We start from the raw sequence: 57,025 nt of genomic DNA, 5'->3' as shown, positions 1-57,025 counted from the left end.
GTTAACCTTGCAGAGGCGCCATGCGTTAAATTATTCTACCCAACCTAAATTCAATAGTTATTATGGCAAACAGTGCTACCTACACCGGAATCACCCCAGACTTGTACAACTCTCTTAAAGGCAAACTGAGCGCGGCTGGTATTGAGCTGGCGGGCGATAAAGGACGGGTTTCCAAGCAGGGCGTAACCGCTGACTATGCATACGAAGCAGCTTCCCAAACACTGCAGATCAACAACGTACAAGTAAGCTTTCCGGCCAGTATGATGTTCAGCCCAGAGAAAATAATCCAGAAGATAAACGAGGCTGTGCGTGGCGCAGGCGGGCAGGTAGCCTAACTTGTAAAAAAAGCGTGACCTAACCGGCTGCGTTTGCGTATAAAAATCCCGATCCTGTCTCTTAAGGCAGAGCGGGATTTTTTTATGTAAGAACTTAACCATCTCTAGAGACACAACTACTATGGAACAACCACAGAATCCCTCTACCCAGCTAATACAGCCAAAAGACTTTGCCAGAACCGTAGAGTCTATTGTGCATGTGTATCAAGGCAACCACGATGTGCTACCAGATCTGTTATCAGACGCAGGTAGAATGTTATTGAAGGTAAGACAGAAAATGACCCCGGTACAGCTGGTACTTTCTGTTGCGGCAGTGGCTATTGGGGCCATTGTATTGGTGTCTTCCAGCAGCAATCATTTCAGCGAAGCCGAAGAAGTGAGATAACCCTCTTTTTCGCTTAAGCCAAAAAGCCCCGCTTATACTACTAAGCGGGGCTTTTTGTTTCTATCACCCAAGGTTTTTTTATGATTTTTAGTAAAATTTTTACAAATTCATAGAAGTCATTAACTGCTGAGTGATAAATGAGAAAAGCCAGAAAATTCCTGTTAGCAGGCGGAATTGGACTGCTGGTAATAGTTCTATCTGCCTTGGCGTACGTGAAGGTAGCCTTACCTAACGTAGGCGAAGCCCCGGAAATCAAGATTACCAGCAATGAAAGCCAGATAGCCCGCGGCAGATACCTGGCCCATAATGTAATGGTGTGCATTGACTGTCACTCAGAGCGTGATTGGACAAAATTCGCTGGTCCGCCCAAGGACGGAACCTGGGGCAAGGGTGGAGAGGAGTTCAACAAGAACATGGGATTCCCGGGTACCTTCTTCGCCCGCAACATCACGCCCGCCGGCATCAGCGACTGGACCGACGGTGAACTTTTCAGAGCCATTACCTCTGGGGTAGACAAAGACGGCAAGGCCCTGTTCCCGGTGATGCCCCACCACCTGTACGGCCAGTTAGCCAAAGAAGACATAGAAGCGGTAATCTCTTACATCCGTACGTTGCCCGCCATTGAAAACGACATTCCAGATTCCCGGCCAGAGTTTCCCATGAACTTTATTCTGAACACGATGCCCAGGAAAGCAAACCTGCAGCCAATGCCCGCCAAAACAGAGACAGTGCTGTACGGCAAGTACCTGGTAACCGCGGCGGCTTGCGGCGAGTGTCACTCCCCTAAAGAAAAAGGCCAGAACATACCTGGCAGAGAATTCTCCGGCGGAATGGAGTTCGCGATGCCGGCTGGCACTTTACGGTCTGCCAACATCACCCCAGACAAAGAAACAGGAATTGGAAACTGGACCAAAGAAGCCTTTGTGAATCGGTTTAAACAGTACGCAGATTCAGCGTATCATTCCCCAACACTGGCCAAGGGAGACTTCAACACCATTATGCCCTGGATGATGTACGCGGGCATGGAACGCGAAGACCTGGAGGCCATCTATGCCTACTTGCAGGAGCTTCCGGCCATTCACCACAAAGTCACCCGTTTCAGCAAAAATTAACAAGAGGCAGTCACGTTACTTTCTTCTTACCGGAGCCGTTTTACAGCTGTTTTCCAAAAAACAGCTGTAAAACGGCTCCTTCCTTTTCATCTCATTCCTGTTCGCCGCAAAGCCTCTCTGCCGTAAAGAAAGAAGCCATGGGGAGGCACTCTCCTGAGGCGAATTCTGTTTTCTTTGCACACGCTAGCTGTATGCCGAAGAAAAAGAAGAAGTATGTTGCCGCTGATGCTGCTCCGCTCACTGCCCAGGAACGGATAAGCCGGTACATGCGTGGAAACAAAGCCAAGCACACCCAACCAGAACTTCTGCTGCGGCGGGCGCTCTGGCAAAACGGTTTACGCGGTTATCGGCTACACTGGAAGCAGGCTTCGGGCAAGCCGGATGTGTGTTATCCTGGTCGCAGGCTGGCCATTTTCATTCATGGGTGTTTCTGGCACCGGTGTCCGCACTGTTTACCAGCCATGCCCAAAACCAACCTTCCTTTCTGGACAGAGAAATTCACCCGTAACCAGGAAAGAGATAGCCGGCACCGTGAAAAGCTGAAAGCTGCCGGGTGGCAGGTGCTGGTCATTTGGGCCTGTCAACTGCAGAACGATCTGGAGGGCTGTCTTTTCACCATCAGGTCTCTGCACCAAGGCGTTCCCGAAAGTTACTGGCTGGAGGCTGCCTAACTTCTTCTCATCCTTTTTCTGAAACCCCAGACCAGCTTTGTTTTTGGGCTGTTTCCTGAAAAACAGCTCTGAAACAGCAACGCTCCTTTCGTATTCTGTGAGGTATGCAAAAGAGTAGCGAGCCGGTAAATGGAAGGATCTTCTGTTCCCTTACTGGTTCCAGGTCACCGGCAGGCCTAATTTTCTAGCAGCATACCCGGCAGCGGAGGCATGAAGCTTAGGCAGCACCTGGTTTACTTCGTCCTCAAACTCCACGTGCAGGTCTTCGTGTAGTTTAGACAGTTTTTGCAATGCTTCTTCGGCGCGTTTGGCCAGGAAAAGGCCCAGCGCCTCAGTAGCACCGGTAAGTTCCTGTAAGAATTGCTGCTGGTGCCGCAACACTTCCCTAAGCAGCAACAGCAGCAGGCTAATTTCTCCGTAGACATCAGTGGTGACTTTGGCATGGTTGCTCAGAAGCGGACACAGCTGCCGCAAAGCAGAAAGCAAGTCATTGGCATTGTAGTAGAAGCCCTGGGCACTGCTCTGGATGCGGTCCCGTAAGGCTTCCCGTCTGGTCTCCAATCCTTCGGGGCCCTCCAACAACTCAAAGGCCAATTGCTCCTGCAGCAACTGGTTAGGCGTGAGTAACTGTAGCAAGAGTTTGTCTTTGCGGGCAGAAGGCAAGGCTAAGATGGCTTTCCGGAGGTCTTTGTCTAAAGCGGGCATAAAATGGTTCTTCTGAAAGCAGAACAAACAAAACGGGCTGTCTATTCCTTTAGGCGGGCAATTCTCCCTGTTTTATCTCTAAAAGTACTGGTTCATCTCCCCTAAGGCGCAAAAGCAGTATTTGTCCTAACCTTCAACTGCCAAAACTGCGTAAATAGCCGCAAACGTGCCTGGATATCCTCAGCTTTTCCATGCAAAGTTCAAACTGTTTTAAGCCTGCTTTCTTCTAAAGATGCTTAAAACAAAAGAACAGCCAGCACCTTAACACATGAATATGAAAGACTTTTTACCCTACAGGGTAATCCTTCTCCAACTCTGCGTTTGGGCTTTGAGCCCCATCATAGCATGGGCGCAACTGCCCTCGCTTCCGTCTGGTTCTCCTTCTTACACGGTACTGTTAGCCGGCAGATGGTCGCCAGGTCAGAATACAGCCGCGCCCCTGCCTCTCCTGCAAAACCAGTTAAGACAAGCCGGAGACAAGAGCGCCCTTGTTTTTGTGGGCAACCCTTTTCAGCCCGCCACTTTGCCCAGCGTATCTGCCCCCAACCGCAAAGAACTGGAGGCCCGGTTACAGCAACAGCTTACATACCTGCAAGGCTACAAAGGAAAGATCATTCTCATGCCCGGCGAGCACGATGCCAAGGGCCGTATAGTGCAGGAAGTAAGAAACCAGGAGCGGTTCATAGCCCAGTACCTGCAAAACGAAAAACTGGTACTGCCAGAAAACCATTGCCCCGGCCCTGCTGAAGTGCCCCTCACCGATGACGTGCACCTGCTCCTCATGGACACACAGTGGCTGATGCCCAACCGCCGGATTGATGAGGAAGAAGAACAGCGTGGTTGCGCCACTACCGGCGGTACCGCTACGCTGGCGGCCTTAGACGATGTTCTCCGCAGTAATGAAGAGAAAAACCTGCTGGTGGTGATGACCATTTCTCCGGAGATGAAAAAACTGGAGCATCAGCTCATGCACCGTCAGCTTGCCACCATGTACTCCCAGCACAAAGGCCTGGTACACGCAGAAGGCAACTCTTCGGCGCTGGAGCATCGCATGCAGGACAGCATCCACTACATCACCACCGGGGTGGGCATGGACAAATCAAATATCCATAAAGATGCCGCTCAGCTTTTCTCCCAGGCCTCTGCGGGCTTTGCCAAACTGCTTTATTTCCCCAACGGCGAAACCTGGCTGGAGATCTGGACCGCCCCAGATACCAACAGCGGCCAGGGACAGGTAGCTCACCGGGCACTGCTTTCCCGCAAACTAACCCAAAAACAGATAGAGGCGCAGGTCAAAAAAATGAACCTGAACTTCTCGGGGCAAAGAGCCACGCTGCCCGCCAGCATAGTGTATAAAGCCAGCGGTTTCCGGGAATGGCTATTGGGCGAAAACTACCGGCCAGAATGGAGCACGCCGGTTACCTTGCCAGTTTTTGACATTGGAACCCAAAAAGGAGGTCTGAAAGTAGTGCAGCGCGGTGGTGGTTTCCAGACTGTATCGCTTAGGTTAGAAGACAGCACCGGCCGCCAGTACGTGTTGCGTTCTGTGGAGAAATACCCAGATGCGGCCCTGCCCCGGATTCTGCGCCAGACCATTGCCGCCGATGTGGTGAAAGACCAAATCTCGGCCTCGCATCCGTACGGTGCCTTGGTAGTGCCTAAGCTAGCCGATGCCGTGGGCGTGTACCACACCAATCCGCAGTACTTCGTCATTCCAGACGATCCGCGCTTTGGCAAATACCTGAAAGGCTTCGCCAACACCATAGGCATGTTTGAAGAGCGCCCTGATGAGGATGTTTCTGACATCGCCAGCTTTGGGAACTCAGAGAACGTGGTGGGCACAGACAAAGTATTGGAGAACACCCTGGAAGACCAGAACGATGTGGTAGACCAGCGCAGCCTCCTACGCGCCCGCCTGCTAGACTTCTTCATTGCCGACTGGGACCGCCACGATGACCAATGGCGGTGGGCCGAGTTCAAGAAAGAAGGCAAAGGCAAACTCTACAGACCTATCCCCCGCGACCGTGACCAGGCTTTCTTCGTGAACCAGGGCGTGATTCCTAACATTGCCAGCCGGCGCTGGATTTTGCCCAAGGTGCAAGGGTTTGACGAGAGCCTGCGCGACATAAAAGGCTTCAACTTCAATAACCGCTATTTTGACCGCTACTTCCTCACCAAACTGGAACGCGCTGATTGGATTGCCATGGCAGACAGCGTGCGGGCTCTCCTCACCGATGATGCCATTGACGAAGCCGTGCGCCAGCTCCCGCCCGAGATCCAGAAGCTTTCCGGAGCCCGTCTGGCCAACACGCTCAAAGCGCGCCGGGCGTACATCAGGCGCGATGCCGAGGATTACTATGAGTTCCTGGCCCAGAAAGTAGACGTAGTAGGCACAGACCTGGACGAGCGCTTTGAAGTACAGCGCGAGCCCGGCGGGTCTACCCTTGTCACCGTCTACAAAAAGCAAGGCGACTCTCCGGAAGCCGAACTATACCGCCGCCGTTTTTTGCCGGAAGACACCCGCGAAATCAGGTTGTACGGTCTGGGCGGAGCCGATCAGTTTAAGGTAGAGGGCAAAGCAACAGACGGTATTCGCCTCCGCATTATTGGTGGCGATGGCCAGGATGTCATCACTGACAGTTCCAGCGTGTTGGGCTTACGCCGCTTCACCTACGTGTACGATGCTCCCAACGGGGCCAAGCTGCAGTTAGGTCCAGAAGCCCGTAATTTTACCCGTAAGCGGCCTACAGTACAGTATGATCGTCGGGGCTTCCGGTACAACTACCTAGGTCCTTTGGCTACCATTGGCTTCAACCGTGACGATGGTTTCATCCTAGGCGGTGGTGCGCTCCTGAAAACCCAGGGCTTCCAGAAAGAGCCGTATGGCATGATGCAGCGCCTGGTAGCCAGCTACGCCTTCAACACCCAATCGTTCATGGTAGACTATGCCGCGCACTTTCCGCAACTGCGTTTAGGCTTGGACCTGAAAGTGAACGTGAGCTGGAAGAGCCCGGGTTATTCAGAGAACTTCTTTGGGCTGGGCAATGAAACGGCCTATAACCCAGACATAGACATTGATTATTGGCGGTTCCGGTCAACCCAGTTCTACGCCAATGTTCTGGCCGGAAGAAAGCTGAGCGATTATGAAACCATCTTTGTGGGACCGGCTTACCAGACCGTGAACGTGGAGCGCACCCCGGGCAGATTCCTGTCTGAGCAGGTAGACGCAACCGACCGCGTACCCGATTTGTTTGAGCCGCACGCTTACGCCGGCGCCAGACTGGAATACGTGCTAGACTCCCGCGATTTACCGGCCTTACCTGCCAAAGGGGTGTACTGGCAAGTGGCCGCTGATCTGTTAAAAGGCACCAACCGGGTCTCAGAAGATGTGGCGCGGGTGCACTCGCAGTTTGCCATTTACCAGACACTGCGCATCCCGTTGAAACTAACGCTGGCTACCCGTTTTGGGGGCGGCCACACGTTTGGGAATGATTTTGAGTTCTTCCAGGCGCAGATGCTGGATGGGCCAACCATGCTGCGGGGCTACCGCCGGAACCGCTTTAGTGGGCAAAGCACCCTGTACAACAACACAGAGGCTCGACTGCGGCTGTTCAGCTTTACCACATACCTTTTCCCGGCCTCTATCGGGGTGTTCGGGTTCCATGACATTGGCCGGGTTTGGGTAGATAATGAAGACTCCAAGAAGTGGCACCGAAGCCACGGCGGAGGCATCTGGCTCTCGCCTTTGAACCAGATTGTGATCTCGGTTGGCTTTGCCGCCTCACAGGAAGAAAACCAGTTCCTGCTCAGAGGTGGGTTCCAATTCTAAGGCATAATTCCCGTAAAACAGAAAGGGCTGGCCACATGGCCAGCCCTTTCTGTTTTGAAGCCCTTTTCAGGAAAAGAGCCCTAAAACACTTAGTTTAAGAAGATGGAGAACAGCTCAAATCGGTTAGAGGAAAAGCTCCAGTGTGATGGGGACGGATGAATCTCTTCACCCGCTGCATCAATAATGGTCACGGCCATTCCTTCTTCCTGGTTAAGGGGTTCTGTGAAATGTTTCACGGTATACACATGCCCTTCTTCAATCCATTCTTCTGGTTCAAAGTTTGGCAGAGTGGCATCAATGCACTTGGCGTACACCGCCATATAGCTAGGTGGATAGATCAGATTTACCATGTCTTATAAACTGTAAACAGGTGAGAAAAATTCCGGCGGCCCATGAGTCTTACTTCCTCCCTCATTTCCAGACTTCCTCAGTCAGATCCCATGTTGCTGCCGTTCAATAGCATGACTATAATACGCACCAATTCTGACTTTTGCAACTGGGCCGGGCAGAAATTATGACCCGAAAGGCACCCTCTTTTTCCCGATGTGCGTACAAACACAAGCCGGAAAGACCGGTATACACTTGTTTTTACACCAAAACTCATAACAAATCATGGAACAGGATAATAAATACAACGAGAAGGAGAAGTTGCCAAATGGCACCCAAGCGGCTGATGAACTGAAAAAAACTTCTGAAGAACCAGGCGGAGAAGCCAACGGAAACGCCAGTTTCCAGCAAGGCGGCCAGCAACCTGGTAACAGCCAGGGTGGCCAGGGTGGCAAATCCACTGACGGCGAACAAAACTCCCGTCATGACTCCGGAGATGAAATGAGCGTATTTGGCCGTCTGGATAGTTAGTCTAACCAAAGGCTGGGATAACTTATGCAAGATCAGATAAGCAACATCCTGCGGCAGAAGCAACACTCCTGCTTTCCGGTGGCACAAGGTGTCATGGGCATGGAAATTGTTTTCGTGAACCTGTACTACGTGGAGAACCCAGACAAATCCTGGGTTCTGATTGACGCAGGGTTGTATGGCTCCGCCGACCGCATCAGAAAAGCCGCCGAGGACAAGTTTGGCAAAGGCAATCCGCCTAAAGCCATCCTGCTCACGCACGGCCACTTTGACCACGTGGGCGCGCTGCAGACCCTGGCAGACATCTGGCAAGTTCCGGTGTATGCCCATCCGCTGGAGTTGCCTTATCTGACCGGTTTGTCCAGTTATCCACCACCAGATTCAAGCGTGGGCGGCGGCGGCATGGCGTATCTCTCGTTCATGTACCCTAAGAAGCCTATCACTTTCCGGGGACGGTTAGAGACACTTCCCGCCGATGGCTCCGTGCCGTTCATGCCCGAATGGAAATGGCTGGAAACCCCGGGGCACTCTCCGGGCCACGTTTCTTTCTTTAGGGAGCATGACCAGGTTCTCATTGTGGGCGATGCCTTTGTGACCCGTAAACCTGAATCTGCGTTGGCCGTGCTGACCCAGAAACAGGAAGTATGCGGTCCGCCGGCATATTTCACGCCAGACTGGGAAGCAGCCCGGGCCTCGGTGCAGAAGCTAGCCGATCTGAAACCGGCTATTGCCGCCAGCGGCCATGGTTTGCCCATGCACGGCCCTGATCTTAGACAAGGCTTAAATGACCTGGCCCGGCTGTTTGACCAATTGGCTATTCCCAGCAAAGGGCGTTATGTGCCAGAGCCAGCCGTTACAAATACCAGTGGGGTGGTGCAGCTTCCGCCCAACGTGAGCAACACTGTGCCCAAAGTCTTGGCCACTGCTGGTTTAGTGGCGTTGGCAGGCCTGGCTACCTATGCGCTCACCAAAAAACGGAAAAGCCGGACCAACTCCCGCATCAGGCGTACGTGGCCGGGCTACGGAGGTAATGCCATGCATCGTTCCTCTTACGGATCAGTATCACAGGACCATGCCTCTTTCTCAACAGACCCAGAGAATGCCACCAACAATTATCCGTGATCGGGTTGAATAAACCCCAAAAGAGAAGGGCGAGTCTTAAGACTCGCCCTTCTCTTTTGGATTCAATTGCAATCTCTGTTTTAGGGCTGTTTTCCTGTAATCAGCCCTAAAACAGAGATTGGCACTCTTATAATCCTATTGCCTTACGCTTGAGGGCCACAAACTCATCATGGGTAATGGTTCCTTGCTCCAGCATTTGGCGCAGACGCTCAATGGTGGCAATGTCTTCATGTACAGGGTTCCCGTTGTCAAACCCGGCAGAAGAAGCGGTCGCCTGCATATGGCTCTGGTCCTGCCTATGCTGTTGCCGTTTGTGGTAGAACCGGTCTTCGTCAAAATGCTCGCGGTTATAGAAATCTGCGTTGGGAGCCGTCATGCCTGCACCTGTGCCTGTGTTAACAGAGGTAGACTGCATGGTTTGTGCGGTTTGCGGCTCACTTGGGCTGGTGACCGCATGCATAACGCGGTACTCATACTCAGCATCTACGGCGCCGCCGCGGTAGAATGGTACCCGGGCCAGTGCGGCCTGGTCCATGCTCACAAATACCTGGTCGCTGTCATCATCTAACTGGGCAGCCCCAATGGGCACCAGGATATGGCGGGCATCGGTGTCGGGCAGAACGCGGTTTTTATCCACATCCACATCCAGGTAACGGACCTTCATTAACTCACGGTCCACAATCAGATCATCTACTTTGCCTATGCGCTGGCCGTCTGAGCCAATCACTTCCCATCCTCTGACGTCTAAGTCTCTGGTGGATACTTTAAAATCCTTTAGGTCATGGAGGGGTGCCAACCTGGGCATCCCGTCGTTTGCATGATATGCCATTGTTTTAAGGGTTAAGGTTCCAGATCAGACAGACATAAAAACAGGAGCGATAGGCATGACCATGCCCGCAGGAACTCCGGTGTCGGTGTTCATGGTGTCTCCGTCTTGGGTTTCAAAGAAGTACTTGTACACCAGCCAGCCTACTACCAGCAATATAAGCAGCACTATAATCCAGCCCCAGCTGGACCGCTTTTTGGGTTCAATGTTTATTTCAGCCATAGTTTTATTTTGGTTAGATCAATCCGGCTATACCGTATAATTGCGTACGAAGCAATTTAAGAGAGGTTTATTATCAGCCATTTATGAAGAGCCGCATGAAGAAGATAGCCTGTCTGATGCACCAGAACTATGTGGCCGGAGTACCTCCACGTTCTATTCCCAGACAAAACCAGGCAGCCAGAAAAGAAAGGCGATTATGAGTTGTGCCCGGAACTGACTGATCTGTTCTGTTTATACCCTTTTTTCTAAAAACCAGGTAAAAATCGGGCTTTCCTCAGACTGCTAAACCCAGGGCAGACAACTGGTGAATGTTAAGTTTTTGTAACATTAACTTCCTCGGCATCAAACGCTTCAGAAATCTGCTTACTTTTAGGAAATAGCGGCAAAACCTACATCCTTTCCTATGAAAAAGTTATGTACTCTGCTCACAGGCTTCCTTTTTCTGCTTTCCTGCACAAAAGAAGATCCTGTCTCAGAATTAAAGGTTGAGGATGAGGATTGGCTGAAATTAGAAATACCCAACGGGCGAGAGGCCTATGCCATAGCAGGCGATATAGACAACGTTCTGTTGGTTTCTACCTGGACCAAAGCCTACTACACAGCAGACAAAGGCAAAACCTGGCAGGAGGCCCATGACTTTAGCGGCCCCGTTCCTGGCTTGTTTGCGCGCAATGACACAATATTTGCATTGAAAGTCACTAGTAATGATGCCCAGGGCCAGAAATATGCCACGTTAGGGCAATTCTTTACCCCTGATTTTGGCAAAACATGGCACCGGTATTATACCATCTACAGAGGAGATGCCCTTCATTCCCTGCACCCTATCGGGATTGCCCGGTCTTCTGGGGGTGTAACTTATAGAATCAAGGAGAACACTACCCCGGTTTCTGCCGGGTCTGCTACTTCCTACCTCAATCCGTCTGAGATCATCAGAGAAGACAATGCCGTTCAGAAAGCCGTGCGGTTTCCCTTTAAGCACATCATCAACAATCTACATGTAGATGGGAATGACCGGCTGTACGTAGCGGCCTCTGGAGGCGAGTACCTTGCAGAAAAAAATACGTTCAGATGCTGCGCCCCAGAAATGCCGGCCATTATCTATGTCTCTAAGAAACCACTGCCATAGCGGTGCCTTGTTTACTTCTTCCCCCTGGAAGAACCTGGACATTTGTACCTGCCTGCCTTATTTCTCCTGCCCCGGAATCTTGGGAAACTCAATGAACTCGCCTTCCGGGGAAAAGAGCATGCTCATAGGCTCCTGCGGATCACGGAGGATGTCTTCCTGAGTGATTCCCCATTTGGCCCAAACCGTGGCCAGTAGTTTAGCATAGGCGCTGTGTTGCCACGGGTTGAAGATCACGTTGGTGACATCATCAATGAGCGTGTCAACCACCAGGTGATCGTCCTGCGGTTTAACGGGGCGCACCAGGTAATCTGGGATCACGTTGAGCAGATAAGCCGCGTAGAACACCCGGGCACTGAACTCTGCGGCCTGAATAGGCTGCAACTGCTTATGTTCTATCACTTCCCATACCCGTCGCATGGCGTCTTTGATCATGGCGTTATCCAGCAGGCAGCAAACAATGAGCGCGTTGTCTAACCGAAGGCTGAACATCATGGTAGACAGTTCATCGCGGAACTCAAAGCGGGAAGGCTCCGCCGAGGCATCCACGTCTATGACAAAGATGGAAGCGGGCAGAAAATCCGGGAACTCCATGGGCACCCGTATAGACTGCAGCACCCTAAAGAACGACTGGAACTTCAGCAGCATTTTGGGCTGCTCACTTACGGCGTACTCTGGTCGCACCAAGGGGTTCTGCTCTTTGATAAGCTCCGTGATCAAGGTGCCGTAAAACATCTTGCCCAGCCACTGGAAAAGCAGTTTCTGGTCTAAAGCTCGCAAACCGGACACGCCCTGCTCTACCGCGGCCTTTACTTTTTCTTCCAGTGGCTCAAGGTGCTGGGTCTGGCAATTGGCGCAACACGGAATTGTAAGGTCCTGGTAGGTGACCACGCTTTGGTCCAAAAGCCTGAGTGGTTCATGGGCAAAGCCGTACTTTTCCATGAGCCAGGCCGGGAAGATGGTTATCTGCTGATTTTCAGGAATAGTGGTGCCACAGGAAAAACAGATGTGGTTGCCAAAACGCATTCCGTCAAACGGATCAAAGATGCTTAGTTGCTGTTGCATAAAGATAAAAGGGAGGTAACCCTACCAAACTGCAAAGATACACACCGCACCAGCTTTCAGAGCAATCTTGCACCGGTACCACGCGTTAAACCTACACTAGTACAATACGGCATGGTACTTGTACTTACTCTGGCACTACTAACCCTTTGAAAAAAGCTATGAAAACTGTCCTCACTTTTGCCTTTGCGCTTATGTTCACCTTCTTCTCTTCTAGCGGCCATGCCCAACAAAGTTCTTTGCCTCCTTTGGTAAGCACCTCTGGAGTGGGCGAGATTAAAGTACAACCAGACCAGGTTACGTTCATGACCGGCGTGGAGATCAGGGAAAAGACCCTGGAAGAAGCACGCCGGGTAGCCGACCAAAGAACCGCTGCTTTGCTGAGTTTCCTGAAGAAAAACGGAGTAGAAGACAAGCACGTACAAACCGCTTATCTTTCCCTCCAGCCCGTCTATACCGGTGAGTACGGCCAAACCACGCCGCAGTTCTACCTGGCTACCCGTTCCATCTCCGTTACCCTTACCAAGCCAGAAAAGTTTGATGAACTCATGTCTAGTCTTTACAAGGCCGGTGCCAACCGGGTAGACGGCATCAGCTACCAGAGCTCGCAGTTGAAGAAATACCAGGAAGAAGCTCGTAAGAAGGCCGTGCAGGAAGCCCGTCAGAAAGCCGTGTCCCTTGCTTCTGAACTGGGCGCGAAAGTAGGCAGACCTTACCAGATCAACGAGGGCGGCCACAGCTCTCCCGGTCCGGTTATGTACAAAACGGCCATGCGGGAGTCAATGGCTATGGATGGCGCAGGAGGTCCAACCTTATCGCTTGGGGAGATCATCATCACCTCAGTAGTGGAAGTAAGCTTTTTACTGGAGTAGAGGTAAACCCACCCTCCGCTTCTACTTAAATACTTGAAAACGAGGCGTAAACAGACAGGCTTTTGCAAATAAAGCCCTCTGTTTACGCCTCTTCTTTGTTGGCATTGGAGCTTACGGATGCCCATCTTTCGCCATTTTAGACCTGTTTTTGCGAAAACCGGCTATAAACGGCAACACGCGGCCTCGGTTACGCGTCAACCAACTATCCTGTTTTTTGGATACATTTGGAAGATTATGAAGGAACCTGCATTTATTCTGGAGGGACGACCTGTGCACGTGGTGGAAACCGCCGAAGCATTGCAAGAGGCCGTTGACCATTTAGCCCAGCAGCCAGAACTAGCCTTAGACCTGGAGTTTGACCAGCATCATTATACCTACGGCTTCACGCTTTGCCTGATCCAGATATCAGACGGCAACACTTGTTTTTTGATTGATCCTTTTCCGTTGGATGACCTGCAACCCCTGTGGGATGTGCTGGAGAATCCGGCTATCACTAAAATTTTTCACCACGCCAACAATGACCTGATGCTTTTGAGCATGCTGGGGTGCCAGGTCCGGAATTTGGTAGACACGGCGGTGGCGGCCAAAATCCTCAATTACGCCAAAGCGGCCTTAGGCACATTGCTGGAGGAAGAACTGGGCCTCAGGTTGGATAAGTCTCAGCAAATGAGCAACTGGACCCAACGCCCCTTGTCTAAACGGCAGCTGGAATATGCCGCCCTAGATGTCTTGTACCTGCACCAGTTGAAAAACACCATGGTGGCCAAAGTACAGGAACTGGGGCGTATGCACTGGCTGGAGGAAGAAGACCAGTTACTGGAATCCATCACCTTTGTGCAGCAGGAAGATCCGCACCTGAAAATCAAGTTTCCGCAACGGCTTACGCTGCTGCAGCAGTTCGTCTTGAAACCGGTGTATGATTTCCGGGATCAATTGGCGCAGAAATGGAACATTCCGGCCGGGCAAGTGATCAACACCAATGCTTTGATGCAGCTGCTCATAGACCCGGAGCAAGGCATTAACGGCTGGCTGTACCACACCAAGGGTATCAATGGACGGTTGCAGCAAGACCGCTACGAGGAGCAACTGCAACGCATTGTGAATGGCTCGCTTAAAGAAGCTAAGAAGCGCCAGATCCCTAACAGGCTGCCCCCAAATCCTTTCCCCCCCCGGTTAAAGACCCCGGAAACGGAAGCCCGGCGAGAGAAACTTTGCACCGTTCAACGGGCATTGATTGACCGATACGGGGCGTACGCCACCCCTATGCTCCTGGACCAAAGCACCATTACCCATTATAGCCAGACCGGAGAACTGGTGATCACTAAAAAATACGCGCGCGAGATAGTGGAGGCAACGGCCCAGGAACTACAGATTGCGCTTTAACTTATAAGCAGGCGGAAAGAAGAGAGGAAATATGCCTAAGAAAAGTCTTGAATTTGGTTTATACAACTGGTTTCCGGGGTACGGATACGCACCTATCCACCCGGCTAACCGAAGAGAATTTGAATTACTGGAACCTCACAACAAGGTGTTTGAGAAAATTGGGGAAGTAAACGGATGGCTGTTGCTGCGGTACTCAGACGAAGAGTTCAAAGTACGCCCAGACCTGTTCACGTCCATCCAGTGGCTGCCTTTCACCTTTGGCGAATGGGTACGGCCTGGAGACCAACCCAGCGGTCCAGTAGCCGAGGTCACCGACATTTACTGGAGCGTGCCCGATGATGCTCCTTTCTTTGCCTTAAAGCAGGGGAAAAGGCGTTTAGATGGCTTATACCGCCTAGACCAACTGCGCCCGGCTTAAGCAAATAAGAAGGCCTTCCTTATTGCAAGGAAGGCCTTCTTATTTGATGAATGCTTTCTCTTAAAGGGCATCCTTGATCTTATTGATGATACCACCGCCAGACGAACCGGTCATTTGCTCTACCTGGGCGTGTGCTTGCGGCAATGGTGGACCTAACACAGGTTCATCACCCAGAGGAGCGCCAGGCACCATCTGGAAGTGACTCTTACCATCCATAGACGGGCCACTTGACCAGCGACCAGCCGCCATGTCATCTTTGTAGATGTTAGTGGTCACAAAGGAATAAGCAAACTCCTGTACCTCCTGGTCTTGCGGGAAGCTGTTAGGAATCGGAAGCGCATTATTCAGGCCGCCTAGTTCCTCCAACACTGCCAGCCATTGGTTCTGGTGCATGGTGTCACGGGCAATCAGGAAAGACAGCATGTCTTTCATGCCCGGGTCATCGGTAGCTTCCCAGAGACGGGTAGCCAAAACCCTGCCGGTAGTTTCTGCCATTACGTTGGCGTACATATCAGCGGCTAAGTTGTTGCTACTCACAACCCAGGAACCGTTGAAAGGCACTCCGTTGGCATCTGCGGCCATGGCACCTAAACCCGCCGACAGGAAGTGCCTGGGGTCCATACCACCCATTACCTGCTCCACAATTGGGTTAGCACCTACTATCTCATCTTTCAACGAGGCAGAGGCTCCCTCCAGGTTTAGAGCTACGGCAGTGGCCAGCATTTCAATATGGCTTATTTCCTCGGTTCCTGTTTCCAGAAGCAAATGCTTGTACTTCACCGGACCCCGACTGTTCCACGCCTGGAACAAGTATTGCAAACAAACTCTCATCTCCCCTTCAATTCCACCAATAGCCTGTTGCAACAAGCGTGCAAACTGTGGATTCGGCTTGTCAACTCGTACTCTGTACTGAAGTTTACGATCGTGATAAAACATGGGCTTTTAGGTTAATTGAACAATCAATTTTTACCCATACTAAACGACTATATTATTATTATGGACAACTTATTTCAAAATAAAAATTATTTAAATCCAATTATATTCAAATATAAAACTCTCTCTATCTTTTTGATAATGAGCTAAAAACTTAGTCGTGTAAAGAAATAAACCTTATATTTAACATAATTAATAAAAATAATTCAAAGGAAAATTCCTGCCTATTTCATCAGAATTAACTCTACAATTTAGGTGCCTCATTTAAGTCTACTTTCAAAAATTTGAGTCAAAAACATCACCACTCATTTACCTCAACCCAAAGCATCTTCTTAGAACGAAGATCACATTTTTTTATACTATACTTGAATTCACTCAAACTATAAATACAAATAATCATAAATATTTATACAATATCACCATAAGGATATTCCATCCCACTGAGCACCAGAAATCTCAGAGCACCTATGTGGCATGACCAAATACTTATATCTTCCGTATAGTATCCCTGATGAACCAAAATACCACGACTATGAAAAAAGCAACCAGCATACTGGCTGTAGCCGCTCTGGCATTAGCCTTCGGATTCTCTTCCTGTGAATCAAAAACCGCTCAAAACGTAGAAAATGCAGCAGAATCGGCTACTGAAGAAGTGAAGGCCGAGGCAGATTCTGCATTAACCGGAACCGACACCATTCAGGTGAAAGATGAACCGGTAGAAGACGGTGTAGCCGACAAGGTGGAGAACCAATAGAAATTCTTCTATATTCTTTTGCAATAAACCCGCTCCCTGAAACTCAGTATTTTAGGAGCGGGTTTTTATTTGTCAATTCTACACGTATAAAATTATTCAATTTTTTTTTGACATAATGATATAACTATTTCATAAGGTTCTATATTTGTAACCCCGTTCCTCAACTTACTTTAAACCCCCTGGACTTGTGCAGTTAACTTGTCAGACCTTGCCGTATACTAATGTTTATGTAGACAACACCCTACGTGTAGTTCATGTAGAATACGAAGGATTTGTGCCCAGCAGTGTCTATAGGAAAACCATTTTGTGGGTCTTAGAGCTCATCAAAACCAGCAACTTAGAGGCGTGCGTCTATGACATCCGCAAACTGAAAAGCCTGCAGCCGCAAGACCAGGATTGGCTTATTGATGAGATTTTGCCCATGCTCAAGAAAACGCCTATGCGCAAGCTAGCCGTGCTGGAATCTAAAAGCGAACTGGGGCAGTTGAACCTGAGCCAATTGGTCTACTACACCCCCTTCTCTTTTGAGCTCCAGTACTTTGAAGACGCGGAATCTGCGTTGGAATGGATAAAACAATCCCAAACCGCAGATAACCTGTCTGCTACTTCCAGAAAAATAGAATCAATGCCTTTGGCTTAACAAAGCTTCTCCAGCTTAGGAGCATTCTCGGTGGTCACCGCCGGGCAGGCGTAATCTTCCAGATAGCGGTACTTGTCACACAGCTGGCCTCCTTTGGTGATGGTGGCATTCTTCAGCACACCTTCTTTGTCTCCGTTGAACAAGTGTGGCAAAATCTTATCAATGATCTGCCGGCCAAAATCACGGGAGGCGTTCCGGGGCAACTCGCAGGGCAGATTGTCCACGGCCATGATGGTGATGTTCTTCTCAGAGCTATAGGGTTCTTCCAGTTGATCGGTCCAGGGGTTGTAGTCAAAGGCCGGCTCCGCGATGGTAGACACCCGCTTGGTGCACGGGATGGAGCCGTTCACATCGCAGGTAATATCGGCAATGGTGTTGATCTTGAAATCAGGGCGCTGCATGTCTTCCCGGGTGAACAGCACGGGTGCCGCCGGGTTCCAGTAGGCGCAGGCCATGAGCAGATCGGTCACGCGGGAGAATTTATGGAAGGTAGACTTATATAACTGCGGATTCTGGTAGAAGTCATTGGAATCCCACACCTCCACATCGGGCCGCACGTGGTAGTGCGAGGACCGTATCTGGGTGAACACCGGCTCAGAAAACTCTTTATACAGGTAGTCAAACACGCTCACTTCTTTCAGGCCCATGCGGGCCAGCACTTCCATGGCACCCTGGGTTACCCTTCCGCCGCCGGTTACCGCTATCTTAATGTTGGGCAGATTCTTCACTTTAAAGAACTCCTCCAGCATGTCTTCCATGTCCTGGCACTGGTGGGCCGGTTTCAGGTAAAAGAGGTTCCATTTGCGGCCGTAGGTCAGCAGGCCATTATAAGCACCCACAATCCCTGCCCATCGGCCAAAGGCCACTTCCCGCTCGCCTTTGGCGTTGGTAATGGTCTCGTAATCAATGAGCGTGATCTTTTTCTCCAGAATGGCTTGCAGCAGCTTCTGATTATGGGCTTGTTTTTTGATGGTATGGGAAAAGAAGAAATACGTCTTGCTGGGGATTAACTGGTCAACGGGCACTTCTTTCACGCCAAAGAGCACATCGCAGTCAGAGAGGTCCTCCTGCAGCGGAATGCCTAAATCAGTATACTCCTTGTCTGTGAAGCAGCGGATGGGGCTGGGCTGCACCACCAGTTCTATCTGCAGAAATGTCTGCTGCACCTCCAGGCACTTTTTGGGAGTGAGCGGCACCCGTTTGTCTACCGGTATCTTTCCTTCGCGCAGGACACCAATTTTTAACTTTTCCATAGCGGATGATCTTAGAGCGTAAATCCTGTTTCAAGGCCGTTTTCCCAAAAACACAGCTAAAATGCAAACCTCCTGCCAACCTTGTCTGCAATTTAAGAGCTCCCTCTGTAATTAGTGAATTTTAACCTGTACTTTTGTTAAATCATTTGCACCAAACGTTTGTTACAGGACAAAAGAAACTTATCTACCTAAATTCCAGCGATAAATGATCTTTAAAACCAAGCCTGCCGATATCTTTAAGGAGCGCCACAACGGCCCTGTGAAAGAACAGATGCAGGACATGCTGCAGACCATTGGGGCAGCATCTCTAGACCAATTGATAGACGAGACGGTTCCGCCGGCTATCCGCTTGAAAAAACCGCTGAACTTACCCGCCGCGCTTACTGAGCGTGACTTCCTGCGTAAGTTCTCCCAGATTGCCAAGCAGAACAAACTTTACAAATCATACATCGGGCTTGGGTACCATGACACTATCCTGCCTCCGGTGATTCAGCGTAACATCCTGGAGAACCCAGGCTGGTACACTGCTTATACTCCTTACCAGGCCGAGATCGCTCAAGGTCGTTTGGAGGCGTTGATCAACTACCAGACTTTGATCATTGACCTGACCGGCATGGCCATCGCCAACGCATCTTTGTTGGATGAGGCTACCGCCGCTGCTGAGGCCATGAACCTGCAGTACTCGCTGCGCAAAGGCGCCCGCAAAAACGCGAACCGCTACTTTGTGTCTAACCAGGTATTGCCGCAGACCATTGATGTGCTGCTTTCCCGTGCCACTCCGCTGGGCATTGAACTGGTCATTGGCGATCACCGCGAAATCAACCTGCAAGACGATACTTTGTTCGGAGCCCTGGTGCAGTACCCTGCCGCCGACGGTGAGGTATTCGATTACACTGATTTCATTGCGCAAGGCCACGAAGTAGGTTTACCGGTAGCCGTTGCCGCTGACCTGCTGAGCTTGACCCTGTTGAAATCGCCAGGCGAAATGGGTGCTGACGTAGTGGTAGGTTCTTCGCAGCGTTTTGGCGTACCTATGGGCTACGGCGGACCGCACGCTGGTTTCTTCGCGACTAAAGACGAGTACAAGCGCTCTATTCCGGGCCGTATCATCGGGATTTCGCAGGATGCGTTCGGGCAGAAAGCCTACCGTATGGCTTTGCAGACCCGTGAGCAGCACATCCGCCGCGAGAAAGCGACTTCCAACATCTGTACTGCGCAGGTACTATTAGCCGTAATGGCCGGTATGTACGCCGTGTACCACGGACCACGCAGATTGAAATACATTGGTCTGAACATCCACAGCCTGACCCAGATTCTGGCGAAGGGCCTGGAGCGTTTAGGCTTTGAGCAACTGAACGAAAACTACTTTGACACCCTACAACTGCGCGTAGAGAGCGCTGAACTGCAGCAAGCCATCCGTCAGGAGGCTGAGGCCGCTGAGATCAACTTCCGTTACTTCGGGGATAACAACGTGGGCATCTCTTTGAACCAGAACACGGACCTGGAAGATGTGAAAGCGATTCTGGCTGTTTTCGCGAAAGTAGCCGGGAAACTGGAAGCCACGCTGGAACTGGACGAGATTCCTTCTGAGACTGATATCACCTGGCCTGAGGCCCTCATCCGTACCTCGCCTTACCTGCAAGCCGAAGTCTTCAACAAGTACCACTCCGAGAGCGAGATCCTGCGCTACATGAAGTACTTAGAGAACAAAGACTTCTCGCTGGCGCACGGCATGATTCCGCTGGGTTCCTGCACCATGAAACTGAACGCCACCGCCGAGATGATTCCGGTGACCTGGCCAGAAATTGGGTCTTTGCACCCGTTTGCCCCGGCTGATCAGGCCAAAGGCTACGCCCAGATTTTCAAAGACCTGGAAGCTTGGCTGTGCGAGGTGACCGGCTTTGCCGCCGTTTCATTGCAGCCTAACTCCGGTGCCCAGGGCGAGTACGCCGGCCTGATGGTGATCAGAGCCTACCACGAAGCCCGCGGCGATCATCACCGCAACATCTCTTTGATTCCATCCTCGGCGCACGGTACTAACCCTGCCTCGGCGGTAATGGCCGGCATGAAAGTGGTGATTGTGAAATGTGATGAGCGCGGAAACATTGACGTAGCAGACCTCAGAGCGAAAGCCGAGGAACACAAAGATGATTTGTCTTGCTTGATGGTGACCTACCCGTCTACCCACGGTGTGTACGAGGAAAGCATCATTGAAATCTGCCAAATCATTCATGAGAACGGCGGCCGCGTATACATGGACGGTGCCAACATGAACGCCCAGGTAGGCTTGACTTCTCCGGCCAACATTGGCGCTGACGTGTGCCACCTGAACCTGCACAAAACTTTCTGTATCCCGCACGGTGGCGGTGGACCAGGCGTAGGCCCGATTGGGGTAGTTGCGGACTTAGCCGCTTATTTGCCAGGCCACGCGGTGGTAGACCTGGAGCGTCCGGAAGCCATCAACGCGGTTTCTGCGGCACCTTGGGGTAGCGCCAGCATCCTGCCTATCTCTTATGCCTACATCAACATGATGGGCGGCGAGGGTCTGACTGAGGCTACCAAAATGGCGATCCTGAACGCGAACTACATCAAAGCGCGCTTAGAGGAGCACTACCCAGTGTTGTACGTTGGTTCTAACGGCCGTTGCGCCCACGAGATGATCTTAGACTGCCGCTCTTTCAAAAAGGCCGGTGTGGAAGTAGAAGACATCGCGAAGCGTCTGATGGACTATGGATTCCACGCGCCTACCGTATCCTTCCCCGTAGCGGGTACCTTGATGGTGGAGCCAACCGAGAGCGAGAGCAAAGAAGAGCTGGACCGTTTCTGTGACGCCATGATCTCTATCCGGGCAGAAATCACCGAGATTGAAGAAGGTGCTGCTGATCAGAAAAACAACCTGCTGAAAAACGCTCCGCACCCGGCGCACGTGGCCCTGTCAGAAGACTGGAACTTCCCGTACACCCGCGAGCGGGCCGTTTACCCAGTGCCGTACACCCGTACCGCTAAGTTCTGGCCAACCGTGAGCCGTATTGACAGCGCCTACGGTGACCGTAATCTGGTGTGCAGCTGCGCTCCAATCGAAGCCTACAATGAGCAAGGCCAGGAGATGAAAGCCGTATAAGCTGACCTAATTTATAGTAATAAAAAAGGCCTGTGGAGACGTTCCGCAGGCCTTTTTGTTTTAGGCCTAATTTGCAGAAAATAAACCCCAAACGCCTCCTTTAACAATCTTCAAAATAGTGGCCATAAATAAACCAATTGGTATAATATGGGCATAGTTTTTGCGTATTGATTGTACGAAAGAAACATTCTCCGAAACCATCTTCTTTGCTTTCATGTTACCAATCTGAAGCGGGGAGGCCATTTTAGAGATGTTTTTCTCCTATTCTTTCACTACACTAAAACTGTACAAATCAATGAAACCATTCAATAAAATAGCGAAGTTGATCACGGGGGTAATGATGGGGCTGTTGGTACTGGGTTTCACCGGTTGTGCCACCACCTACAATGTTACCACTGACTTTGACAAAGGCACCAATTTCCAGGCGTACAAAACCTGGCGCTGGTACCAGGACCAGCCGGTAGCCAAAGACTCTACCAGCCGCAGATATACTACGTTTTTAGATAAACGGGTAAAGAATGCAGTAGAAGCGGAGATGCAGCGCCGCGGGTTCCAGAAAGCAAGCGCTTCTGAGAAACCAGACATGTTGCTAGCCTACGATTTCACCATTGAGAACCAGCAGCGTCTGAGCCCTAACTTCATGAGCATTCCGTCTATCGGGTACGGGTATTGGTACGGTTACCGCTATGCGTACACCTACAACCGCCTGTACAACACCAGCACCTTGCAGGATTACCAGTCAGGCACCTTGATCCTGGACGTGGTAGACGCCAAATCAAATGAGTTGATCTGGCGCGGAAGCAGTGAAACTGCCGCCTCTGAAAGATCTCTGACCGATGAGAAAGTGCAGCAGATTGTAACCAGCATTCTGGCCAAGTTCCCTCCTCAAGCCGATGAGAGAGCTACTGCTCGCCGGTAATCGGTTGCTTTAATCCAATCAAAACAAAAGAGCCACCCCATGGGGTGGCTCTTTTGTTTTGGGGCTGTTTTTGGGAAAACGTGGCCAAAAGGCTACTTGATCTTGAACTCTGTACGGCGGTTGAATTGGTGCTGGTCCTCGGTACATTCCACGCCATCGGCGCAGCCGTTGATCAGGACGGTTTCGCCATAGCCTTTCCAGCTGAGTCGGTTCCTCGCGATGCCCTGGCTCACCAGGTACTCCACCGCCGACTGAGCCCGGCGTTCAGACAAGACTTGGTTGTAGCCGTGGCCTTCGCGGCTATCGGTGTGGGAGCCTAATTCAATCTTGATGCTGAGGTTGTCTTTGAGCATGCGCACCAGCTTGTCCAACTCCTTGGCGGCATCGGGGCGGATGTTCCACTTGTCCAGGTCATAGTAGATGTTCTCCATGGCGATGACCTGGTTTTTCTGGCTCTTATCGAAAATGAGCGTCACGCGGGTGGTATCAGCGAGCTTCACCGTGTCAATGGCCACCAGCGCCGACTGCGTCAGGTACCCGAATTTATCGCCCACCAGGTCATAGGTGGTTCCTTTCTGCACGCCAAACTTGTACTCGCCGTTGCGGTCAGAGAAAGCCACCACAGAATCTTGGGTCTCCTTCGGGGTCAGTTTCAAGCGGACATCGGCCAGCGGCTGGGTGATGGCGCGCTTACCTTTTACTTGCACTCTTTCCAAAGTAGTCACAAACAGCACGGCGTTACTCAACAGCTTGAACGAGTAGATGTCATCGGTGCCATTGTTGCTGTCACGGTTAGAGGACAGGTAACCCACCTGGGCGTTGTTCGCGCCGCGCATGAACACCATCCCGAAATCATCTTTAGGCGAATTCACCGGCGCGCGTAGGTTTTCCGGTTTGCTCCAGGTGGCGCGGCTGCCTTTCACCTTAAACACATCCAATCCCCCGAAGCCGGGATGCGTGTCTGAGGAGAAATACAAGTTGCCATTCTGGTCGAAGCCCGGGAACATTTCCTTGCCCACGGTATTCACCATGTTACCGGCGTTCATGGGCTGTCCCCAAGTACCATCGGGCTGCAGTTCTGAGTAGTAGATATCGGTCTCGCCGTAGCCGCCGGGTTTGTCAGAGACAAAGTACAGCACCTGCCCATCAGGAGAGATAGCGGGGTGGCCCACGCTGTATTCCTCCACCTTGTTATGGGCAAAAGGCTTCACCTCGGTCCAGTTGGCACCGTCGCGGCGGGCCGAGAAGATCTCCAGGCGGTTCACGTAGTCGCTGGAAAGCGGCTTTTTTACCCAGCTGGTAGGATCCACGTTCACATCTTTCTGTTTCTTCTCCACCATGTGCGTGCGGGTGAAATACATGGTCGTATTGGCGCTGTCCAGCACCGCCGGGCCGTCATGGTAAACGGAGTTCAGGGTGTTGCTCGCGATGGCGGGCATCTGCCAGGTGCTGTCCGCGTTACGCTGGGCGTAGAACATCTGCAGGTACGGGCGGCCGGTCCAGCCGTAGGTGCCAGCATCCACGTCTTTGTCGCTGCTCACATTGCCGCCGCGGTCCGAGGTAAACAGGATACCCTGGTCGTACACGGTCGGGCTGAAATCGGCGTTGCCGGAGTTGATCTGGGTCTCGTTCACTACAATAGCGGATGCGGGCTCTTCCAACAGCTTCAAGGCAGCGTCTGAGGCTTGTGCTTTCGCGTTGGCTCTGGCGGCTTCGGCGGGCACCTTGCGGGCGTAATCCTGGTACTGCGTTTTCGCTTCGAAATACTTGCCGTTGCTGCGCAGAGCCTCGGCATAATAATAGGTGTTGATAGGATCGGCCTCAGGCATGGCCACCACTTTGGCGTACCATTCCTCGGCTTCTTTCGTGCGACCCGTCAGGCGGTAGGCATCGGCTAAGCGTTGGGCCCCTTTCAGATCTGGGTCTTTTTTGGAAAACACCTCCTGGTACTCTTCAATAGCCAGGGAATAGTCAAAGTTCTCGTACAACCGATCGGCTTTGCGGGTAGTTTGGCAGCCGCTCAAGGCAAGGCTACCGGCAACAAAGGAAAGTAAAAGTGATTTGTATAATTTATACATAGAAGCGTCTGGTTAAAGTTAGAAATACCGCGGGGTAACCATCTTGGTGGCTTCTTTTCTCAGGAAGCTGTAGCCAACGGATATTTCATGGGTGCTCAAATCATTCAGGTTGCCGTGCAGGGTAAAGTCATGGGCGTAGCCCAGGCGCAGGCGCTTGGTCACGTACAGATCAGCCATGGCCACCACTGCGTCTTTAGAGGAAAGCCCCTTGGCCTCGAAGTCATTCTTGAAGATATTCATGGCCGTGCGATAGCTGGCACCTAACCAGATGCGCTCCCCAAACAGGAAGAAAGCATTGAAGTCCACGTTCGTAGGCCCATCAAAATTCTCCTTCAGCATGATGCTGGGCTTCACCTTGATGTTGTGGCTGATGTCGGCCACGTACCCCACGTTGAAGAAGTAATGGCGCTCCGGGTCGTAGTTGATGTCTTTATCGATGCCCAGCAAATCGGTTACGGAAACGCCGGCGTAGAAGCGCTCGGTGTGGAAGAAAATACCGGCTTTAAGGCTCGGGCTCCAGGTGGTTTCCTTTTGGGCGTTGATCACCGCCGGGTCTTCCTGGTCATTCCCGGTAATCAGCTTGGAGCCGTCTACCGCGAAGTGCGACACCCCAGCTGCCAACCCGAAGGACAGGATACCGGTTTCACTTACCGGCAATTTCACGGCGGCGTCTACCTCAATGTTCTTGCGGTTCTGGGCGAAGATCTCATCACGGGTGGCGTGGAAACCAAGGCCCAGGTGCTTGTTTTTGGTGAGTCCGTCAATGCTGAAGGTCTGGGTATTGGGTGCCCCCTCCAGGCCCACCCACTGCTGCCGATGGAAAGCGTTAAGGGTAAGCGTTTCTTTGCTGCCGGCATAGGCCGGATTGATCACCAGTTGGTTGAAGATGTACTGGGAGAACTGTGACCGGTGCTGTGCCCAACTGCTCCCCGCAGCCAGCATAGAAATCAGTATGATAAAGATTCTTTTCATTTTTAAGGGAAATTAATGTTTTGAACTACCTGCGTTTAGCGCACTACCTGTACCGGTCCTCTGAATACCTGGTCTTTGCCATCGCAGCCGCGCACGCGCAGCACGTAGAAGTAAGTGGCTTCTTCCAGACCGGTGGCCCGCCAATCGTTCTTGTAGCTCTTGGTTTTGTAGATCTCGTTGCCCCAACGGTTGTAAACGGTCAGGTCATTGTCAGGGAAGTTCAGCAGGTTCCGGATCACGAAGGTGTCATTGATGCCGTCGCCGTTCGGGCTGAACACCGTTGGCACCACGATCTCCGTGCCCGCATCGGCGGCTCTTACTTCTACAGAGGCTTCGTTGCTGGCGCAGGCAGAACCGGTAGTGCTAGCGCTTACCTTGAGTGTGCCCACGGCATTGGCGTTAGCGGCTTTCAAGGTCACAGTAGTACCGGTCATGGTCGTACTGTTATCAGTGAAGGTGAAGCCGGCCGGTGCGGTCCAGGTGTAGGTCACACCCGCCACTGGGTTAGAGATGGCGTAGGTTAAGCCCGTGCATGGTCCGCTGTTGTCCAGGATAATTGGAGTAGCCGGTGGCGTGCTTGGAGTCACGTCTGGGGTAGAAGCCGTAGCCGTACCGCAGGCATTGGAAGCAACAACCGTTACTTTTCCCGGACCAGTACCAGCTTTCACTTGAATAGAAGTACCAGTAGCTGCCCCAATTCTTTCCCAGCCAGTTCCAGACACGCTCCAGGTATAGGTTACACCAGCCACTGGCTGGCTGATACCATATTGGTAAGTTGCTCCAGCACACAAAGCGGTTCCCGGGCCAGTAATGGCTGGAGTAGTTGGAGCGGTTCTTACCACTAGTTCAATTGGGAAGGCTTGGCTGTTCTGGCAATTGCCGGTGGTTACCGCCACAACGGAGATCGGATAAGTGCCTGGTGCCGTAGTAGCGCTTGCTCTCACCGTAAAAGAAGTCAGCGACTGCGATTCAATGGTGATACCGCTGTTGGCCGGTGCCACAATGGCCAGGCTTGTCACGCCTGCTGAGACGTTGCTTACCGTAAAGGTGGTAGTACCGCCCACACATACTTCCTGCGGCCCTACTACATTTGGCCGGGCCGGACGCACGCAAGTGGTAGCCTCATCGGTGCCGCCGTTGTTTTCTATAACCGCTACGTTGGTGACTTCTCCCAGCCTCAACGTCTTGGCGGTGAGGGTTAAGGTGGCAACAGAGTTCGCAGACAAGGTGCTGATGGTCCAGATGCCGGTGGTGGCGTTATAGGTTCCTTTGTCTGCTACTGCCGGTGGCACCAGGGCTAGACCTTCAGGCAGTTTGTCCTCCACGGTTACATTGGTGGCATCTGCTGCCCCGGAGTTGGTGACCCTTATGGTATAGATAACATTATCGCCCAGGGTCACGGTGGTGGCGTTTACCGCTTTGGTAATGCTCAGGTTAGCGCTTCCCGGGGTTGTGCCGCCGCCACCATTCCCTCCATCGCCACCGTCTCCGTCGTCTCCATCATCACCGCCGTTGTTGGTGGTGAGCGGCTCAGGCAAGGAAATGTTATTGTTGTTGAGGGTTACGGCTCCGTTCGCAGACAGCACCCGTCCCACCAAGGTGGAGCTAAGGCTTAGGGTGGCATTATTCTGCACCACAAAGTTTCCACTCAAGGCAGAAGGAGTGGTCAGCATCCCTCCCGTACCTATGGTCACATTACCGGTCACCCGGAAGAAAATATTGTTAGGATTGGCGTTGAGAACGTTGATGGCAGAACCCGGGTCAATGACCAGATCCCCGTTCACCTGGATGATGAACACCGAGTTGGGGTTTCCCTGTCCGTCAAACTTCAAACGGCCGCTGATGCGCGCATTGCCGTCAAATCTGTAAACGCCTCTGGTGAGCAGGGTACCGCGCACCGCCGCCTCACCTGGGGTAAAACCTTCGCCCAGGGTTTGCCCGGTCAGGTTGCGGGTTGGGGTGAACTGGCCCAGTTCGTTATACACCCGGATTACATCGGTTTTGGCGGTGGCTGCGGCGGCATTCCCGCGCTGGGTGTCTCCCAGCACTTTGCCCGGCGGGAAACCCACTACGACGGAACCCGGTGAGACCCCAAGGTCGCCGTAAAGGATGCTGCTACCGGTACTGGTAACGGTACTGCTTCCTAACACCGCAAATTCCCGGGCTGCGCCTAAGGAAGGGGCCGTTAGAGTTTGGGCATAGGAAGAGGAGGCAATAGCAAACAACGCTGCTATCAGGAGTAAAATTTTCTTCATGTGATCTGGAAAAGGAGGTAGTTGTAATAGATAATCTCGGATAGTCCTATATATGAATGGAGCCCCTGCATGTACTTTCCTTTCAGGCAAAAGTTCTGGCTTACAGGAAAGATGCAATTACCCCAAAGAAACCAGCCATGCATTTTCTACCGCCGAGTTTAACCAGGCACTACTTCTCACTTGTTCATTTCCAGAAAAACGCTTCTTTTCTGCAAAAAGAGCGCAATCTCACTGTACCACAGGTACAAACACCAGCCCTCATAGGTTTACCTCACCTTGAAAGCGGCAAATACTGAGCACAGGTTTAAATACGATTTGAGCCGATATTTTACAAATCAGCCCCAAAACAGCTGGGGCTAAACCTACTTATACCTGCCTGGAAACTCCTTTGAATTATACAAACGCCTGAATAAAAAAAGCCCCGCATTGCTGCGGGGCTTGGTTGATACTACACAAATTACTTCAAGAGACTACACGTGCACGTGGCGTTCAGCGTGGTAGGAAGAACGAACCAGCGGTCCAGACTCCACATACTTCAATCCACGGCGCAGGCCTTCTTCGCGGTAATGGGCAAACAGGTCTGGGTGAATGAACTCGGCTACCTCAATGTGCATCTTGGTAGGCTGCAGGTATTGGCCCAAGGTAAGAATGTCCAGACCATTGGCGGCCAGGTCATCCATGGCTTCGTACACTTGCTCTTTGGTTTCGCCTAAGCCCAGCATGATACCGCTCTTAGTGCGCTTGCCATACTCTTTGGTACGCTTGATTTGCTCTAAGCTGCGGTCATATTTGGCCTGCGGACGAACCTGGCGGTACAGGTTTCTAACGGTTTCCATGTTGTGGGAAACCACTTCCTGTCCGGCCGAGATCATCACCTCCAGCGCTTCCCAGTTGGCTTTCACGTCTGGGATAAGCGTTTCAATGGTAGTCTCCGGCGAAAGATTCTTGATTTGTACAACGGTCTCGTGCCATACACTGGCGCCGCGGTCTTTCAGTTCGTCGCGGTTCACCGAGGTGATCACGGCATGTTTCACGCCCATGAGCTGAATAGCTTCGGCCACGCGGCGAGGTTCATCCAAATCATATTCGTTAGGCCGACCAGTGGCCACGGCGCAGAAAGAGCAGGAACGGGTACATACGTTGCCCAGAATCATGAACGTGGCCGTGCCGGCACCCCAGCACTCCCCCATGTTTGGGCAGTTTCCGCTTTCGCAGATGGTATGTAGCTTATAGGTATCTACCAGTTGTCTGACTTTGGCGTATTCTTTGCCTACGGGCAGTTTTACGCGCAGCCAGTCTGGCTTACGGGTTTTGGTTTGAGCTTCAGCTGGTTGAATAACCGGCAACGCAATCAATTGATCCATGGTACAAAGGTACTAAGTGAGGAGCGGATAGGCAAAAAACAGCCAAGGGGGAAGGATCGTTCAACGACGGCGGCCGTAATACAAAGTTAGATACACAGACATGAAGGTGTTGCGGTTAGACGCGCCCGGAATCAAGGTCATGTCTCCGGCAAAAGCCTCTACCAGCATCCCCACTTCAATACCCGTTACGCTTTCCATGTACCGTCCGTACTCAAAGCTTACCCCGGCTTTGGCGTTAGCGCCAACTCTGAAACTAGGCTCACTTAATCCTTTGAATACCCCTGGGGCACCCACAATCATGCCTTCGTTGGTATGCACATTAGGATCATACTGTTCTGTGTTGATGATGACCGGACCAACCAGGTAGTACTGTTGACTTCTGGGGTCCAGCACGTAATTGCTGCGGTCATACTCAATAAAGTACGGGGCCATAATACCCAATGAAGGGCCAGCCGCCACAATACCATTCACCTGCACCCCAGATTCTGCCGCTTTCCGGAAGAACGTGTACTCCCGGCCGTACTGTGGTCTCAGGACAAACAGGTAATTGCTTTTTCCCTTCACAAAGGAAGCTCCGTTCACCAGGTTTTGCACCCGGGTTTCTTTAGGGTGTTTTACTTCCACTCCCTCCAAGGCCCAGAACTGATACCACCGGTCTTTCAGGTGATACGCCTGCTTGATCATGGCTCCGCCCAGAAGGCCACCGTTAGAATTGAAGTTGAGTCCGTACGTGAACTCCCTGGAATAGCCTTCCTCTTCTTCCACAGACTGGGCCATGGCCAATCCTACGGGAAGAAAGCATATGGTCACTAATAGTAGTAGAAATCTGCGCACAGAGCAAAAGGCTAAGTTTTGTTTAAAAGTAAGTAACTTTACAGGCACCTGCAAATCTTAAAAGTAAGACAATGAGTTCAATGACGCTAACGTACTCTGGCCAACTCCGCACCCAGGGAACCCATCTCGCTTCTGGCAACACGGTTGTAACAGATGCCCCCTTAGACAACAACGGACGCGGCGAAGCCTACTCTCCCACAGACCTAGTCTGTAGCGCGTTGGGCAGCTGCATGATGACCATCATGGGCATTGTGGCCGAGCGCAACGCCATTGACCTGACCGGCATGACCATGGCCATTACCAAAAAGATGGCGGCAGATCCCCGTCGGATCTCCGAGATTGTACTGGAAGTCCAAATGCCTGCCAGAACGTTTACAAACAAAGAGAAGGCCATGCTGGAAAACGCGGCCCACACCTGCCCGGTTGCCTTGAGCTTACACCCAGAGATTAACCAGGTTGTTACGTTCCAATACGCTTAACGTCACTATAAAAACGTACTATCTCAGGTTTTTGATATAACAGGAATCCCCTTGCCAGTGTTTATTTCAAGTGACACCGGCAAGGGGATTTTTGCTGTTTATTAAGAGGCTAACTTTTTCACTTCCTGCAGGTTGATCCCGAGGTGGGAACCGTGGTAATGGCACTGCCCATCTTTGATGAGCAATAACTGCGGCGACTCATGCCGTACGTCAAAAGACTGGGCTATCTCATTTGACACAGGCCGGTAGTTCAACAGGTCCAGGTAGTACGGTTTGATACTGCCCAGACCGACATCGTCCCACTGGCGCTCCAGCCTGCTTTTGGCGGTGGCGCTGATGGAGCACGTGGTACTGTGTTTGAAAATAACTACGGGTTGTCCTTTTGACTCTTCTTTAATCTGATCTATTTGTTCTGTACTGGTTAATTGCTGCCACTGCATAGGTTTCTCTTCTAATTACTTGTGTTCTGTTAAACGCCTCAGTTCCTTTTCACTTTCACCAGGGCGGTCTTTCTTGAAAACAGCTTGGGTTTTACAACCGCAGAACCGTCTTCGTTGATGGGCATTTGCTCTCTTTTCTTCCGTTTCTTCAGCTTACGGCCACTTTCCCCCATCTTAAAGTTGTACGCACTTACGTCAAGGTGTGATTCACTGAAATCGGTTTTCATCTTTTTGGCCTCTTTTACGCTATGGCGCACCTCACGCTTCTGCTGCCCGGGGGTAAGATACTCCGTTTGAGCGGCTACCGGTTGGGCCATCAGAACTGCCAGAAAGACTACCGTTAAGAAAGAAAAAAAGCGTAGCGTGTGTTTCATCCTAATCCTACTCGTTCAAGTAAACTTCTCTTTCGTTTGGGAACAGGTACCCGGGTTTTCTTCTTTTTAAGGAGTCCCTGTTTGTCATACTCCATGTCACGGCCACCGTAATCGCGGCCTTCGTTGGCCTGGTCCTCGGGGGTAGGCTCATTTTTCTTGAACATACCGGCCACCGAGAACTTCTTTTTCCCGGACACATCCGGGCAGGCAATCCGGTTGGCACTACACCCGGCCAAGGAAAGACCTATGGACAAAACCACCAATCCTGCCGCAAAACGGAGCTTTTTCATACTAGAGTAAATTATGTATACGTGTACCAACGCATATTGGCCATGGGTATTCCTGATTTAGGGCTGCTTTCAGGAAAACAGTCCTAAATCAGAAACCATTATCTTCCTAGAAGCTTAATAACGCTTCTACTCTTTCTCTCAGTCTTTTCACCGGCAGGAATTCCTGCTCCAGCGGCGGGGCAAACGGCACGGCGGTATCCAGGCCGCCTACGCGCACCACCGGACCATCTAACTGAGTAAAGCAGTGCTCAGAGATCCAGGCGGCAATCTCGGCGCCAATGCCTCCGGTAATGGTGTCTTCGTGCAGCACAATCACGCGGCCGGTCTTGGCTACGGTCTGGCGCACGGCTTCTTTGTCCCAGGGCAGCAACGAACGGAGATCCAGGATATCGGCACTTACGTCTGGCATGGTCTGCAGGAGCTGTTTGGCCCAGTGCACGCCCATGCCGTACGTGATGATAGAGAAATCAGAGCCTTCCTGCGCCAGTCTGGCCCGGCCTATTTCCACGGTGTAGTAGTCATCTGGAATAGCCTCAGTCAAGGAACGGTACAGCAGCTTGTGCTCAAAGTACATGACCGGGTTAGGGTCTTCAATGGCCGCGTTCAGCAAGCCTTTGGCATCATAGGGAGTAGACGGGTACACAATCTTGAGGCCCGGCGTGTGGAAAAACCAAGCCTCGTTGCTTTGTGAGTGGAACGGCCCGGCCGCTGCCCCGGCACCCGTAGGCATGCGTACCACCACATCGGCGTTCTGGCCCCAGCGGTAGTGGCTTTTGGCCAGGTTATTCACAATCTGGCTGAAACCGGCGCTCACGAAATCAGCGAACTGCATCTCAATCACCGATTTCTTTTTCTTGATAGACATCCCCAGCCCAACGCCCAGGATGGCCGACTCGCACAAAGGCGTGTTGCGGATGCGCTCTTTCCCAAACTTATCCACAAAGCCTTCGGTCACCTTGAATACCCCGCCGTACTCGGCAATGTCCTGGCCCATGATCACCAGCTCCGGGTAACGCTCCAGGCTCTGGCGCAACCCGTCAGACACGGCATCCACGAAGCGGCGCTCTGAACGGGCGCTGTCTTTGGGTTTGATCACCGTCTGGATGAACGGCTGGTACATATCGGCGAGCTCTTCTTTAGGGTCTGCCACCGGCATAGGCGTGGCGTGGGCAATCTCCAGACCGCGCTCAATCTCCTCCCGGATTTCTTCTTTGATGGTCGCCATAGACTTAGGCGTGAGCACCTTCTCATCCAGCAGGTATTTCTCAAAGTTCTCTACCGGGTCTTTCTTGCTCCAGCGCTCAAACAGCTCCTGCGGCACGTACTTGGTCCCTGAGGCCTCTTCGTGCCCGCGCATCCTAAAGGTCATGGCTTCAATGAGCAACGGACGCGGATTCTTGCGGATGCTGTAAGCGGCCTGTCGCACGGTGTCATAGACTTCCAGCACGTTGTTGCCGTCTATCTGCAGCGCATCAATGCCGTAGGCCGGGCCTTTATCGGTGAAGTGCTGGCACTTGAACTGCTCGTTGCTGGGTGTGGATAAACCGTAGCCGTTGTTCTCAATCATGAAGATCACGGGCAGGCTCCACACGGCGGCTACGTTCAGGGCTTCGTGGAAGTCGCCTTCGCTGGCTCCGCCGTCGCCGCTGTACACCAAGGTCACTTTCTCGCGTTTGTCCAGCATCTCGGCTAAGGCAATGCCATCGGCCACGGCCAATTGCGGGCCCAGGTGCGAGATCATGCCCACAATGTGGTGCTCGTTGCTGCCAAAGTGGAAAGAACGGTCGCGGCCTTTGGTGAAACCGGTTCTCTTGCCCTGGAACTGGGCAAACAGGCGGTCCAAAGGAATGTTGCGGCAGGTGAACACGCCCAGGTTGCGGTGCAACGGCAGAATGTATTCGTCTTCTTCCAGCGCCAGGGTGGAACCCACCGAGATGGCCTCCTGCCCGATGCCCGAAAACCACTTGCTCACTTTGCCCTGCCGCAGCAGGATCAACATCTTCTCTTCAATCATGCGGGGTTTCAAAATTCCCCGGTACAAGTGCAGGAGGTCGTCGTCTGTATAGTCTTTTCTGTTGAATTTCATGGTGTTCGCGTTTTCTGCGAGGCCGTAAATTTACGGCAATCAATGAAGGGGAGAAATAGTAGCTTAGTTATTTTTACTTTTGTCATTTAAGGGCTATTTCTGCGAAAACAGGCCCAAAATAGAACGCGCAGGGCTGGTCTGCAACACCGCCCGGCCCGGCGCGTTAGAATGATACCTTACCAAAAGGAGCTTCTTTTTAGCTTAGACTTATGATTCATTTCAAAGAATTTACCTTAGATAACGGCCTGCGTTGCATTGTGCACGAAGACCCCACCACGCCGCTGGCGGTTTTGAACGTGCTCTACAACGTGGGCTCCCGCGATGAAGACGAGCAGCATACAGGCTTTGCGCACCTGTTTGAGCACCTGATGTTCAGCGGATCGGTGAACATTGCCAACTATGACGAGCCGCTGCAGCAGGCCGGCGGAGAGAATAACGCCTTCACCTCCCCTGATATTACCAACTACTACCTCACCGTGCCGGCGCAGAACATTGAAACCGGCTTCTGGCTGGAGTCTGACCGCATGCTGAGTCTGGCGTTCAGCGAGCACGGCCTGGAAGTGCAGCGCAAAGTAGTGGTGGAGGAGTTCAAACAGAACTATCTGAACCAACCCTACGGCGATGTGTGGCTCAAGCTTCGGCCGCTGGCGTACAAAACGCACCCGTACAAGTGGGCTACCATCGGCAAGGAGATCAGCCACATTGAGAACGCCGTGATGGACGATGTGCGGGCGTTTTTCCAGAAACACTACTCGCCAGCCAACGCCATTCTGGTAGTAGGCGGCAACATCACCTTTGAGCGTGCCAAAGAACTCGCCGAGAAATGGTTCGGCCCTATTCCGGGCGGCGTGAAGTACGAACGCAACCTGCCACAGGAGCCCCGCCAAACCGAGGCGCGCCTGCTGGAAGTGGAAGCCGAAGTGCCGCTCACCGCGCTCTACAAAGCCTACCACATGCCCGGCCGCACCAACCCCAACTACTACGCCGCCGATCTGCTGAGCGATGTACTGGGCCGCGGAGATTCTTCCCGCCTGTACAACGAGCTGGTGAAAGAGCAGAAACTGTTCAACTCCATTTCCTCCTTCGCGACGGGATCGCTGGAACCAAGCTTGCTGGTGATCCAGGGCAAACTGAACGTGGGCGTAGATCCGCAAGCTGCCAATGCCGCCGTAGAGGCCATTGTGGAGAAAATCCGGAGCGAGCACGTGAGCGAGGAAGAACTGCAGAAGGTGAAAAATCAGGCCGAGACATCTATTGTCTTCTCGGAGATTGAGCTGCTGAACCGTGCCATGAACCTGGCCTTCGGAAAACTGATGGGCAACCCCAACTTCATCAACGAGGAAGGCGCGCTGGTACAGGCCGTCACCTCAGAAGACATCTACCGCCAGGCCCAGGAAATCCTCCGCCCCGATAACTGCTCTACGCTTATCTACAAAGCAGCCCCCGGCAACGAGGCCCAGGAAGAACTGGAAGAAGTACAGGAAGAGAACTAACCTGTTTCGGGGCTGATTTCTGAAAATCACCCCCGAAACGGAAAACTTCTGCAGAGGCCTTTTACAAGCCCTGCGTTTCCGCTGACGATTCAATCCATTATTCTTCTTCTTTTGTCATCCTGAAAGGATCTTGTGAGCGAACGGCATAGGCGTTTGATTAGCGCTACTACCATTCGCCTACAAGATCTTTCCAAGATGACAGATGGGGTGATTTGTTTCAACCTATCAAAAAGGCACTACGCGAACAAAGCTTAGCATCTCACTTCAGAGACCTGCCTTCCTGCCCTTGTTGGTGTTATCACCAACAAACCCAAGGCTGCCCTTGTAAAGCAAGCGTTCACCCGCTTGTTGGTGATAACACCAACAAGGGCTAAGAATGACAGAAAGTGCCAAGAATGACAAATAGTGTGATTTACTTTGCACTATTAAAAAGACACTACGCTAACAAAGTCTAGCATCTAACCTCTAGTTGCTAGCATCCACTCTATGAGCTTTAACATAAGAACCGGCTTCGGCTATGACGTGCACCAACTTAAGGAAGGCCTGGACTTCTGGTTGGGCGGCATCAAAATTCCTCACACGCACGGCGCTTTGGGCCACTCGGACGCTGATGTGCTGATCCACGTGATCTGCGATGCCCTACTGGGAGCCGCCAACCTGCGCGACATCGGCTACCATTTCTCAGACAAAGACCCAAAGTACAAAGGCATTGACAGCAAAATCCTGCTGCGCGAAGTCATGAATTTGATCCGGGAGAAAGGCTACGAGGTGGGCAACATTGATTCTACCGTATGCCTGCAGGAACCCAAGGTGAACCCCCATATTCCGGCCATGAAAACCTGCCTGGCCGAGGTGATGGGCATTCCGGAGGATGACGTTTCTATCAAAGCCACTACTACCGAGCAACTGGGGTTTGTGGGCAAGAAAGAAGGCGTGGCTGCGTATGCCACCGTGCTCATCCACCGCCAGGCGCAATAAAATGACAGCCGTTTTCAGCTTGTTTTAACAAAATCAGGGCGAAAACGGCTATCGTTTGTTCGTTCGGCAAAAAATGAGTACCATTAAGGTCTTATTCCAGATCAACAGACAAGTTTCATGAAAAAACATTTGTATACGTTGGGCCTGGCCGCCGCTTTCCTGTCGGCTTGCTCATCGTCTCAAACTCCTTCTGCTTCCAACGCGGGAGGTGCTGCCGCGGGCAGTAGTTCGGCCGCTTCCCCAGCCGCCGCCAATCCTACGCAGTACGCCAACACCATCACGGCCGCCGATTTAGAGAAATACCTGCGCGTATTAGCCTCTGACTCACTGGAGGGTCGCGAAACCGGTGAGCGTGGCCAGAAAATGGCCGCTGAATACATTGCCAACCACTTCAAGGCGAACGGCGTTCCGGGTCCGGTAAAAACCGGTTCCAACCCGTATTACCAAGCTTTTGACCTGGAGAAAAGCAGCTGGGGCGAAGGCTACGTGACCGTGGGCTCCAAGCGGTTCACCATGGGCAAAGACTTCTACGTGCTGGGCGCTTCGCCGTACCAGAACGAGGAAACCGCGCAAGTGGTGTTTGCCGGCTACGGCATTGATGAGCCTGCCTACTCAGACTACACCAACCTGGACGTGACCGGCAAAGCCGTGGTAGTACTGGCCGGTGAGCCTAAGAAAGCCGACGGCAACTACCTCATCAGCGGCTCAGATAAAATGAGCACCTGGTCACAAGACGCCCGCACCAAAGCCGCCGCTGCCACCAAGAAAGGCGCGAAAAGCGTGCTGGTAGTGATGGGCACCACCGATGCCGAGTTCCAGCAACTGACTGGCCGCTACGCCGGCATGTTGTCTCGTCCGTCCATCGGGTTTGGCACTACTGCTACCCAGCCTCGTGCCGCTAACATCTACATCTCGCCAAGCATGGCCGCCGCGTTGCTGAACACCAAGCCAGAGCAATTGGCTAACTACGGTGCCTCAGTGGCCAAAGCCGGAAAAGCAGTGGCTTCTCCTTACAAAGTGGCGACCAACGTAAAGATCAAAACCGCCCGTAACCGCCAGCCATTGCCTACCGAGAACGTATTAGGCTACGTGGAGGGCTCTGACCTGAAAGACCAACTGATTGTGATCAGTGCGCACTATGACCACGAAGGCATCAAGAACGGCGTGGTGTACAACGGCGCCAACGACGATGGTTCTGGTACGGTAGCGGTAATGGAACTGGCCCAGGCCTTCTCTCAAGCGAAAAAGAACGGACACGGCCCGCGCCGCAGCATCCTGTTTTTGGCGGTAACCGGTGAAGAAAAAGGCCTGTTGGGTTCTGAGTACTACACAGACCATCCTATCTTCCCGCTGGAGAACACTGTGGCCGATCTGAACATTGATATGATTGGCCGTTCTGACAAGCAGCACGAAGGCAAAGCCGATTACATCTACGTGATCGGGTCAGACAAGCTTTCTTCTGAGTTGCACGCCATTTCAGAGAACGCGAACAAGACCTACACCAACCTGGATCTGGACTATACCTTCAATGATCCCAATGATCCTAACCGGTTCTACTACCGTTCAGACCACTACAACTTCGCCAAGCACCGTATTCCGATTGCGTTTTACTTTAACGGGGTGCATGATGACTACCACCAGCCTACCGATGACGTAGACAAGATCAACTTCCAGTCTGCCGAGAAAGTAACCCGCCTGGTGTTCTACACCGCCTGGGATCTGGCCAACCGCACTGAGCGCATCAAAGTAGACAGCAACAAGCGTTAAGCGAAGCTTATTTCAATCCTGAGTTCTGAGTCAGAAAGACGTTGCACCCAGAACGCATATGTAAAAAGGAGAGCCCCTGGTCTCTCCTTTTTTGTTTCCAGCGCTCTATTTTGCTACCTTGATCAGGGTCAAAACCAAGCTGTTTGCACCCATTAAGCACTTAAGCTGCCAGCGAACAGATAGTAATAAGTAAGCAGCCTCTACACAGCCAAGCATGTTCAAGGTTCATAGAATAACTTTTTCGGGGATCTGCGCGGCGGTTCTCTTCTTCTGTTTCTTGCAGGTGAAAGCGCAGGGAAAAACAGGTATTGCGTTTTTGCCCTCCTCTTGGGAAAATACGCTTAAAACAGCCCGGCAAGAAAAGAAAGCGGTATTCTTATATGTATCAGCGCCCGGTTGCAGGTATTGCCGGCAAATGGAGAAAGAGATTTTTCCCACAGAAGAAGTTGCCCGCTTCTACAACGCCACGTTTGTGAGCTATAAAATCAATTTTGAAGACCAGGCAGAGGGAGAGGCATTGGCAAAGAAATACGGCATCACGGGGTTTCCCACTTATGTGTATTTAGACAAAGACGGAGAACTGTTGCACCAGAGCGGCGGTGGCAAGTCTGCGGCAGACTTCATTGCAGATGCTCAAAATGCTTTTGATCCAGACAAAGCGCTTTTTTCCCTGAAAAGAAGGTATGACACCGGCGAAAGATCGGCCGCCTTTTTGTTCCACTACAGCAATGCCCTGGCCCAGTTTCACCAAACCGATAGCCCAGAAGAGACGGTTGTGGCCCAATACCTGGCCACCCAAACGCCGGCGCAACTAGCATCAGAGGAAAACCTGCATTTTATCTTTTCCAGGTATCTGGGCTTCCGTTCTTCGGCTACACAGTACTTTTTACGGCACCAAGGCCAATTTCTGCCTTTGTTCAAAGAAGAGGTAAAACACAAAGCCCAAAGAATCATCACCCAAACCGCCCAGATGGCGGGTACAGAGAACGATCTGGTCCTATTGCAAGAAGTACAGCAAGCCGTTGCCTCCAATTTCAGAGACGCTGAACGGCTGAATGCCCTCGCCATGATATACTTCTACGCCGGACGCAAGGACTGGCGCAGGTACGCTCAGGAGACGCTGGCATACAGTAAAACACTGGCAGGAGATGATTGGCGCACATTGTACGAGACGGGCATGTACCTCAATGCCTTTGCCAAAGACAAAGAAGCGATGGAAATAGGCACCCAACTTATGAAAAGAGCCGTGGCCTTGCATAGAAACCCAGAGAACCTGTACCTGTACGCACGGCTCCAGCACAAGGCGGGAAGAGAGGCAAAGGCAACCAAAGCGGCTAAAGAAGCCCTGGACCTAGCAAAAAGCACCGGAGAAGACACCAGCGACATCAGTGCCTTTCTAACTGAACTGAAGTCCGGCAGCTAAAGACATCGTTTTAGGCTTGTTTACAGAAAATCAACCCCGAAATGTATCTGATGCCCCTTCTTCACGTTATCTGCCAATAGAAAGACATCTGTAATAGAAAACGGGCCCAGCTACAGGCAGCAACAATCTATGATTAGCGTGTGCCTTTTTGTCTATTTGCGCTTATGGTTCGTTAATTTTGCAGACATCTTAAGAATCAGTAGATTCTCTTTTTAATCAGTAGATTTGGCACAAGCCCCTTTACATATATTCGGATAAGTACCTTGAGCATAAAACTAAAGCAATTTCTGCAAGACTCAGAGATCAAGGCGTTTGACCTGGACCATCGGCAGAAGATCCGCTTCAACATAGGCAAGTACAACGCCGCCGTGCAGAACGGAATGACCGCCTACCAGCACCATGAACTGGCGCGGGAACGGGCCTCCTTTCTCAAAACCCAGGTCATCAACAACCTGGACAAGTACCTGGTGGAGTTTGAGAACAATTTCACCAAACGGGGCGGAAAAGTGATCTGGGCGCAGAACGCCGAGGAAGCCCTGCGCGAGATTGGCGCCATTATGAAACGCAAACGCGCCAAATCGGTGGTGAAGTCCAAGTCTATGAGCACCGAGGAGATTCACCTGAACGACTACCTGGAGAAAAACGGCATAGAAACGGTGGAGACAGACCTAGGCGAATACATTGTGCAGCTCGCCGATCAGCGGCCCTACCACATTGTGACCCCGGCCATGCATATGTCTAAAAAGGACATTTCAGAACTGTTTCACCAGAAACTGAACATTCCGCTCACCGATGACGCGCAGCAACTGGTGCTCACTGCCCGCAACCTGCTGCGCGAGAAATACACCCAGGCCGAAGTAGGTATCAGCGGGGCCAATTTCCTGATTGCCGATGTGGGCGGTATTGCCGTTACGGAGAACGAAGGGAACGCCCGCCTCTCCACCACGTTCCCTAAGACGCACATCGCCATTGCCGGCATTGAGAAGCTGATCCCGTCTATGCTGGACCTGGATCTGTTCTGGCCTCTGCTGAGCACCAGCGGCACCGGCCAGAACGTGACCATTTATAACACGATCCTGACGGGCCCAAGACAGCCCACCGAGAAAGACGGCCCTGAGGAAATGTACGTGGTCTTGCTGGACAACGGCCGCACCAACCTGCTGGCCCAGCCTGAGCAACGCGAAGCCCTGAACTGCATTAGATGCGGCGCGTGCCTCAATGTGTGCCCCGTGTACAAGAACATTGGCGGCCATACCTATGAGACTACGTACAGCGGCCCCATTGGCTCGGTCATAACACCGCACCTGGCGAGCATGGAAGAACACAAGCACCTGAGCTACGCCAGTTCTCTGTGCGGGGCCTGTACCAGCGTGTGCCCGGTAAAGATCAACCTGCACAGCCTGCTTTTGCTTAACCGCAAACAAAGCGTGGAGGAAGGCTTGGTAGATAAGAATGAAAAGCTGGCGTTCAAATTCTGGATGAAAGGCATGAAGAACCGACGGTTACTCAACTTTGCGCCTGCCTCGGTGAAGAACTTTGTGCTGGGCCATGTACAGAAAGAAACCTGGAGCAAACGCCGCGAACCATTGGTAGCCGCTCCGCAATCTTTCAACGAGATGTGGCGAAAACAGCGTAAAAACAGCTAAAACAAAAAAGCCTTCTGCATTCAGAAGGCTTTTTTGTTGCTCTAAAAGCAAAGTATTAAAAGGGTTTAGCCCAAAATACAGGCTTTTGCAGAAGGCAGAAGATTACCAAAGTGATTTCTTCTTACGGTTGCTGCTGTACTTTTTAGTATAACTTCCATTGTTCCGCTTGATTTGCTTGTATCTGGCCTTGGAGTACTTTTTCTTCTTCTTGAAGAAAGGAAGTTCCTCTTTGGCCATTACAACTTCCGGAGCGGCAGTTGCAACTGGGGCAAACGATAAAGCAAAAGCACAAAGCACAAGAGTAAGTAAATACTGTTTCATGAGGGCGTTAGTTGTTTTGTTATATACAATAGATTTTACGCCCAATTTTATACAATTGATTTTAAAAATTCAAATAAAAAATATAACTAAAATTAACCAATTGACTTTATCTAAGTCAAACCTGCTTTAATTGCGCCAGCAAATCATTCATATCTTCCTCAGACACAGCGGGAAAGTTGGCTATCCTGATCTGGGTGTCTTTGTGCGCACCATAGCCAGACCCAACCACTAGTCCCTGCGCTTTTAACTTGGCAATTACCTCTGCCGCAGGCTTATCCAACACATCGGCTACCAAGACAGTTGGAGACCGATGGGCTTTTTCCTGTACAAAAGGTGCAAACCGGGCACTTTCCTCTAAGAACGAATACACCCGTTGCGCCTTCGTCTCAGTCTCTTTTCTAATCTGATCAACTCCTTTTTCCAGCATGTCTTCCACCACATGGGTGAGCAGATAAATATCCAAGACGTTAGGCGTACACGGCGTCTGGAACTGCTGATACTGGTCTTGCAAAGAGTGGATGCTGTAGTGCCCGCCGGTATATTGCTTTCCTTCCAGGGCGGCTGCTTTCTCCCGGCTCCGGCCATTCACCAGCCACACGCCCAGCCCGGCCGGCAAACCAAAGCCTTTCTGCACCGAGAAGAAGGCCATATCAACCTTTGAGAAATCAAGCGCGGCATACGGTGCCCCAGACACAATGTCCACTGAGATCAACGGCTCAGGAAAACGCTCACGCAGGGTGTGGATATCTTCTACCGGCACGCACACCCCAGAACTGGTTTCGTTCTGGGTAACGGCCAGCAGCTCAGTACCAGTTGGTACCTGAATCTGGTCAAGCGAAAAACCTTGCCCAAACGGCACTTGCAGTACCTTTGCGTTCCGGCCCAGCCATTTGGCATGATCTAGGTATTTTTTGGAGAAAGAGCCATTCACCAGGTGGTAGGTGTTTGCGGCGGTTAAACTCTGGAGGCTTCGTTCCCAGATCTCGGTAGCCGAGCCGGTAAAGTAAATGGCATAATCATCGGGTAGCTGGAACAGGGCCCGCAGCGCCACATCTGCCCGGCGATATAAATCTTTGAACGCCTGGCTCCGGTGCGATTGGGAAAACACCTGTTTGTCTAACGCATTCTGTAGATGCTTTGCCACGGTTGGGTACAGTTGCGCCGGGCCGGGAGTGAAATAAACGGGAGCCATCTTTTTAAGGAGTGATTGAGTGAATTGGTGAATGATTGAATAAAAGAACCTGTTTTAAACCTGTTTTCATGGAAACAGGCCTAAAACAGGTTTAAAAGTATCACGATGATGATACTTGATACGTGCTACATGGTCTAGTACAGCGTCCGGGACTTGATGGTATCCGGGATCTGCTTCAGTTGCTTGATCACTGAGCGGTCATACCTGGTGTCCACATCGGTGATCACGTAACCAATGGTTTCGTTCGTTTTCAGGTACTGGCCCAGAATGTTGATCTGGTTTTCGGCCAGCACGTTGTTGATTTTGGCCAGGATACCAGGCACGTTCCGGTGGATGTGGATAAGGCGGTGCGCATTACGCAGAGCCGGCAACTGCAGGTTAGGGAAGTTCACGCTGTTGTAAGAACCACCGGTGTTGATGTAGTCAATCATCTTGGACGGCACGTACTGCGCTATGTTCTCCTGGGCTTCCTCGGTACTACCGCCCACGTGCGGACTCAGCAAGGTGTTAGGCAATCCGCGCAGCGGCGACTCAAACGTTTCCTGGTTGTTTTTAGGCTCATAAGGGAAAACGTCTACCGCGCAGCCTCTGATCTTACCGCTCTTGATGTTCTCGGCTAAGGCTTCTACATCCACCACGTGGCCCCGGGCCAGGTTCAGGAACAGCACACCCGGCTTCATGAGCTCAAATTCCTTAGGCCCGATCAGGTTCTTGTTATCAGGGCGGCCGTCTACGTGCAGGGTAACAATATCGGCTAAGGCTAACAATTCATTCAGGGAGTGGCATACTTTAGCATTACCCAGGGCCAGTTTGTCTACCACGTCATAGAAGTACACTTCCATGCCCAGGCTCTCGGCCAGGACAGACAATTGAGAGCCTATGTTGCCGTACCCAATGATGCCCAGCTTTTTGCCTCTGATCTCATTGGAGCCTTTGGCCGATTTATCCCACTCGCCCTCGTGCAGGCGGTTGCTTTTCTGCACCAATCCGCGGGAAAGCATGATGATCTCGCCAATGGCCATCTCCACCACGCTGCGGGTATTGCTGTACGGCGCATTGAATACAATGATGCCGCGCTCTGTGCAGGTTTTCAGGTCTATCTGGTTTGTACCGATGCAGAAGGCGCCCACCGCCATCAGGCGTGGCGCATGCTCCAGGGCTTTGGCGGTCACCTGGGTTTTAGACCGGATGCAGAGAATAGAAACATCGTGCAGACGGGCGCAAAGCTCTTCTTCCTCCAAGGCACCGGCTACTACTTCTACCTGGTATCCTTCCTGCCGGAACATGTTCACCGCCCGCTCATGGATACCCTCCAGCACCAGCACTTTGATGCGGTTCTTAGGGTAAGAAAGGGCACTGGGCAGTTTGTTCACATACAGGAACTCGTCTAGCGTAGGAGTAACATGGTCTGCCATGCCCACTACTTTGTCGCGGCTCACATTCTCAGTGAAGGCGTAGAATTTATCAGCGATGCCGGCTTCCTTGATCTCGTAATCAGTGTAACCATCCCCGATGACGTAGACTTCGCCGGGCAGGCTCAGGGCTTTTATTTGCTTGGCTTTCCCCTGGTTCTGGGTAAGCACGTTGCTGCGGTCAAACCCTATGATGTTGCCGGCCTCGTCATACAAGAAGCTGTTGGCAAACACGTGCTCGGGTTTCACGCCTAACTCCTGAACAATGGGCACAATGAACTCTTTGAAGCCGTTGGAGATGATGTAGATATCGTCTTTAAAAGCCTCAAAGAAAGCCTTGTTATGCTTGAAAGATTCAGAGATCTGCCCCCGCAGGTGTTCAATGAGCGTGTCAATGTGCTCCCGGTTAGCCTGCAACAAGGCCAGACGCTGGTCCAGAGACTCCACTAAAGGAATCTCGCCTTCCATGCCCAGGTCTGTGATGCGCTGTATCTCTGTGAGCACCTTCTGTCTGCGAGCCGGGTCGGGAATGCAGATGGCGCAAAGCTCATCCAGGGCCTCTACCTTGGTGAAGGTACTATCAAAATCAATGATGAAATGCTTGTGCGTATTCATGTAAGATAAGGTTACGGCCCTGAGCAAACTATCTCTGTCTCAGCACCTGGTTACCATTATGCCACTTAAAAGAATTGGCTCCCCAATATCGGGGAGTATATGGTTAAATGAAAAGCGTTTTGAATCTGTTTTTCAGAAAACAGGTCCAAAACGCTTCTTTTTTTTAAAGAATACCTGTTTTTGTTAGAAAAGTGCCGGGGTACCCGGGCGGCGGGAGAACGGAGTTACCTCATTGATGTCTTTGATACGGCAGATGAACCGGGCCATGCGCTCTACCCCAAAACCCGCCCCGGCCGAGTAAGGCAACCCATACTCTTTGGCTACTTGCAGGTAGTATTTGAAGGCCTCTTTGTCAGAACCGGTCTCGTCCATGCGCTTCAGGATCTGGTGGTACTCATTTTCGCGCTCTGCGCCAGACAGTCCTTCGCCAAAGCCCTCGGGCCAGATCAGGTCATAGTTGAGGTAGGTTCCGGGCTTGGCGGGGTCTTCCTTGTCATAGAACTCGCGCCGGTGGTTCAGGAGCCAAAATGGTTTTACGGCTTCCTGTGATTTGAGGTGCTCATAGTCTGCGCCGTACTGGGCCTCCAGTTCCTCGGTCCGGTGAATCTCCAGTTGCCCTATCTCCGGCAGGCCGTCTGGGCGGTATCTGTCCACTATCTCCGGCAGATCCCTTGTTACTGCAGAGAAGACAAAGCGCACCAGGTCTTCCATGAACGCCCGCACAAAAGGACCGTCTTTATCGCGGAACTCAAAATCTACCTGCGTAAACTCAAACATGTGACGGCCCGTAAATGCACGGTCGGCAAACTCTAAACGAACGTTAGGTGACACTATGTACAAAGCCTCCAGTTCTGGGTTCAGCAAGGCCAGTTGTTTATGGAAAATCATGGACTTGGTCAAACTCCAGCGACTACCGGCGTACGTGATAGCGGCATCTACCACGCCATGGTTCAAAGGATCTGTAATGGGAGAAAGCATCAAAGGCATTACCTGTACCAGCCCACGCTCAAACATGAATTGGTGCACGGCCCTGATGATGGCTTGCTGCACTTTGAGCACGTCTACGGTAGAAGGCCCCTTTAATTGGGCTAAAGTAGCTTCTAAACTTACCTTTGCGTCTTCAATTAAGTCGGTTGGCATAGAAATTTTTATAATTATAATAATTTTTTATTAGTTTTGTTAAAACAAACATAACGCTTTATCAAGTAAATTGATAATTCTGTAAATATTTTTTTCGTATCTTAGCACATCTGTAATAAGATATAAATTTCTTTGTTGAATTGTTAAAAACAGACCTATAAAATGGCCCAAGTTCCAGAGATTGATAATCTTGATAGAAGAATTCTTTCCATGCTAATGTTAGATGCTACCAGAGCCTACACAGATATAGCGAAAGAATTACAAGTTTCTGGGGGTACCGTACACGTGCGCATGAAGAAATTGGAGGATTTGGGGGTGATCAAAGGATCTCACCTCTTTATCAATCCCAATGCTGTAGGTTATGACATCTGCGCCTTTATTGGTATCTACCTGGAAAAAGGCTCAGCGTACCAGACTGCTGTGGCAGAAATGCGGCAAGTGCCCGAGATTGTGGAAATGCACTACACCACCGGGCAGTGGAGCATGTTCGCCAAAATTATTTGCCGTGACACCCTACACCTGCGCGAAGTTCTGAACGAGAAAATTCAGACCATAGGGGGCGTAGAGCGCACCGAGACCTTTATCTCCCTGGAGGAAAGTATCACCCGCCAGGTAGACATTCTGCCTCCCAAATAGAAAGTTCTGATTTGCCCACAGAAGCCCTGTTAGCCCGTTGGGCGAATTAGAAAAAGTATTATCTTTCAACGCTGAATCCTGTAGAAAGGTCAGCGTATCTATGAGCGGAAGACCATCGGGCACCAATTGGGTTTATCTGAAAGTAAGGCAACTCTTCTTGCCTTTGCTGTTGCTTTGCATTACGGCCTGCGGCAGCTCTGATACCCCGGAGAAAGGGATTGTCCTGAAGAAGCAGGCCCGCAAGGTAAGCGTGATTGCCCACCGGGGTGCCTCTGGTATTGCTCCGGAGAACACGTTACCGGCCATCAAAAAGGCCCTGGAAACTTCCGCTGATTTCATAGAGATTGACGTTCACCAAAGTAAAGACGGCCAGGTAGTAGTGATCCACGACCCTACCGTAGACCGCACCACCAACGGGACCGGTCGGGTTGCCGATCTTACTTTGGCAGAACTCAAGAAGCTGGACGCCGGCATCAAGTTTGACTCCTCTTTCACCGATGTCCGCATTCCCACCCTCGCGCAGGTGCTGCGCACCGTCAAAGGCAAAAAGAAACTGCTGATAGAACTCAAAAAAGGCGAGGAAGAGTATTACCAAGGCCTGGAGGAGAACACCATCAAAGTCATCAGAGAGAACCGGGCGCAGGACTGGTGTGTGCTGCAATCCTTTTATGACCCTGTTCTGGAGCGCATCTGGCAAGCAGATTTTGTTATTCCTACCCATAAACTCATGGTGGGCAAGATCCCGTTTCTTCCCATCTACATTGACCATGAGCTGAAATTCGGGAATTTAGACCGCTACTCAGAAGCCACCGCCATCAACATCCACCGGTACTTCGCCTCCAAAGCCCTTATTAAAAAACTACACGGCCAGGGTTTCAAGACCTTCATCTGGACCGAAGACAAGCCCCAGAACATCCAAAGCCTCTTTGACCTTGGCGCCGATGGGGTTATGACCAACCACCCAGAACTGATCAGCCGCGAATAACCCGTTTCCGGGCTGATTTCAAGATTCTAGGCTTGAAACAGATTGGGTGCAAGTAAGGCACGAGCGGGACGCTCGCGCCAGCGGATCAGCAACCGTGTCTTTGAGGCTAGCGCCTCACGGCAGTTGCAAACTGCCATCATGGTAGGTCCAAGTCACAGACTTGAACCATAGTAAGGTAAGGCAATCCGTGCGGGAGAAAAGGCAGTGCCTTGTCTGTACGGTTCCATCATCACACGAATTCCATCATTACTGCTTATGACTCTTTCCCCTATTCCAGTCTTTCGGGCGAGCGCCTTAGCAGGTTCCGGTGCCGCCAGGCATTGCGACCGCCAGGGAGCAAAGGAAGCTGGTACAGCGCGAGCGCGGAAGACGGGGCCCTGCGGCCGTGAGCGCATACCGCCAACTATGCAAATAGCCGTTCATAAATCCATAGGCAAGCGGAAGTCACGCTAGCATCAGCAAAACTCCTTCAAAACGTAAAGCATTTTGGAGCTGACTCCTAAAAACCAGCCCCAAAACAACTGAAACAAAAAAGCCGAAACCACAATCAGCGGCTTCGGCTTTCCATAAGAGCCAACAAAAAGACTCTTAGTAATTCTCCATGTAGCTATCCGTTTCGCGACGAATCTTCTCTTTGCCGGTTTTCAGGCGGGCATGCGCGTTGGTACGGGCTAGCTCCAGATCGGTGTCAGAATCCACTTTGATGGTTTCGCGGCGGTTATAGCTGTAGTGTTCCATGCGGGCTTCTTTGCCGGCCTCATCAATGACTTTGCGGGTATCGTACTCGCGGCGGCGCTGCTCCAGTTTCTCCAGGCTATCCAGCTCAGTGGTGCTTTCTACATCGCGGAGCAGGTCATCGTACGGACCGCGTTTGGAGATGAGCTTGGTAAATATTGGGGCCGTTTCAAGGCAGATGAACAGCAAGGTGATGAAAAAGCTGGGCAACCAGGGCAGCTTGTCCAATGCTTCCAGACGAGCCATCAGGCCGCCGTACTCTTCAAAGCGGGCTTTGCCCTGGGCAATGGTTTTGTCGCGTTGAGCGGTAAGCGTGTCTATGCGTTTCTGGCGCTCGGCAATGAGCAGGCTGTTTTGCTCTTGCAGGAGCTTCAGTTCGGCTTCAATCTTATCGTACTGAGCCTTTTTCTCCATGAAAATGGGACCGCGGCCAATCTTTTTGGTACCACCGGTTCCATCGCTCTCGGCGCTCATCTGGGCGTAGAGCGTGTCGCGCTGGGCAGATTTGGTGGCAATCTCGGCCTTGATGTGGTCAATGTCCTTGCGCACCGAATCAGTCTCGGTAAATTGCTGGTTTACCAGTTTCTGGTGTTCAATGGCCAACTGCGCTTTTTTCTCCTCCAGCACGCTGTCTATCTCCTTCTGGAAAATACGCAGCTCCAGAGGCTTGGAAATCACTAGGGCCAGCACCAGGGCCAGTACCAACCGAGGGAGCACCATCAGGAACTCCTTGCCAAATCTGCCCTCCTTCCGGATGGTAGAAACAATGAACCGGTCCAGGTTGAAGATCACGGCGCCCCATAGCAATCCAAAAGCCACCGCAGCCACCACAGAGTCAAAAACGGTGTACAGCGCGTACCCGCCAGACAAAGCGGCCAGCACTCCGGTGAACAGAACGGTGGCCCCAATCCCCCCAAACTTGATGTGCTCAGACTTGGAGCATTGTCTTAAAATATCATCATCGGCGCCTGCGCACCACCAGAAAAAATCTCTCATATAAAACGGAAACACGGGCGTGTCTCCTGGCTAAAAAACTGATAACTGATTAACGACAAAGGTGGCAGATTTCCTGTAAGTTATGCTCACTTGAAAGCAAAATATAAAGAAAAAACCACAGCTTCTCTGGGCAGAGTAGCTGTGGCGGTAACTTGTTGTAGTTCAGTTTGGTTCCTGATGCCTGCTATTGATTTTCCGGGTCTAGTTTGTTGTACAAAAGCAGCGAGCCGCAGGCGCTGGCCAGTACCATTTTCATGTCTGGCGAAAGCGTGTTCTTCATCCATACCTTTCCGCTGTTCACAGTTTGCACCGTAGCCAAGACATGGCCCTCGCGGGAAAATTCATACCCTAGCGCGGTACCCGAGGGCAAAGATTTGCCTTCCCATTTGTATAGCGGGAACACCTCAATTTCGTTGGTCCCATTGCTGATTTTCCCAATGAAGTTTTTCCGCTCCATGTAATTGCCCGGATCTGCCAGGGTCATGCGCCACTCCCCGCTCTCCGGTGACCGGAAAGCCACCTGCAGGAACTCGCGTTGCTTGTCAAGGTTCACAGACCAACCGGAGGCCTGGGCAGTTGTGGTGTTGAGCATGGCAGCGGCTTGCACCAACCAGGTTTTCTGTTGCGTGGTATCGGTCACGCCAAAGCTGTATTTCTGGTAGGCATCTGATACCTGAAAAACACTGCCCTCGCCGTAATCGGCGCGCCGGGTCCAGCCCCGCTGGATGTCCTCTAACTTGTAAGTCCCAAACCCGAATCCTTTCTCTTTTCCCAAAGAAAGCCTGAAAGCAGAACGGCCTTGTACGGGCATAGCAGTGGCATCCTGAGACATGCCCTCACTTACCCGCATATCGGGCACAGAGCAACCGTTAACACTGAAAAGGGCAGAGGCAACAGCAGAAAACAAAAGGGTTTTAAAGCGGATCATGGTCATGAAAGGGTTAAGGGCAAAGGTCTAGGAACAATTAATTTCTAAGCGAGATGGGTACTTTTACTTTGGCGTTCTGCGGCTCGGCGGGGTTGGTTCTTTCCAGCTTCTGGTACAGTAGCAAGGACGCCGAAGCAGCGCTTAACAGCCGTTGCTGCTCAAAGCTCAGGTCTTTTCTAACCCACACTTTGCCTTTGTTCAACACCTGTACCGCTCCCAACACTTCCTTCCCAGACCTGAACTCATAGCCCAAGATAGTGGAGGAACCTACCCGGTTAGGATTCTTGAAGTTATACACCGGCTCAATATGGATTTCCCGGTCATCGCTCTGCAGGATCCCCAGGAAACTGCTGAAGCTGAGGTCTGCGCCGGGGTCTTTGGTAATCAGTTTCCAGGGAGTGCCTCCGGCCAAATGGATGGTGCTCACGAACACTTCCCGGTCATCGCCCCCCACACCTACGGAGAAGATCTTCCCCAGCTTTATTTCCTTGGAATCTAAGCCTGCCTCGCAGCTGACGTACGTAGAACCACCGGTACTGTCCTGCAAGGCAAACTCAAAGCGCTGGCTTACCTTCTGAGATGAGAAGGGCCCCACCGAAGCACCTTTTGTCTTTACCCCGCCGCGGTGAACATCGGTCACGGCAAAGCTCCCGATCTTGAAATCTTTCTTCAGGCTGATGGTTTTGCGGCCGGTTACCGGCAGTTCTTTGCTGGGCTGAAGCAGTGCTTCGCTCTGGTACATTTCAGCGGTTTTGCAGCTACTGAGAAAGGCAGAACAGAGTACAGTCAACAGGGCCAGAGGCAGGATCTTTTGCAATTTCATGCGGGTTGGTAAGGATGCTTGCGTATCTTAGTGATGGTAAAGAGACCGGCTTGTGGCTGTTTACCCCTATTGAAAGCAGCCTATTTTCCTTAAAACAGGCGTAAAACAGCCTGGCATATAAGCTTTCATAGGCATTGTGCAACTTACCCCATCGCCAATGATATTAGATGCCTATACCCTTCTTATCATTCTCAGCAGCCTAATTGTTCTCTCTTATGTGTTTGATCTGGGCGCGAAACGCTCCAAGATTCCATCGGTTATTTTCCTGCTTACCACCGGTATTCTGTTAAAGGTAGCGGCTACTTACTTTCATGTTACGTTACCGGGTATCAGAAGCGTGCTGGAGCTGTTCGGGATCATCGGGTTGATCCTGATTGTGCTGGAGGGCGCCCTGGACCTGGAGCTAACCAGAGAGAAGCTGCCCCTTATCAAGAAAACCCTGCTTACCGCCACGGCCACGCTTCTTATTACAGCCGCGCTTATAGCCTGGTTTGTGGCTTTCTGGCTCAAAGTGCCTTACCACATAGCCATTATCAATGCTATTCCGCTGGCGGTTATCAGCAGCGCCATTGCTATTCCCAGTGTCTCCAACCTCACCCCTGAAAAACGCGAATTCATTGTCTATGAAGCCACGTTTTCAGACATCATTGGCATTGTGGCCTTTAACTTTGCCGTGCAGAACGAGCATGTAGGCATTGGCTCCTTTGTGAGTTTGGCGGTTGATTTGGTCAGCATTTTCCTGATCTCTGTTGTCTGCTGTCTGCTGCTGCTGTTCTTTGTGGATAAGATCAAAACGCACATCAAGTTCTTCCTGATCATTGCTATCCTTATTCTGCTGTATTCCATTGGTAAAAAGCTGCACCTTTCTTCTCTGCTGATGGTGCTCTGTTTTGGCTTGATGCTGAACAATGCCCATCTGTTCATTAAGAACAGACTGGCCAAATACATCAGCCTGGAATCTTTGAAGTCTGAGATTGTGATGCTGAAGCAGATCAACGGGGAGAGTGCCTTTGTGATCAGGACGTTCTTTTTCCTGCTCTTCGGGTTTTCCATCAACCTGCAGGAGCTTTTCCAGCTAGATGTATGGGTACTGGGCTTTACCATTTTCAGTATCATCCTGCTGGTGCGGTACGCTTACCTGCAAGTGATAGCCAAGGTGCCGCTCATTCCAGAGTTGTTCATTGCTCCGCGAGGCCTGATCACCATTCTGCTCTTCTACAGCATTCCCCCGCAGTATTCCATTGAAGGCATGAACGAAAGCGTGCTCTTCTTTGTGGTGATCCTTTCTGCCCTGCTTATGATGACCGGTCTGCTGCTCACCCGCAACAGCGTACGCGATATCCCAGACTATTAATTCTGCACGAAAAGCTGTGCAAATCTCTCCCGAAAAGCGTAGCTTTATTTCTATGAGAAAAGCATTAGTGATAAGCCTCTTAGGGATGCTCTTTGCCTCCACTGGCTGGGCACAATCCCAACCGGGTAGTCTATTGCCTTCTTTAGAGAACAGACGACCCATTACGCGCACGGGCCTGGCCACCGTCTCTAACACCGGCCCTTTGCTGCTGCTAGGAGCTCATGAAACAGATTACGCCTCTTTAGTGGTAGACCCCAAAGAAATAAAGGTGGTTCAAGCCTACAGAGACTCTGCTATCTTGGCTCCCCTGGGGGCTAAAGCCCGATACGGTGTTTGGGCCATTGAACTGAAGAACAGGAAAACCCTGCTTAAGCTAAATGATGTGCTGGACTATTTCAAGGTCCCTTCAGACCACCGGCAACTGCGTGTTTTACTGAACAAGCAACCCGTGGACCAGAACCGTTTCCTGGCCGATATCAAAAGAATTGAGAAAGTAGAAGTAATTACGCAGGATAAAACCAGCCCTATCCGCCTTAGCTGGGACGAGAACGAACAGTTCCTGAATATTGTAACGGTTAACTAGAAGCCTGTAAAGCAGCACTCCCGTTTTAGGGTTGATTTGAGTAAATCAGCCTTAAAACGGGAGTGCTGCTTTTAAGAACCATTTAGTCTTTACACAGTGTCCTCATCGGGCAGAATCTCTACATCCTGCACCAAGACCATGTTTTCAATCTCGCGGCCTTTAGGTGTATTGGCCAAGCCTCCTAAAGCAGTTTCCTTGTACTTGGTTTCCATGCTCTGGCCTACCTCGCCCAAAGCCATCACACACTGGTCTACCGGAATTACGGGGTTCACCCCGGCAATGGCAATCTGAGCGCTAGAGAACGCAATAGCCGCTGCGCTGGCGTTCCGCACAATACAAGGCACCTCCACCAGGCCGGCCACCGGATCACAGATCAAGCCCAGCATGCACTGAATGGTGATGGCCACGGCCGCAAACGCCTGCTCCACGGTGCCACCCAGGCAATACACAATGGCCCCGGCCCCCATAGCGGCCGCGCTGCCTGTTTCGGCCTGGCAACCACCCACAGCTCCGGCTAACGAAGCATTGGTTTCTATGATCAAGGCGATACCGGCGGCTACCAATAACCCTTCGTGGATCTTGCGGTCATCCAGCCCGTGCAGCTCTTGGATAGTGGTTAAAATACCCGGCAAGATGCCCGAAGCTCCGGCGGTAGGCGCAGCTACCACCCGGCCCATGCAGGAGTTCACTTCCTTGGCTCCCAATGCCCGGCTGATGAGCTGCTGAAACTCTTTGGACAACACCGTTACGGGTGCGGCAGCCACTTTCTTAGCGCCGTTATTGACCATACCCGAGCGCGAAGTCATGTCCTGGGTTAGTCCGGTCTTTACGGCATCGCGCATGACATCATACGCCCGCTGCAGTCCGGCCCAGATTTCCTCTTCAGTACGGCCTTTCTGCTCTATCTCGTAGGCCAGCACCGGTTGGTACAACGGTTCACCCGTTGCTTTACAATGCTGCTCCCAACTCGCAAAATCATTGAATAGTATTGACATATCTTCACTTCACCTTCTAAAACAAAGATCCACACTCCGTTTACTGGACTTTCTCTTTTCTTACGCTACGCCTCCCGTTCAGGAGCGATTAGCCTTTAAAATTACGGGAAAGAAAGAGAATTTAGGTATCTTCTCCTCTCAGAAACGCTAAAAAAGCTAACATTAGTTCTGAAATTGTTTTACGCCTCCTTTCAGAAAAAGAACTCAAAATCATACCCTCTATGCTGGCCTCTCTGCTGAAACAAGTTCCTCTCTTTTCTGATGACGATGTAGAGGCCTTTTTACCGCTCTGGAAGAAACGTTTTACCGTGAACAGGGGCGATTTCCTCATCAGGGAAGGGCAGACAGAACAGCATCTTTATTTTGTGGAAAGCGGCGCGTTAAGGCTGTATCTTCCTTCCGCGCACGAGGAAATCTGCGTAGGCTTTGCTTACCCCAATACGTTGATTACCGCTTTTCCGTCATTGGTGACGCAGACGCCGTCCCAGTACTGCATTCAGGCTCTGCGCAGAAGTGAACTGGTGGCCATCACCAAACCTGATTTCGACCAGATTCAGGAAAAACGGCCGGTATTCGGGAAGTTCTGGCGGATGGAACTGGAGAAAGCCTTGGTGGGTAAGATTGAACGGGAAGTGGATCTGCAGCTTCCTGACCCAGCCCAGCGCCTGGAACGACTGCTGCGCCGGAGCCCACATATCTTCCAGTTGGTGCCTAAGAAGTACATTGCCTCTTACTTGCGCATGACTCCGGAAACATTGAGCCGCATCATGTAAATCTTGATTTCAATCAAGGAACGGCATTCGCCAGGCCTATACCTTTGATAAAAAAATATAACCGCCATGAACTCAACCACTTTCCTCAACCAACTTCAGCAACTGGCCCAAGCCCAGAAAAGTACCGTCCGCACTGAGTTCCTACTTTTGGACAGTTCGGCTCTCAATTTCAAGCCTCATGCCACTGGCTGGAGCATTCTGGAGTGCCTGGAACACCTGAACCGCTACAGCCGCTTCTATCTGCCGCACGTGGAGATAGCCCTCTCTGCCACAGCTACTCCGCTCACACCTCAAGAAGTGCGTTACTCCTGGATAGGGAAAAAATCTTTGGAGGTAGTAAACCCCAATGGCACCAAGAAGCACAAAACACTCAAGCACATGAACCCGCATAACAGCCACCTAACCGAGGGGGTGATAGACGAGTTCCTGCAGCATCAAGACAAGCTCCTTCAGCTTCTTGCAACCGCGGCCAAGGCAGACCTCAATAAGAAGGCTATTCCGGTGGAATTCTTCCGTTTGCTTAAGATGCGGTTAGGCGAAGCTCTTGAGTTTCTGGTATTGCACCAACAGCGCCACCTGCAGCAAGCCCAAGGCGTAAAAGCCCAAGTACAACAGCCTATTAGTCTGGTGATGTAAAAGCAGCGGGGAAACCTGATTTTTCAAGAGAGTCTATTAACCTATGTTCTCAGACAAGGGCATAGATTAAAACCGAACAGCAACTATCTCCCGCTCCCCGGTCTGCAGATTTACTTTCCAGAGCTCGTGCTTATTGGTGTTCGTGATCCATAAATGGCCTTCATGGAAGAGTACATCATTCGGTTCATCCAAGCCAGCTACCACGGTCTTGATGCGCTCACTAGCCAGATTCATTATCTTGATTTTGCCGTTGTAGGTATCCGCGACATAGAGGTCACCACCATGAGCAGTAATGCCCATGCAGTGCTGCAGCAATGCGTCATAAAAGTCGCCATCTTCGTCACCGAAATCAAAAAGCCCTTGCCCAATGAGCGTAGACACCGATCCCTGGTTTAGATTTACAGCTCTGATAGCGCTGGCTTCGGGATCAGCCACGTAGAGGATTCCATTTTGTAATGCAAGTCCACTGGGTTGGTTGAAAGCGGCTTCATGTAGGGAACCGTCTGCCAGAGCCTCGCGGCCAGTACCTGCAAACCGATATACTTTCTCAGTTGTCAAATCCATGCGGAGAATCTGGTGGTTGCCTGCGCTGGCAATGTAGAGTGTGTTGCCCTCTATAACTAAATCCCAAGGACTGTTAGGATTAACAGGCACACCTATCTCCTCATGAAAGAAATAGTAGCTTAGCTCACCAGTACCTGCGATAGTACTTACCTGTTCGGTTTGAAGGTTCACTTTACGGATAGCATTGTTTTTGGCATCGGCAACGTATAGGTAAGATCCATACAGGGCCAAACCATGTGGTTCATTGAATGTTGCCTCTAAAGCAGGACCATCCGTGAAACCAATTGAACCGCTGCCTATTACCTCCAGTACTTGGCCAGTGGCATTCAGCTTTAGTATTCTGTTGTTTCCACTGTCAGAGAGGTACAACAAACCTTTATTATCAGCAATAAGCTTGGAAGGAAACCTCAATTCAGTTGTTTCCAGAGTCTCACCCCTAAAGGGAATGGGGCTCAGGTTCAACTGTCCTTTAAATGTATCAATGAGTTCATCTATGTGAGGTTTTATGATGTCATAGATTCCTTCACCGGGCTTCTGACCTATGACTTTGCCGTAAGGATCAATGAGAACCACCGTAGGCCAGGCATTAACAGCATATTGTTTCCAGACCTCAAAGTCAGCATCATTTACCACAGGGTGCTCTATCCCAAACTTCAAGATGGCTTGCCGGATGGCATTCTGTTGCTTCTCGGCATCAAACTTTGCCGAGTGAACACCTATTACTACTAACTCGTTGGCGTACTCTTTCTCTAGACGCTTTAGGTCTGGTAGAATATGTTGACAATTGATACAGCCAAAGGTCCAAAAGTCAAGCAGTACGATTTTACCTCTAAAGTCTTTTAGTGAATAGGATCGATTAGTATTAAGCCATCCATGTCGGGTATTAATCTCTGGGGCATTAACGCGTCCGGTGAGCATAAACCTTCTTTTGAGTAAATGATCTGTATTTAATCTGCTTATACAACAATATGATGCTATATAGTTGTCAATTTACAATCAACAGATAAAAAGGAATGAATGATAGAATTTCAGTTCTACTCATTTTATTATACTGTCCGGTATACAAAATCGAAGAATGGGATATTCGGACAAGTAAGAAGGGTACAATATACTAGTTCAAACAGATTGGTAGTGATTCACCTAGCATGATTCTAGTATTGATAAAGGAAGGCCAGATAATACTGGTGTAATAGTGTTTGACACTATCGAGATAGAACCATTCCAATTCCCCCCTCCCCCCTGTTCCCGGAAACGGAAGAACCCCGCGGCTGTTTCCAGGGCGGGGTCCTTGTAAGGGGGTTGGCGGCGACCTACTCTC

General features: G+C 51.4%; 52 protein-coding genes. 27 read left to right on the top strand and 25 right to left on the bottom strand.

What is annotated here, in order from left to right; all coding sequences use genetic code 11:
* Window positions 1–62 precede the first annotated feature (62 nt).
* The 4 genes from JT719_RS23410 (at window position 63) to JT719_RS23395 (ending at window position 2,503) form a co-directional block, all read left to right on the top strand.
* Window positions 63–335 carry a hypothetical protein gene (locus JT719_RS23410; protein WP_207436197.1) on the top strand — a complete coding sequence of 91 codons (273 nt, stop codon included), beginning with the start codon at window positions 63–65 and terminating at the stop codon, window positions 333–335.
* Between the two features lie 121 nt (window positions 336–456).
* A complete protein-coding gene (locus JT719_RS23405) occupies window positions 457–720 on the top strand; it encodes a hypothetical protein (protein WP_207436196.1) in 264 nt (87 codons plus the stop codon).
* A 137-nt stretch (window positions 721–857) separates the two neighbouring features.
* Window positions 858–1,832 (top strand): c-type cytochrome, encoded by a 975-nt coding sequence (locus tag JT719_RS23400; protein WP_207436195.1) that lies wholly within the window; start codon window positions 858–860, stop codon window positions 1,830–1,832.
* A 191-nt stretch (window positions 1,833–2,023) separates the two neighbouring features.
* Complete coding sequence (locus JT719_RS23395) at window positions 2,024–2,503, top strand: very short patch repair endonuclease (protein WP_207436194.1); 480 nt, start codon at window positions 2,024–2,026, stop codon at window positions 2,501–2,503.
* A gap of 150 nt (window positions 2,504–2,653) precedes the next feature.
* Here the strand turns inward: JT719_RS23395 and JT719_RS23390 are convergent, their stop codons facing one another.
* Window positions 2,654–3,208 carry a hypothetical protein gene (locus JT719_RS23390; RefSeq protein ID WP_207436193.1) on the bottom strand — a complete coding sequence of 185 codons (555 nt, stop codon included), beginning with the start codon at window positions 3,206–3,208 and terminating at the stop codon, window positions 2,654–2,656.
* 274 nt (window positions 3,209–3,482) lie between these two features.
* Here JT719_RS23390 and JT719_RS23385 point away from each other — a divergent pair, with 274 nt between their 5' ends.
* Window positions 3,483–7,037 (top strand): BamA/TamA family outer membrane protein, encoded by a 3,555-nt coding sequence (locus JT719_RS23385; protein ID WP_207436192.1) that lies wholly within the window; start codon window positions 3,483–3,485, stop codon window positions 7,035–7,037.
* 89 nt (window positions 7,038–7,126) lie between these two features.
* Here the strand turns inward: JT719_RS23385 and JT719_RS23380 are convergent, their stop codons facing one another.
* A complete protein-coding gene (locus JT719_RS23380) occupies window positions 7,127–7,387 on the bottom strand; it encodes a hypothetical protein (protein WP_207436191.1) in 261 nt (86 codons plus the stop codon).
* Between the two features lie 262 nt (window positions 7,388–7,649).
* Here JT719_RS23380 and JT719_RS23375 point away from each other — a divergent pair, with 262 nt between their 5' ends.
* Both JT719_RS23375 and JT719_RS23370 read left to right on the top strand, forming a co-directional pair.
* On the top strand, window positions 7,650–7,895 hold the full coding sequence (locus JT719_RS23375; RefSeq protein ID WP_207436190.1) for a hypothetical protein: 246 nt from the start codon (window positions 7,650–7,652) through the stop codon (window positions 7,893–7,895).
* Between the two features lie 24 nt (window positions 7,896–7,919).
* Complete coding sequence (locus tag JT719_RS23370) at window positions 7,920–9,014, top strand: MBL fold metallo-hydrolase (RefSeq protein ID WP_242693441.1); 1,095 nt, start codon at window positions 7,920–7,922, stop codon at window positions 9,012–9,014.
* A 127-nt stretch (window positions 9,015–9,141) separates the two neighbouring features.
* On the opposite strand, the gene JT719_RS23365 is transcribed toward JT719_RS23370, so the two are convergent.
* Together JT719_RS23365 and JT719_RS23360 are read right to left on the bottom strand one after the other, a co-directional pair.
* Entirely contained in the window at window positions 9,142–9,843 is a 702-nt protein-coding gene (locus JT719_RS23365) for a PRC-barrel domain-containing protein (RefSeq protein ID WP_207436189.1), read from the bottom strand.
* A 24-nt stretch (window positions 9,844–9,867) separates the two neighbouring features.
* On the bottom strand, window positions 9,868–10,062 hold the full coding sequence (locus tag JT719_RS23360; RefSeq protein WP_207436188.1) for a hypothetical protein: 195 nt from the start codon (window positions 10,060–10,062) through the stop codon (window positions 9,868–9,870).
* Between the two features lie 403 nt (window positions 10,063–10,465).
* On the opposite strand from JT719_RS23360, the gene JT719_RS23355 reads away from it, so the two are divergent.
* Complete coding sequence (locus JT719_RS23355; RefSeq protein ID WP_207436187.1) at window positions 10,466–11,188, top strand: beta propeller repeat protein; 723 nt, start codon at window positions 10,466–10,468, stop codon at window positions 11,186–11,188.
* Window positions 11,189–11,245: 57 nt separating this feature from the next.
* Here the strand turns inward: JT719_RS23355 and JT719_RS23350 are convergent, their stop codons facing one another.
* Window positions 11,246–12,250 carry a hypothetical protein gene (locus tag JT719_RS23350; RefSeq protein WP_207436186.1) on the bottom strand — a complete coding sequence of 335 codons (1,005 nt, stop codon included), beginning with the start codon at window positions 12,248–12,250 and terminating at the stop codon, window positions 11,246–11,248.
* Window positions 12,251–12,408: 158 nt separating this feature from the next.
* Here JT719_RS23350 and JT719_RS23345 point away from each other — a divergent pair, with 158 nt between their 5' ends.
* The 3 genes from JT719_RS23345 (at window position 12,409) to JT719_RS23335 (ending at window position 14,920) form a co-directional block, all read left to right on the top strand.
* Complete coding sequence (locus tag JT719_RS23345; RefSeq protein WP_242693440.1) at window positions 12,409–13,119, top strand: SIMPL domain-containing protein; 711 nt, start codon at window positions 12,409–12,411, stop codon at window positions 13,117–13,119.
* Window positions 13,120–13,353: 234 nt separating this feature from the next.
* Window positions 13,354–14,502, top strand: a complete 1,149-nt coding sequence (locus JT719_RS23340) for a ribonuclease D (RefSeq protein ID WP_207436185.1) — start codon at window positions 13,354–13,356, stop codon at window positions 14,500–14,502.
* A 31-nt stretch (window positions 14,503–14,533) separates the two neighbouring features.
* Complete coding sequence (locus JT719_RS23335) at window positions 14,534–14,920, top strand: DUF6960 family protein (protein WP_207436184.1); 387 nt, start codon at window positions 14,534–14,536, stop codon at window positions 14,918–14,920.
* Window positions 14,921–14,980: 60 nt separating this feature from the next.
* On the opposite strand, the gene JT719_RS23330 is transcribed toward JT719_RS23335, so the two are convergent.
* Window positions 14,981–15,856, bottom strand: coding sequence for a manganese catalase family protein (locus JT719_RS23330; protein ID WP_207436183.1), 876 nt, complete (start codon window positions 15,854–15,856; stop codon window positions 14,981–14,983).
* 529 nt (window positions 15,857–16,385) lie between these two features.
* On the opposite strand from JT719_RS23330, the gene JT719_RS23325 reads away from it, so the two are divergent.
* Window positions 16,386–16,607, top strand: coding sequence for a hypothetical protein (locus tag JT719_RS23325; protein WP_207436182.1), 222 nt, complete (start codon window positions 16,386–16,388; stop codon window positions 16,605–16,607).
* A 187-nt stretch (window positions 16,608–16,794) separates the two neighbouring features.
* Entirely contained in the window at window positions 16,795–17,247 is a 453-nt protein-coding gene (locus JT719_RS23320) for a hypothetical protein (RefSeq protein WP_207436181.1), read from the top strand.
* On the opposite strand, the gene JT719_RS23315 is transcribed toward JT719_RS23320, so the two are convergent.
* Window positions 17,244–18,500: an NAD(P)-dependent oxidoreductase gene (locus JT719_RS23315; RefSeq protein WP_207436180.1), complete on the bottom strand. Its 1,257-nt coding sequence runs from the start codon at window positions 18,498–18,500 to the stop codon at window positions 17,244–17,246. The two genes, JT719_RS23320 and JT719_RS23315, sit on opposite strands and share 4 nt — an antisense overlap.
* A gap of 205 nt (window positions 18,501–18,705) precedes the next feature.
* Between JT719_RS23315 and gcvP the strand changes: the two genes are divergently transcribed.
* Window positions 18,706–21,621 (top strand): aminomethyl-transferring glycine dehydrogenase, encoded by a 2,916-nt coding sequence (gene gcvP / locus JT719_RS23310; RefSeq protein ID WP_207436179.1) that lies wholly within the window; start codon window positions 18,706–18,708, stop codon window positions 21,619–21,621.
* A gap of 295 nt (window positions 21,622–21,916) precedes the next feature.
* Window positions 21,917–22,540 carry a DUF4136 domain-containing protein gene (locus JT719_RS23305; RefSeq protein WP_207436178.1) on the top strand — a complete coding sequence of 208 codons (624 nt, stop codon included), beginning with the start codon at window positions 21,917–21,919 and terminating at the stop codon, window positions 22,538–22,540.
* 92 nt (window positions 22,541–22,632) lie between these two features.
* On the opposite strand, the gene JT719_RS23300 is transcribed toward JT719_RS23305, so the two are convergent.
* The 5 genes from JT719_RS23300 to JT719_RS23280 all read right to left on the bottom strand — a co-directional run bounded on the left by JT719_RS23300 (window position 22,633) and on the right by JT719_RS23280 (window position 30,043).
* The gene (locus tag JT719_RS23300; RefSeq protein WP_207436177.1) at window positions 22,633–24,618 is read right to left on the bottom strand and encodes an OmpA family protein; all 1,986 of its coding nucleotides are present in this window, start codon (window positions 24,616–24,618) and stop codon (window positions 22,633–22,635) included.
* Window positions 24,619–24,636: 18 nt separating this feature from the next.
* Window positions 24,637–25,590: a PorP/SprF family type IX secretion system membrane protein gene (locus tag JT719_RS23295; protein ID WP_207436176.1), complete on the bottom strand. Its 954-nt coding sequence runs from the start codon at window positions 25,588–25,590 to the stop codon at window positions 24,637–24,639.
* 35 nt (window positions 25,591–25,625) lie between these two features.
* A complete protein-coding gene (locus tag JT719_RS23290; protein ID WP_207436175.1) occupies window positions 25,626–27,845 on the bottom strand; it encodes an ice-binding family protein in 2,220 nt (739 codons plus the stop codon).
* Window positions 27,846–28,315: 470 nt separating this feature from the next.
* Window positions 28,316–29,200 (bottom strand): lipoyl synthase, encoded by an 885-nt coding sequence (gene lipA, locus JT719_RS23285; RefSeq protein ID WP_207436291.1) that lies wholly within the window; start codon window positions 29,198–29,200, stop codon window positions 28,316–28,318.
* A gap of 69 nt (window positions 29,201–29,269) precedes the next feature.
* Window positions 29,270–30,043, bottom strand: coding sequence for a hypothetical protein (locus JT719_RS23280; RefSeq protein ID WP_207436174.1), 774 nt, complete (start codon window positions 30,041–30,043; stop codon window positions 29,270–29,272).
* Between the two features lie 71 nt (window positions 30,044–30,114).
* On the opposite strand from JT719_RS23280, the gene JT719_RS23275 reads away from it, so the two are divergent.
* Complete coding sequence (locus JT719_RS23275; protein ID WP_207436173.1) at window positions 30,115–30,522, top strand: OsmC family protein; 408 nt, start codon at window positions 30,115–30,117, stop codon at window positions 30,520–30,522.
* 101 nt (window positions 30,523–30,623) lie between these two features.
* Here the strand turns inward: JT719_RS23275 and ytxJ are convergent, their stop codons facing one another.
* From ytxJ to JT719_RS23255, 4 genes are all read right to left on the bottom strand, one after another.
* The gene (gene ytxJ, locus JT719_RS23270; RefSeq protein WP_207436172.1) at window positions 30,624–30,962 is read right to left on the bottom strand and encodes a bacillithiol system redox-active protein YtxJ; all 339 of its coding nucleotides are present in this window, start codon (window positions 30,960–30,962) and stop codon (window positions 30,624–30,626) included.
* Between the two features lie 38 nt (window positions 30,963–31,000).
* Window positions 31,001–31,336 (bottom strand): hypothetical protein, encoded by a 336-nt coding sequence (locus JT719_RS25370; RefSeq protein WP_242693439.1) that lies wholly within the window; start codon window positions 31,334–31,336, stop codon window positions 31,001–31,003.
* Window positions 31,333–31,626 (bottom strand): hypothetical protein, encoded by a 294-nt coding sequence (locus JT719_RS23260; protein WP_207436171.1) that lies wholly within the window; start codon window positions 31,624–31,626, stop codon window positions 31,333–31,335. The genes JT719_RS25370 and JT719_RS23260 overlap by 4 nt, the downstream gene beginning before the upstream one ends.
* A gap of 106 nt (window positions 31,627–31,732) precedes the next feature.
* Window positions 31,733–33,712 (bottom strand): alpha-ketoacid dehydrogenase subunit alpha/beta, encoded by a 1,980-nt coding sequence (locus JT719_RS23255; RefSeq protein ID WP_207436170.1) that lies wholly within the window; start codon window positions 33,710–33,712, stop codon window positions 31,733–31,735.
* A gap of 209 nt (window positions 33,713–33,921) precedes the next feature.
* On the opposite strand from JT719_RS23255, the gene JT719_RS23250 reads away from it, so the two are divergent.
* The 5 genes from JT719_RS23250 (at window position 33,922) to JT719_RS23230 (ending at window position 41,019) form a co-directional block, all read left to right on the top strand.
* The gene (locus JT719_RS23250; RefSeq protein ID WP_207436169.1) at window positions 33,922–35,205 is read left to right on the top strand and encodes a M16 family metallopeptidase; all 1,284 of its coding nucleotides are present in this window, start codon (window positions 33,922–33,924) and stop codon (window positions 35,203–35,205) included.
* Window positions 35,206–35,691: 486 nt separating this feature from the next.
* Window positions 35,692–36,183 carry a 2-C-methyl-D-erythritol 2,4-cyclodiphosphate synthase gene (gene ispF / locus JT719_RS23245; protein WP_207436168.1) on the top strand — a complete coding sequence of 164 codons (492 nt, stop codon included), beginning with the start codon at window positions 35,692–35,694 and terminating at the stop codon, window positions 36,181–36,183.
* Between the two features lie 117 nt (window positions 36,184–36,300).
* Entirely contained in the window at window positions 36,301–37,950 is a 1,650-nt protein-coding gene (locus tag JT719_RS23240) for a M28 family peptidase (RefSeq protein ID WP_207436167.1), read from the top strand.
* Window positions 37,951–38,164: 214 nt separating this feature from the next.
* The gene (locus JT719_RS23235; protein WP_242693438.1) at window positions 38,165–39,373 is read left to right on the top strand and encodes a thioredoxin family protein; all 1,209 of its coding nucleotides are present in this window, start codon (window positions 38,165–38,167) and stop codon (window positions 39,371–39,373) included.
* Window positions 39,374–39,636: 263 nt separating this feature from the next.
* A complete protein-coding gene (locus tag JT719_RS23230; RefSeq protein ID WP_242693437.1) occupies window positions 39,637–41,019 on the top strand; it encodes a LutB/LldF family L-lactate oxidation iron-sulfur protein in 1,383 nt (460 codons plus the stop codon).
* A 102-nt stretch (window positions 41,020–41,121) separates the two neighbouring features.
* Here the strand turns inward: JT719_RS23230 and JT719_RS23225 are convergent, their stop codons facing one another.
* The 4 genes from JT719_RS23225 to JT719_RS23210 form a co-directional block, all read right to left on the bottom strand.
* A complete protein-coding gene (locus JT719_RS23225) occupies window positions 41,122–41,340 on the bottom strand; it encodes a hypothetical protein (RefSeq protein ID WP_207436165.1) in 219 nt (72 codons plus the stop codon).
* Between the two features lie 115 nt (window positions 41,341–41,455).
* On the bottom strand, window positions 41,456–42,532 hold the full coding sequence (locus JT719_RS23220; protein WP_207436164.1) for an aminotransferase class V-fold PLP-dependent enzyme: 1,077 nt from the start codon (window positions 42,530–42,532) through the stop codon (window positions 41,456–41,458).
* A gap of 134 nt (window positions 42,533–42,666) precedes the next feature.
* The gene (serA, locus tag JT719_RS23215) at window positions 42,667–44,559 is read right to left on the bottom strand and encodes a phosphoglycerate dehydrogenase (RefSeq protein WP_207436163.1); all 1,893 of its coding nucleotides are present in this window, start codon (window positions 44,557–44,559) and stop codon (window positions 42,667–42,669) included.
* A 183-nt stretch (window positions 44,560–44,742) separates the two neighbouring features.
* Window positions 44,743–45,699, bottom strand: coding sequence for an asparagine synthetase A (locus tag JT719_RS23210; RefSeq protein WP_207436162.1), 957 nt, complete (start codon window positions 45,697–45,699; stop codon window positions 44,743–44,745).
* A gap of 162 nt (window positions 45,700–45,861) precedes the next feature.
* Between JT719_RS23210 and JT719_RS23205 the strand changes: the two genes are divergently transcribed.
* Window positions 45,862–46,335, top strand: coding sequence for an Lrp/AsnC ligand binding domain-containing protein (locus tag JT719_RS23205; protein WP_207436161.1), 474 nt, complete (start codon window positions 45,862–45,864; stop codon window positions 46,333–46,335).
* A gap of 100 nt (window positions 46,336–46,435) precedes the next feature.
* The gene (locus tag JT719_RS23200; protein ID WP_207436160.1) at window positions 46,436–47,320 is read left to right on the top strand and encodes a glycerophosphodiester phosphodiesterase; all 885 of its coding nucleotides are present in this window, start codon (window positions 46,436–46,438) and stop codon (window positions 47,318–47,320) included.
* 588 nt (window positions 47,321–47,908) lie between these two features.
* On the opposite strand, the gene JT719_RS23195 is transcribed toward JT719_RS23200, so the two are convergent.
* From JT719_RS23195 to JT719_RS23185, 3 genes are all read right to left on the bottom strand, one after another.
* Window positions 47,909–49,051, bottom strand: a complete 1,143-nt coding sequence (locus JT719_RS23195) for a DUF4407 domain-containing protein (protein ID WP_207436159.1) — start codon at window positions 49,049–49,051, stop codon at window positions 47,909–47,911.
* 184 nt (window positions 49,052–49,235) lie between these two features.
* Complete coding sequence (locus JT719_RS23190; protein ID WP_207436158.1) at window positions 49,236–49,979, bottom strand: hypothetical protein; 744 nt, start codon at window positions 49,977–49,979, stop codon at window positions 49,236–49,238.
* Window positions 49,980–50,016: 37 nt separating this feature from the next.
* The gene (locus JT719_RS23185; protein WP_207436157.1) at window positions 50,017–50,802 is read right to left on the bottom strand and encodes a hypothetical protein; all 786 of its coding nucleotides are present in this window, start codon (window positions 50,800–50,802) and stop codon (window positions 50,017–50,019) included.
* 157 nt (window positions 50,803–50,959) lie between these two features.
* Here JT719_RS23185 and JT719_RS23180 point away from each other — a divergent pair, with 157 nt between their 5' ends.
* Both JT719_RS23180 and JT719_RS23175 read left to right on the top strand, forming a co-directional pair.
* Window positions 50,960–52,156: a cation:proton antiporter domain-containing protein gene (locus tag JT719_RS23180; protein ID WP_207436156.1), complete on the top strand. Its 1,197-nt coding sequence runs from the start codon at window positions 50,960–50,962 to the stop codon at window positions 52,154–52,156.
* 52 nt (window positions 52,157–52,208) lie between these two features.
* Window positions 52,209–52,739 carry a hypothetical protein gene (locus JT719_RS23175; RefSeq protein WP_207436155.1) on the top strand — a complete coding sequence of 177 codons (531 nt, stop codon included), beginning with the start codon at window positions 52,209–52,211 and terminating at the stop codon, window positions 52,737–52,739.
* 89 nt (window positions 52,740–52,828) lie between these two features.
* Here JT719_RS23175 and sdaAA read toward each other — a convergent pair whose 3' ends face one another.
* On the bottom strand, window positions 52,829–53,734 hold the full coding sequence (gene sdaAA, locus JT719_RS23170; RefSeq protein WP_207436154.1) for an L-serine ammonia-lyase, iron-sulfur-dependent, subunit alpha: 906 nt from the start codon (window positions 53,732–53,734) through the stop codon (window positions 52,829–52,831).
* Between the two features lie 221 nt (window positions 53,735–53,955).
* On the opposite strand from sdaAA, the gene JT719_RS23165 reads away from it, so the two are divergent.
* A complete protein-coding gene (locus tag JT719_RS23165) occupies window positions 53,956–54,507 on the top strand; it encodes a Crp/Fnr family transcriptional regulator (protein WP_207436153.1) in 552 nt (183 codons plus the stop codon).
* A gap of 66 nt (window positions 54,508–54,573) precedes the next feature.
* Window positions 54,574–55,143, top strand: a complete 570-nt coding sequence (locus tag JT719_RS23160) for a DinB family protein (protein ID WP_207436152.1) — start codon at window positions 54,574–54,576, stop codon at window positions 55,141–55,143.
* Between the two features lie 66 nt (window positions 55,144–55,209).
* Here the strand turns inward: JT719_RS23160 and JT719_RS23155 are convergent, their stop codons facing one another.
* Window positions 55,210–56,625: a thioredoxin-like domain-containing protein gene (locus JT719_RS23155; protein ID WP_207436151.1), complete on the bottom strand. Its 1,416-nt coding sequence runs from the start codon at window positions 56,623–56,625 to the stop codon at window positions 55,210–55,212.
* Between the last annotated feature and the right edge of the window lie 400 nt (window positions 56,626–57,025).

Source organism: Sabulibacter ruber, assembly GCF_017355955.1.
Classification (GTDB): Bacteria; Bacteroidota; Bacteroidia; order Cytophagales; family Hymenobacteraceae; genus Nibribacter; species Nibribacter ruber_A.
This window is presented reverse-complemented; position numbering and strand designations above follow the sequence as displayed.

What these genes read in the sequence shown, in the direction of transcription:
- JT719_RS23410 (WP_207436197.1), top strand. Translation starts at nt 63, where the DNA reads ATGGCAAACAGTGCTACCTACACCGGAATCACCCCAGACTTGTACAAC.
- JT719_RS23405 (WP_207436196.1), top strand. Translation starts at nt 457, where the DNA reads ATGGAACAACCACAGAATCCCTCTACCCAGCTAATACAGCCAAAAGAC.
- JT719_RS23400 (WP_207436195.1), top strand. Translation starts at nt 858, where the DNA reads ATGAGAAAAGCCAGAAAATTCCTGTTAGCAGGCGGAATTGGACTGCTG.
- JT719_RS23395 (WP_207436194.1), top strand. Translation starts at nt 2,024, where the DNA reads ATGCCGAAGAAAAAGAAGAAGTATGTTGCCGCTGATGCTGCTCCGCTC.
- JT719_RS23390 (WP_207436193.1), bottom strand. Translation starts at nt 3,208, where the DNA reads ATGCCCGCTTTAGACAAAGACCTCCGGAAAGCCATCTTAGCCTTGCCT.
- JT719_RS23385 (WP_207436192.1), top strand. Translation starts at nt 3,483, where the DNA reads ATGAAAGACTTTTTACCCTACAGGGTAATCCTTCTCCAACTCTGCGTT.
- JT719_RS23380 (WP_207436191.1), bottom strand. Translation starts at nt 7,387, where the DNA reads ATGGTAAATCTGATCTATCCACCTAGCTATATGGCGGTGTACGCCAAG.
- JT719_RS23375 (WP_207436190.1), top strand. Translation starts at nt 7,650, where the DNA reads ATGGAACAGGATAATAAATACAACGAGAAGGAGAAGTTGCCAAATGGC.
- JT719_RS23370 (WP_242693441.1), top strand. Translation starts at nt 7,920, where the DNA reads ATGCAAGATCAGATAAGCAACATCCTGCGGCAGAAGCAACACTCCTGC.
- JT719_RS23365 (WP_207436189.1), bottom strand. Translation starts at nt 9,843, where the DNA reads ATGGCATATCATGCAAACGACGGGATGCCCAGGTTGGCACCCCTCCAT.
- JT719_RS23360 (WP_207436188.1), bottom strand. Translation starts at nt 10,062, where the DNA reads ATGGCTGAAATAAACATTGAACCCAAAAAGCGGTCCAGCTGGGGCTGG.
- JT719_RS23355 (WP_207436187.1), top strand. Translation starts at nt 10,466, where the DNA reads ATGAAAAAGTTATGTACTCTGCTCACAGGCTTCCTTTTTCTGCTTTCC.
- JT719_RS23350 (WP_207436186.1), bottom strand. Translation starts at nt 12,250, where the DNA reads ATGCAACAGCAACTAAGCATCTTTGATCCGTTTGACGGAATGCGTTTT.
- JT719_RS23345 (WP_242693440.1), top strand. Translation starts at nt 12,409, where the DNA reads ATGAAAACTGTCCTCACTTTTGCCTTTGCGCTTATGTTCACCTTCTTC.
- JT719_RS23340 (WP_207436185.1), top strand. Translation starts at nt 13,354, where the DNA reads ATGAAGGAACCTGCATTTATTCTGGAGGGACGACCTGTGCACGTGGTG.
- JT719_RS23335 (WP_207436184.1), top strand. Translation starts at nt 14,534, where the DNA reads ATGCCTAAGAAAAGTCTTGAATTTGGTTTATACAACTGGTTTCCGGGG.
- JT719_RS23330 (WP_207436183.1), bottom strand. Translation starts at nt 15,856, where the DNA reads ATGTTTTATCACGATCGTAAACTTCAGTACAGAGTACGAGTTGACAAG.
- JT719_RS23325 (WP_207436182.1), top strand. Translation starts at nt 16,386, where the DNA reads ATGAAAAAAGCAACCAGCATACTGGCTGTAGCCGCTCTGGCATTAGCC.
- JT719_RS23315 (WP_207436180.1), bottom strand. Translation starts at nt 18,500, where the DNA reads ATGGAAAAGTTAAAAATTGGTGTCCTGCGCGAAGGAAAGATACCGGTA.
- gcvP (WP_207436179.1), top strand. Translation starts at nt 18,706, where the DNA reads ATGATCTTTAAAACCAAGCCTGCCGATATCTTTAAGGAGCGCCACAAC.
- JT719_RS23305 (WP_207436178.1), top strand. Translation starts at nt 21,917, where the DNA reads ATGAAACCATTCAATAAAATAGCGAAGTTGATCACGGGGGTAATGATG.
- JT719_RS23300 (WP_207436177.1), bottom strand. Translation starts at nt 24,618, where the DNA reads ATGTATAAATTATACAAATCACTTTTACTTTCCTTTGTTGCCGGTAGC.
- JT719_RS23295 (WP_207436176.1), bottom strand. Translation starts at nt 25,590, where the DNA reads ATGAAAAGAATCTTTATCATACTGATTTCTATGCTGGCTGCGGGGAGC.
- JT719_RS23290 (WP_207436175.1), bottom strand. Translation starts at nt 27,845, where the DNA reads ATGAAGAAAATTTTACTCCTGATAGCAGCGTTGTTTGCTATTGCCTCC.
- JT719_RS23275 (WP_207436173.1), top strand. Translation starts at nt 30,115, where the DNA reads ATGAGTTCAATGACGCTAACGTACTCTGGCCAACTCCGCACCCAGGGA.
- ytxJ (WP_207436172.1), bottom strand. Translation starts at nt 30,962, where the DNA reads ATGCAGTGGCAGCAATTAACCAGTACAGAACAAATAGATCAGATTAAA.
- JT719_RS25370 (WP_242693439.1), bottom strand. Translation starts at nt 31,336, where the DNA reads ATGAAACACACGCTACGCTTTTTTTCTTTCTTAACGGTAGTCTTTCTG.
- JT719_RS23260 (WP_207436171.1), bottom strand. Translation starts at nt 31,626, where the DNA reads ATGAAAAAGCTCCGTTTTGCGGCAGGATTGGTGGTTTTGTCCATAGGT.
- JT719_RS23255 (WP_207436170.1), bottom strand. Translation starts at nt 33,712, where the DNA reads ATGAAATTCAACAGAAAAGACTATACAGACGACGACCTCCTGCACTTG.
- JT719_RS23250 (WP_207436169.1), top strand. Translation starts at nt 33,922, where the DNA reads ATGATTCATTTCAAAGAATTTACCTTAGATAACGGCCTGCGTTGCATT.
- ispF (WP_207436168.1), top strand. Translation starts at nt 35,692, where the DNA reads ATGAGCTTTAACATAAGAACCGGCTTCGGCTATGACGTGCACCAACTT.
- JT719_RS23240 (WP_207436167.1), top strand. Translation starts at nt 36,301, where the DNA reads ATGAAAAAACATTTGTATACGTTGGGCCTGGCCGCCGCTTTCCTGTCG.
- JT719_RS23235 (WP_242693438.1), top strand. Translation starts at nt 38,165, where the DNA reads ATGTTCAAGGTTCATAGAATAACTTTTTCGGGGATCTGCGCGGCGGTT.
- JT719_RS23225 (WP_207436165.1), bottom strand. Translation starts at nt 41,340, where the DNA reads ATGAAACAGTATTTACTTACTCTTGTGCTTTGTGCTTTTGCTTTATCG.
- JT719_RS23220 (WP_207436164.1), bottom strand. Translation starts at nt 42,532, where the DNA reads ATGGCTCCCGTTTATTTCACTCCCGGCCCGGCGCAACTGTACCCAACC.
- serA (WP_207436163.1), bottom strand. Translation starts at nt 44,559, where the DNA reads ATGAATACGCACAAGCATTTCATCATTGATTTTGATAGTACCTTCACC.
- JT719_RS23210 (WP_207436162.1), bottom strand. Translation starts at nt 45,699, where the DNA reads ATGCCAACCGACTTAATTGAAGACGCAAAGGTAAGTTTAGAAGCTACT.
- JT719_RS23205 (WP_207436161.1), top strand. Translation starts at nt 45,862, where the DNA reads ATGGCCCAAGTTCCAGAGATTGATAATCTTGATAGAAGAATTCTTTCC.
- JT719_RS23200 (WP_207436160.1), top strand. Translation starts at nt 46,436, where the DNA reads ATGAGCGGAAGACCATCGGGCACCAATTGGGTTTATCTGAAAGTAAGG.
- JT719_RS23195 (WP_207436159.1), bottom strand. Translation starts at nt 49,051, where the DNA reads ATGAGAGATTTTTTCTGGTGGTGCGCAGGCGCCGATGATGATATTTTA.
- JT719_RS23190 (WP_207436158.1), bottom strand. Translation starts at nt 49,979, where the DNA reads ATGATCCGCTTTAAAACCCTTTTGTTTTCTGCTGTTGCCTCTGCCCTT.
- JT719_RS23185 (WP_207436157.1), bottom strand. Translation starts at nt 50,802, where the DNA reads ATGAAATTGCAAAAGATCCTGCCTCTGGCCCTGTTGACTGTACTCTGT.
- JT719_RS23180 (WP_207436156.1), top strand. Translation starts at nt 50,960, where the DNA reads ATGATATTAGATGCCTATACCCTTCTTATCATTCTCAGCAGCCTAATT.
- JT719_RS23175 (WP_207436155.1), top strand. Translation starts at nt 52,209, where the DNA reads ATGAGAAAAGCATTAGTGATAAGCCTCTTAGGGATGCTCTTTGCCTCC.
- sdaAA (WP_207436154.1), bottom strand. Translation starts at nt 53,734, where the DNA reads ATGTCAATACTATTCAATGATTTTGCGAGTTGGGAGCAGCATTGTAAA.
- JT719_RS23165 (WP_207436153.1), top strand. Translation starts at nt 53,956, where the DNA reads ATGCTGGCCTCTCTGCTGAAACAAGTTCCTCTCTTTTCTGATGACGAT.
- JT719_RS23160 (WP_207436152.1), top strand. Translation starts at nt 54,574, where the DNA reads ATGAACTCAACCACTTTCCTCAACCAACTTCAGCAACTGGCCCAAGCC.
- JT719_RS23155 (WP_207436151.1), bottom strand. Translation starts at nt 56,625, where the DNA reads ATGCTCACCGGACGCGTTAATGCCCCAGAGATTAATACCCGACATGGA.